56 protein-coding genes and 1 riboswitch (2 of these 57 cut by a window edge) are annotated in these 56,813 nt (G+C 60.9%); of the genes, 38 read left to right on the top strand and 18 right to left on the bottom strand.

All coding sequences use genetic code 11. The annotated features are described in order from the left end of the window. Nucleotides 1-113, top strand: the end of a protein-coding gene (locus A6U87_RS25150; protein WP_198928759.1) for a LysR family transcriptional regulator. 829 nt of this gene lie to the left of the window's left edge; the window shows 113 of its 942 coding nt (coding positions 830-942); its start codon lies off the left edge, out of view; the stop codon is at nt 111-113. A 99-nt stretch (nt 114-212) separates the two neighbouring features. Continuing rightward, a complete protein-coding gene (locus tag A6U87_RS25145) occupies nt 213-368 on the top strand; it encodes an entericidin A/B family lipoprotein (protein WP_065694042.1) in 156 nt (51 codons plus the stop codon). A gap of 4 nt (nt 369-372) precedes the next feature. Here A6U87_RS25145 and A6U87_RS25140 read toward each other — a convergent pair whose 3' ends face one another. Together A6U87_RS25140 and A6U87_RS25135 are read right to left on the bottom strand one after the other, a co-directional pair. Beyond that, nucleotides 373-720 carry a hypothetical protein gene (locus A6U87_RS25140; RefSeq protein WP_065694041.1) on the bottom strand — a complete coding sequence of 116 codons (348 nt, stop codon included), beginning with the start codon at nt 718-720 and terminating at the stop codon, nt 373-375. Between the two features lie 143 nt (nt 721-863). Further along, nucleotides 864-1,862 (bottom strand): glycine betaine ABC transporter substrate-binding protein, encoded by a 999-nt coding sequence (locus A6U87_RS25135; RefSeq protein WP_065694040.1) that lies wholly within the window; start codon nt 1,860-1,862, stop codon nt 864-866. Between the two features lie 547 nt (nt 1,863-2,409). On the opposite strand from A6U87_RS25135, the gene A6U87_RS25130 reads away from it, so the two are divergent. Then, the gene (locus tag A6U87_RS25130; RefSeq protein ID WP_065694039.1) at nt 2,410-3,864 is read left to right on the top strand and encodes a cobyric acid synthase; all 1,455 of its coding nucleotides are present in this window, start codon (nt 2,410-2,412) and stop codon (nt 3,862-3,864) included. Here A6U87_RS25130 and A6U87_RS25125 read toward each other — a convergent pair. After that, on the bottom strand, nt 3,861-5,651 hold the full coding sequence (locus A6U87_RS25125) for a chloride channel protein (RefSeq protein WP_065694038.1): 1,791 nt from the start codon (nt 5,649-5,651) through the stop codon (nt 3,861-3,863). The two genes, A6U87_RS25130 and A6U87_RS25125, sit on opposite strands and share 4 nt — an antisense overlap. A 247-nt stretch (nt 5,652-5,898) precedes the next feature. Then, nucleotides 5,899-6,292, top strand: a riboswitch (cobalamin riboswitch). Between the two features lie 380 nt (nt 6,293-6,672). Between A6U87_RS25125 and cobU the strand changes: the two genes are divergently transcribed. The 5 genes from cobU to A6U87_RS25095 all read left to right on the top strand — a co-directional run bounded on the left by cobU (nt 6,673) and on the right by A6U87_RS25095 (nt 13,865). Further along, a complete protein-coding gene (cobU, locus tag A6U87_RS25115) occupies nt 6,673-7,191 on the top strand; it encodes a bifunctional adenosylcobinamide kinase/adenosylcobinamide-phosphate guanylyltransferase (RefSeq protein WP_065694036.1) in 519 nt (172 codons plus the stop codon). Nucleotides 7,192-7,195: 4 nt separating this feature from the next. Beyond that, nucleotides 7,196-8,245, top strand: a complete 1,050-nt coding sequence (gene cobW, locus A6U87_RS25110; protein WP_065694035.1) for a cobalamin biosynthesis protein CobW — start codon at nt 7,196-7,198, stop codon at nt 8,243-8,245. A 337-nt stretch (nt 8,246-8,582) separates the two neighbouring features. Further along, nucleotides 8,583-12,794: a cobaltochelatase subunit CobN gene (gene cobN / locus A6U87_RS25105; RefSeq protein WP_065694034.1), complete on the top strand. Its 4,212-nt coding sequence runs from the start codon at nt 8,583-8,585 to the stop codon at nt 12,792-12,794. Nucleotide 12,795: 1 nt separating this feature from the next. Further along, nucleotides 12,796-13,440, top strand: a complete 645-nt coding sequence (gene cobO, locus A6U87_RS25100) for a cob(I)yrinic acid a,c-diamide adenosyltransferase (RefSeq protein ID WP_065694033.1) — start codon at nt 12,796-12,798, stop codon at nt 13,438-13,440. Then, a complete protein-coding gene (locus A6U87_RS25095; protein WP_065694032.1) occupies nt 13,440-13,865 on the top strand; it encodes an EamA family transporter in 426 nt (141 codons plus the stop codon). The genes cobO and A6U87_RS25095 overlap by 1 nt, the downstream gene beginning before the upstream one ends. A 3-nt stretch (nt 13,866-13,868) precedes the next feature. Here A6U87_RS25095 and A6U87_RS25090 read toward each other — a convergent pair whose 3' ends face one another. Further along, nucleotides 13,869-14,654: a TSUP family transporter gene (locus A6U87_RS25090; RefSeq protein ID WP_065694031.1), complete on the bottom strand. Its 786-nt coding sequence runs from the start codon at nt 14,652-14,654 to the stop codon at nt 13,869-13,871. Nucleotides 14,655-14,752: 98 nt separating this feature from the next. Between A6U87_RS25090 and A6U87_RS25085 the strand changes: the two genes are divergently transcribed. The 13 genes from A6U87_RS25085 (at nt 14,753) to A6U87_RS25025 (ending at nt 27,064) form a co-directional block, all read left to right on the top strand. Further along, complete coding sequence (locus tag A6U87_RS25085; RefSeq protein WP_065694030.1) at nt 14,753-15,172, top strand: cobalamin biosynthesis protein; 420 nt, start codon at nt 14,753-14,755, stop codon at nt 15,170-15,172. Between the two features lie 68 nt (nt 15,173-15,240). Beyond that, on the top strand, nt 15,241-16,191 hold the full coding sequence (locus A6U87_RS25080) for a nucleoside hydrolase (RefSeq protein WP_065694029.1): 951 nt from the start codon (nt 15,241-15,243) through the stop codon (nt 16,189-16,191). 179 nt (nt 16,192-16,370) lie between these two features. Then, nucleotides 16,371-17,213, top strand: coding sequence for a uroporphyrinogen-III C-methyltransferase (gene cobA / locus A6U87_RS25075; RefSeq protein WP_065694028.1), 843 nt, complete (start codon nt 16,371-16,373; stop codon nt 17,211-17,213). Then, entirely contained in the window at nt 17,210-18,517 is a 1,308-nt protein-coding gene (locus A6U87_RS25070) for a cobyrinate a,c-diamide synthase (protein WP_065694027.1), read from the top strand. The genes cobA and A6U87_RS25070 overlap by 4 nt, the downstream gene beginning before the upstream one ends. Continuing rightward, nucleotides 18,514-19,515, top strand: a complete 1,002-nt coding sequence (gene cobD / locus A6U87_RS25065; protein ID WP_065694026.1) for a threonine-phosphate decarboxylase CobD — start codon at nt 18,514-18,516, stop codon at nt 19,513-19,515. The genes A6U87_RS25070 and cobD overlap by 4 nt, the downstream gene beginning before the upstream one ends. After that, a complete protein-coding gene (cbiB, locus tag A6U87_RS25060; RefSeq protein ID WP_065694025.1) occupies nt 19,512-20,492 on the top strand; it encodes an adenosylcobinamide-phosphate synthase CbiB in 981 nt (326 codons plus the stop codon). The genes cobD and cbiB overlap by 4 nt, the downstream gene beginning before the upstream one ends. A gap of 215 nt (nt 20,493-20,707) precedes the next feature. After that, complete coding sequence (locus tag A6U87_RS25055) at nt 20,708-20,986, top strand: acyl carrier protein (protein ID WP_037061102.1); 279 nt, start codon at nt 20,708-20,710, stop codon at nt 20,984-20,986. A gap of 114 nt (nt 20,987-21,100) precedes the next feature. After that, nucleotides 21,101-21,583 (top strand): 3-hydroxyacyl-ACP dehydratase FabZ family protein, encoded by a 483-nt coding sequence (locus A6U87_RS25050; protein ID WP_065694024.1) that lies wholly within the window; start codon nt 21,101-21,103, stop codon nt 21,581-21,583. Continuing rightward, a complete protein-coding gene (locus A6U87_RS25045) occupies nt 21,580-22,776 on the top strand; it encodes a beta-ketoacyl-ACP synthase (RefSeq protein WP_065694023.1) in 1,197 nt (398 codons plus the stop codon). Before A6U87_RS25050 ends, A6U87_RS25045 begins: the two co-directional genes overlap by 4 nt. 11 nt (nt 22,777-22,787) lie before the next feature. Further along, on the top strand, nt 22,788-24,074 hold the full coding sequence (locus A6U87_RS25040; protein WP_065694022.1) for a beta-ketoacyl-ACP synthase: 1,287 nt from the start codon (nt 22,788-22,790) through the stop codon (nt 24,072-24,074). 131 nt (nt 24,075-24,205) lie between these two features. Next, the gene (locus A6U87_RS25035; protein ID WP_065694021.1) at nt 24,206-25,234 is read left to right on the top strand and encodes a zinc-binding dehydrogenase; all 1,029 of its coding nucleotides are present in this window, start codon (nt 24,206-24,208) and stop codon (nt 25,232-25,234) included. A 4-nt stretch (nt 25,235-25,238) separates the two neighbouring features. Next, the gene (locus tag A6U87_RS25030) at nt 25,239-26,174 is read left to right on the top strand and encodes a lipid A biosynthesis lauroyl acyltransferase (protein ID WP_065694020.1); all 936 of its coding nucleotides are present in this window, start codon (nt 25,239-25,241) and stop codon (nt 26,172-26,174) included. Nucleotides 26,175-26,344: 170 nt separating this feature from the next. Then, nucleotides 26,345-27,064 (top strand): PAS domain-containing protein, encoded by a 720-nt coding sequence (locus A6U87_RS25025; protein ID WP_065694106.1) that lies wholly within the window; start codon nt 26,345-26,347, stop codon nt 27,062-27,064. On the opposite strand, the gene A6U87_RS25020 is transcribed toward A6U87_RS25025, so the two are convergent. Both A6U87_RS25020 and A6U87_RS25015 read right to left on the bottom strand, forming a co-directional pair. Next, nucleotides 27,065-27,418 (bottom strand): VOC family protein, encoded by a 354-nt coding sequence (locus A6U87_RS25020; RefSeq protein ID WP_065694019.1) that lies wholly within the window; start codon nt 27,416-27,418, stop codon nt 27,065-27,067. A gap of 3 nt (nt 27,419-27,421) precedes the next feature. Beyond that, nucleotides 27,422-27,820, bottom strand: coding sequence for an SRPBCC family protein (locus A6U87_RS25015; RefSeq protein ID WP_065694018.1), 399 nt, complete (start codon nt 27,818-27,820; stop codon nt 27,422-27,424). Nucleotides 27,821-28,026: 206 nt separating this feature from the next. Here A6U87_RS25015 and gndA point away from each other — a divergent pair, with 206 nt between their 5' ends. Continuing rightward, on the top strand, nt 28,027-29,478 hold the full coding sequence (gene gndA, locus A6U87_RS25010) for an NADP-dependent phosphogluconate dehydrogenase (RefSeq protein WP_198928758.1): 1,452 nt from the start codon (nt 28,027-28,029) through the stop codon (nt 29,476-29,478). Between the two features lie 83 nt (nt 29,479-29,561). Here the strand turns inward: gndA and A6U87_RS25005 are convergent, their stop codons facing one another. Next, on the bottom strand, nt 29,562-30,119 hold the full coding sequence (locus A6U87_RS25005; RefSeq protein ID WP_065694016.1) for a cysteine hydrolase family protein: 558 nt from the start codon (nt 30,117-30,119) through the stop codon (nt 29,562-29,564). 58 nt (nt 30,120-30,177) lie between these two features. Further along, entirely contained in the window at nt 30,178-31,218 is a 1,041-nt protein-coding gene (locus tag A6U87_RS25000; protein WP_065694015.1) for a LacI family transcriptional regulator, read from the bottom strand. Between the two features lie 453 nt (nt 31,219-31,671). On the opposite strand from A6U87_RS25000, the gene A6U87_RS24990 reads away from it, so the two are divergent. The 10 genes from A6U87_RS24990 (at nt 31,672) to A6U87_RS24945 (ending at nt 43,857) form a co-directional block, all read left to right on the top strand. Further along, nucleotides 31,672-32,907 carry an ABC transporter substrate-binding protein gene (locus tag A6U87_RS24990; protein ID WP_065694013.1) on the top strand — a complete coding sequence of 412 codons (1,236 nt, stop codon included), beginning with the start codon at nt 31,672-31,674 and terminating at the stop codon, nt 32,905-32,907. 208 nt (nt 32,908-33,115) lie between these two features. Further along, nucleotides 33,116-34,021 carry a carbohydrate ABC transporter permease gene (locus A6U87_RS24985; protein WP_065694012.1) on the top strand — a complete coding sequence of 302 codons (906 nt, stop codon included), beginning with the start codon at nt 33,116-33,118 and terminating at the stop codon, nt 34,019-34,021. A gap of 4 nt (nt 34,022-34,025) precedes the next feature. Then, on the top strand, nt 34,026-34,952 hold the full coding sequence (locus A6U87_RS24980) for a carbohydrate ABC transporter permease (RefSeq protein WP_065694105.1): 927 nt from the start codon (nt 34,026-34,028) through the stop codon (nt 34,950-34,952). A 3-nt stretch (nt 34,953-34,955) separates the two neighbouring features. Beyond that, complete coding sequence (locus A6U87_RS24975) at nt 34,956-36,041, top strand: ABC transporter ATP-binding protein (RefSeq protein ID WP_065694011.1); 1,086 nt, start codon at nt 34,956-34,958, stop codon at nt 36,039-36,041. Nucleotides 36,042-36,165: 124 nt separating this feature from the next. After that, the gene (locus A6U87_RS24970) at nt 36,166-38,631 is read left to right on the top strand and encodes a glycoside hydrolase family 2 protein (protein WP_065694010.1); all 2,466 of its coding nucleotides are present in this window, start codon (nt 36,166-36,168) and stop codon (nt 38,629-38,631) included. Nucleotides 38,632-38,672: 41 nt separating this feature from the next. Continuing rightward, on the top strand, nt 38,673-39,434 hold the full coding sequence (locus A6U87_RS24965; RefSeq protein WP_065694009.1) for a sugar phosphate isomerase/epimerase: 762 nt from the start codon (nt 38,673-38,675) through the stop codon (nt 39,432-39,434). 8 nt (nt 39,435-39,442) lie between these two features. Further along, on the top strand, nt 39,443-40,576 hold the full coding sequence (locus A6U87_RS24960; protein WP_065694008.1) for a Gfo/Idh/MocA family protein: 1,134 nt from the start codon (nt 39,443-39,445) through the stop codon (nt 40,574-40,576). Nucleotides 40,577-40,644: 68 nt separating this feature from the next. Then, on the top strand, nt 40,645-41,676 hold the full coding sequence (gene mgrA / locus A6U87_RS24955) for an L-glyceraldehyde 3-phosphate reductase (protein ID WP_065694007.1): 1,032 nt from the start codon (nt 40,645-40,647) through the stop codon (nt 41,674-41,676). 90 nt (nt 41,677-41,766) lie between these two features. Beyond that, nucleotides 41,767-43,380 carry a glycoside hydrolase family 43 protein gene (locus tag A6U87_RS24950; RefSeq protein WP_065694006.1) on the top strand — a complete coding sequence of 538 codons (1,614 nt, stop codon included), beginning with the start codon at nt 41,767-41,769 and terminating at the stop codon, nt 43,378-43,380. A 162-nt stretch (nt 43,381-43,542) separates the two neighbouring features. Next, entirely contained in the window at nt 43,543-43,857 is a 315-nt protein-coding gene (locus A6U87_RS24945; RefSeq protein ID WP_065694005.1) for an RcnB family protein, read from the top strand. Between the two features lie 47 nt (nt 43,858-43,904). On the opposite strand, the gene A6U87_RS30245 is transcribed toward A6U87_RS24945, so the two are convergent. The 3 genes from A6U87_RS30245 to A6U87_RS24935 all read right to left on the bottom strand — a co-directional run bounded on the left by A6U87_RS30245 (nt 43,905) and on the right by A6U87_RS24935 (nt 46,426). After that, entirely contained in the window at nt 43,905-44,078 is a 174-nt protein-coding gene (locus A6U87_RS30245) for a hypothetical protein (protein WP_198928757.1), read from the bottom strand. Beyond that, nucleotides 44,075-45,280, bottom strand: coding sequence for a GTP-binding protein (locus A6U87_RS24940; protein WP_065694004.1), 1,206 nt, complete (start codon nt 45,278-45,280; stop codon nt 44,075-44,077). Before A6U87_RS24940 ends, A6U87_RS30245 begins: the two co-directional genes overlap by 4 nt. Nucleotides 45,281-45,373: 93 nt before the next feature. Continuing rightward, nucleotides 45,374-46,426: a zinc ABC transporter substrate-binding protein gene (locus tag A6U87_RS24935; RefSeq protein ID WP_065694003.1), complete on the bottom strand. Its 1,053-nt coding sequence runs from the start codon at nt 46,424-46,426 to the stop codon at nt 45,374-45,376. A gap of 101 nt (nt 46,427-46,527) precedes the next feature. On the opposite strand from A6U87_RS24935, the gene A6U87_RS24930 reads away from it, so the two are divergent. From A6U87_RS24930 to A6U87_RS24910, 5 genes are all read left to right on the top strand, one after another. Then, nucleotides 46,528-47,505, top strand: coding sequence for a metal ABC transporter ATP-binding protein (locus A6U87_RS24930; protein WP_065694002.1), 978 nt, complete (start codon nt 46,528-46,530; stop codon nt 47,503-47,505). Beyond that, a complete protein-coding gene (locus A6U87_RS24925; RefSeq protein WP_065694001.1) occupies nt 47,498-48,316 on the top strand; it encodes an iron chelate uptake ABC transporter family permease subunit in 819 nt (272 codons plus the stop codon). The genes A6U87_RS24930 and A6U87_RS24925 overlap by 8 nt, the downstream gene beginning before the upstream one ends. Then, complete coding sequence (locus A6U87_RS24920; protein WP_018900623.1) at nt 48,313-48,711, top strand: Fur family transcriptional regulator; 399 nt, start codon at nt 48,313-48,315, stop codon at nt 48,709-48,711. Before A6U87_RS24925 ends, A6U87_RS24920 begins: the two co-directional genes overlap by 4 nt. A 122-nt stretch (nt 48,712-48,833) precedes the next feature. Further along, nucleotides 48,834-49,277, top strand: a complete 444-nt coding sequence (locus A6U87_RS24915; protein ID WP_065694000.1) for a hypothetical protein — start codon at nt 48,834-48,836, stop codon at nt 49,275-49,277. Nucleotides 49,278-49,287: 10 nt separating this feature from the next. After that, nucleotides 49,288-49,641, top strand: coding sequence for a hypothetical protein (locus tag A6U87_RS24910; protein ID WP_065693999.1), 354 nt, complete (start codon nt 49,288-49,290; stop codon nt 49,639-49,641). Between the two features lie 7 nt (nt 49,642-49,648). Here A6U87_RS24910 and A6U87_RS24905 read toward each other — a convergent pair whose 3' ends face one another. From A6U87_RS24905 to A6U87_RS24895, 3 genes are all read right to left on the bottom strand, one after another. Then, nucleotides 49,649-50,176 (bottom strand): gamma carbonic anhydrase family protein, encoded by a 528-nt coding sequence (locus tag A6U87_RS24905; RefSeq protein WP_065693998.1) that lies wholly within the window; start codon nt 50,174-50,176, stop codon nt 49,649-49,651. A gap of 13 nt (nt 50,177-50,189) precedes the next feature. After that, a complete protein-coding gene (locus tag A6U87_RS24900) occupies nt 50,190-50,885 on the bottom strand; it encodes a fumarylacetoacetate hydrolase family protein (RefSeq protein ID WP_065693997.1) in 696 nt (231 codons plus the stop codon). A 125-nt stretch (nt 50,886-51,010) separates the two neighbouring features. Continuing rightward, nucleotides 51,011-51,628: an O-methyltransferase gene (locus A6U87_RS24895; protein WP_065693996.1), complete on the bottom strand. Its 618-nt coding sequence runs from the start codon at nt 51,626-51,628 to the stop codon at nt 51,011-51,013. A gap of 187 nt (nt 51,629-51,815) precedes the next feature. Between A6U87_RS24895 and dusA the strand changes: the two genes are divergently transcribed. Beyond that, the gene (gene dusA, locus A6U87_RS24890) at nt 51,816-52,814 is read left to right on the top strand and encodes a tRNA dihydrouridine(20/20a) synthase DusA (RefSeq protein WP_198928763.1); all 999 of its coding nucleotides are present in this window, start codon (nt 51,816-51,818) and stop codon (nt 52,812-52,814) included. Nucleotides 52,815-53,097: 283 nt separating this feature from the next. Here the strand turns inward: dusA and A6U87_RS24885 are convergent, their stop codons facing one another. The 4 genes from A6U87_RS24885 to uvrB all read right to left on the bottom strand — a co-directional run. Beyond that, entirely contained in the window at nt 53,098-53,310 is a 213-nt protein-coding gene (locus A6U87_RS24885) for a cold-shock protein (RefSeq protein ID WP_018900054.1), read from the bottom strand. A 427-nt stretch (nt 53,311-53,737) separates the two neighbouring features. Further along, entirely contained in the window at nt 53,738-53,941 is a 204-nt protein-coding gene (locus A6U87_RS24880; RefSeq protein WP_065693995.1) for a hypothetical protein, read from the bottom strand. Between the two features lie 240 nt (nt 53,942-54,181). Next, the gene (locus tag A6U87_RS24875; protein WP_065693994.1) at nt 54,182-55,978 is read right to left on the bottom strand and encodes an ATP-dependent endonuclease; all 1,797 of its coding nucleotides are present in this window, start codon (nt 55,976-55,978) and stop codon (nt 54,182-54,184) included. Between the two features lie 144 nt (nt 55,979-56,122). After that, a protein-coding gene (gene uvrB, locus A6U87_RS24870) for an excinuclease ABC subunit UvrB (RefSeq protein ID WP_065693993.1) crosses the window boundary here: on the bottom strand, nt 56,123-56,813 show its final stretch. Its footprint extends 2,153 nt past the window's final position; 691 of the gene's 2,844 nt are visible here — the last part of the coding sequence; the start codon falls outside the window, past its right edge — the gene reads right to left on this strand; it ends in the stop codon at nt 56,123-56,125.

The raw sequence follows: 56,813 nt of genomic DNA, 5'->3' as shown, positions 1-56,813 counted from the left end.
CATCCTTCGATATCCGTATGCTCACCGTGTCGCAGATGACAACGCCGATGCAGGCGGTCGCCGACAGCATCCGCTTTGCCTTCGCCGAAAAGGCGAAGGCGATTGCCGCCTGATAAATCACTGATCGCTGCAACCTTTTGCTTGAGCGCGCGTTTATCGCGCGCAGCATATGCTGCGAGTTATCGACGCCATTTCAGAAAAGGATTTCCGCAATGACCACCACCGTTAGAATTGGTGCTGCCATCATGCTTCTTCTGGCGCTGACATCCTGTGCCAACACCATTCGCGGCGTTGGACGTGATACGGCGAACGCCGTCAACGCGACACAGGACGCCGGTCGCTCGGTCAATCACGCCGCCAAGAGGTAAGGCGTCAGATCTGTGCCGGCGGATAGGCGCGTTCCAGTCCGCCGGACCGAGTCAAACCTGTACGAAATGCGCCATAGGCCGGATGCTGGCTTGATTTGGCAGCCTCCATCAGGCGGATCTGGAGACGGGCAGGCGCCACATCGCCGATCCACTTTCCCAGGTTTTCCAGCTTCAGCGAGTTCAGGAACGAAGCCCCGGCAGCGTTGTCCAAATAGCGGTGCAAGCCATCGATGAGATTGTCGTCCTGGGCCACGTTCTCGAGCAGCAGGGTGATGTAGGCTTTGTCCTGCTCGCCAAAGGCGGTGAACTTTGCTGCGATCGTCTCACGATCGGGAAACGGGGCGGAAGTCATCGTAATCTCCATGTCGTCGGGCGAGCCTCGGATGCGAGTCGTCTCGCGTTGCGCGCTTATAGGCGATGCGACGGATTGAGAAAACCATATGTGTCCGCGTCGTCGTCTGCCTCCACGACTGAATACCAACTTGCAGACAGGAGCTAGAGCGTTCCCTTGACCTTCGCCGCGACATCCGCCGGCACCCATTGGGTCCACAGGTCTGAGTAGTTGCGCAGGAAGTAGAGCGCCGCCTCTCTCGTGCTTTCGTGGTGTTCGTCCTGCCAGGCCAGCACATCGTTGATCGTGCTGTTGTCCCAGGAGCGCTTCTTCAGATAATCGGCAGCCGGGCCAGCCCTGTCCGCAAACGCCTTGGTCGTGATGGTGAAGGCGCGCGATAGCGGATAGGAGTTGACTTGTGGGCGGGCGCAGCCGGGGACGGCGGTACAGCGGTCCCATTCGGCCTTGTCGTGGCTCACGCCGAAGCTCAGCCGCGTCATGTCGTACTTCCCCAGGATGGCCGTCGGCGCCCAGTAGTAGCCGAGCCAGCCAACCTTTTTCTGGAACGCCGCCGCTATGGAATCATCAAGACCCTGCGGACTGCCGGTGTCGATCAGCGTGAAGCCGTCCTTGTCGGCCGCAAGCGCGCGAAACAGATTGGCTGTCGATATCTGGCAGTTCCAGCCCGTCGGGCAGTTGTAGATGCCGCCTTGCTGCGGGTTGTCGGGCGCCGGAAACAAGTCGGGACGCTTGAGGGCATCCTGGACACTGCGGATGTCGGGGTTGGCGTCGGCGATGAATTTCGGGATCCACCACCCCTCGACCGCGCCTTCCGACAGAATTTCCGCCGCCTGGACGAGCCGATTCGCCTTGATGGCGTTGTCGAGTTCGGTCCGAACCGCGTTGACCCAGAATTCCGAGGCAATGTCCGGCGTGCCCTGTTGATCCATCGAAACGAAGGTCGGCATCGTGTCGCCGGGAACGATCGTCACCGTGCAGCCGTAGCCTGCCTCAAGAATGATCTTGTCGAAATTGGCTGCGATGCCGGCCGACGCCCATTTCATCTCGGCGATCGAGACATTGCCGCATCCTTCGGCGGCGGCCGTCCCGGCTGTCGCAAACAGTCCTGCAGCAAGCACGATCGACGTGCACAGAAATCTCATCTTACGTTCCCATTTTGGCGTTGCCGTCGACCCGGGCCGCATCTGCAGATAGCAGACGCACCGCGTTCGTTCTTGGCTTTCCCCTGGCGCCGATCCTGACACCTTGAAATGAAGCCTACGCGTTCGGCCCGGGAAATCAACGGTCTTATCGTGGGCGGAGGTCGAATCTAAGCGGCTGATTTAAAATAGTTAATGACTGCGCACTCGACAGCAGGCCGCAGCTCCCGCAGGTCTCCTGGGCCCTGCAAGGAGACAAAAAACCAAAAAAGTGCCGAAATTCATCTTTGCTTAATGGCTCACTAACTCTCCGGTAAGAATGTGGCGCTATCAATCGTTGCGTGGCGGGGGACAACCGCTGCTTCTCCGGATCAGGTAATGCGTCCCGGAGAACGTGAGCTTCGTCGTGTATGGACGCAAGCGCCAGCGTATTTCGGCAAGCCGCGCGGCCCCAGATGGCCTGCGCGGCTTTCGCATTTTGGGCTGCCGTGATTGACCTTGGCGAACGCCGCTTGTAGGCCGTAGCAACGGGTGCCGGAGCTTCACGACAATGACCAAAGCCATCATGCTGCAAGGAACCGGTTCCGATGTCGGAAAGACGGTGCTGGTGGCAGGACTTTGCCGGCTGGCGGCCAAGCGCGGTCTTTCGGTGCGTCCCTTCAAGCCGCAGAACATGTCGAACAATGCCGCCGTTGCCGACGATGGCGGCGAGATCGGCCGGGCGCAATGGCTGCAATCGATGGCGGCGCGCGTTCCTTCCTCCGTACACATGAACCCCATTCTGCTGAAGCCGCAATCGGAGAACGGCAGCCAGATCATCGTCCAGGGAAAGGTATGGGGGCAGGCGAAGGCGCGCGATTATCAAAGGCTGAAGCCGCAGCTGCTGGACTACGTGCTGGAGAGCTTTTCGCAGGTTTCGACAGGGGCTGACCTCGTTATCGTCGAAGGGGCGGGGTCGCCGGCGGAAATCAATCTGCGCGCGGGAGATATCGCCAATATGGGGTTTGCGACCCGCGCCGGAGTTCCGGTCGTTCTCGTCGGCGATATCGACCGTGGTGGCGTGATTGCATCGCTGGTCGGCACGCACGCCATCCTCGGTGACGAGGATCGCGCCGCGATCTCGGGATATATCATCAACAAGTTCCGGGGCGACGTCTCGCTTTTCGACGACGGGATTGCGGCGATCGATCGCTTCACCGGCTGGCCCTGCTTCGGCGTGGTGCCGTGGCTCAAGGCGGCGTCACGATTGCCGGCAGAAGATTCGGTTGCGCTGGAGCGTCTCGCTCGGGGCGAGGCGAGGGCGCTCAGGATTGCAGTGCCTGTTCTCTCGAGGATTGCTAATTTCGATGATCTTGATCCGCTCAAGGCGGAGCCTGACGTCGAGCTGGTCTTCGTGCGGCAAGGCGAGCGGCTGCCAGTCGATGCCCAGCTGATCATTCTCCCGGGGTCCAAGTCGACGGTGGCTGATCTCGCTGACCTGCGGGCCGCCGGGTGGGATGCCGATCTGGCAGCTCATGTCAGGCGCGGCGGTCGCGTCATCGGTATTTGCGGCGGCTACCAGATGCTTGGCCGGAAGGTGCATGACCCCGAGGGGATCGAGGGCAGCGCGGTCGAGACAGATGGCCTGGCATTGCTCGACATCGAGACGGTGATGGCGCCCGAGAAGACGGTTCGCAACAGCGTTGCGTCATCCGCCGAACATGGGGATCCGCTTTCAGGCTATCAGATTCATCTCGGCGTCACCCGAGGCGCGGACTGTAACCGGCCCTTTGCCATCGTTGACGGGATGCCTGATGGCGCGATGTCGGGAGACGGCCGGATCATCGGGACCTATCTGCACGGGCTATTCGCGAGCGACGCCTATCGCTCCCGGCTGTTGCAGAGCTTCGGTCTCAAGGGCGAGATGCGCAATTACCGCGCCGGTGTCGAGCTTGCACTGGACGAGATTGCCGCCGAGCTCGAAGCCCATCTCGATGCCCACTGGCTCGGCGAATTGCTCGGCTAGATTTCGCCTGAGATTTCCCGGCGGCGGCGATCGAGTTCTTCACTGTAGCGACGCAGCGTATGTGCCTCGCTCAGCTGCCCTACCACTTTTCGTTCGACCAGATTGTTGACGACGGCAAGCGCTTCGCTTTCCGTCTTGTCGAAAATGGCGGCCGCCTGCTTGGCGTTCATTTGCGGCTGCAGGAAGTCGTTCTTGTATCGGATGAACTCGTCCAGACCCTTGCCCTCGTCATCGGTATCGGTGAGGTTGGCGTAGATTTCCGGCACCAGAACAAGACCGGCGTATTTTCCGTTGTCATCGACAAGAACCACGCGCTGCGCCGAGCCGATCGGGAAGAGGCTGCGGAACTCCTCGACCGAGATGCCGGGGTTCGCGGTCTTGACGTCGGCACGCATGAGCCTGTCGACCGTAAGATTACGGATCCAGCCGACGTCATGAGCACTGCGGATGCTTTCGCCGCGAAGATGGAAGCGCCACGTGGCAAACGAGTAGCCGAAGGTGCTGCGCACGACGAGCGAAGACGTAATGACGGCGGCGAGGACCAGAACAGTGATCGGAAAGTCGCCGGTTATTTCCAGTGCGAGAAACGTCATGGTCAGCGGGCCGCCGATGACCGCGACGGCAAGCGAGCTCATGCCGACGACCGCATAGATCACCGGCGTCAGTGTCGCATGGGCGAAGTAGGGAGCGGAGTAGGCAAACAGCTTTCCGAGCAGAGCTCCCATGAAGAGCGACGCGAAGAACAAGCCACCTCTGAAGCCCGAGCCGATTGAGATCGCGGAGGCAAAGGATTTCAGCAGAAACAGGCCGATCAGCACCGGAATGGCGACGTCCCTGCCAAGGTTGAGATGCAATGCACCATGGCCGGCCGAGAGAACCTGCGGCGTGACCAGCGCGAGGAGGCCGACGACAATGCCGCCGAGAGCCGGGCGCAAAGGAGGGGCGATGGAGCTCCTGCGCGCGGTCTCCTCGATGAAGGCAACGCCCTGCATGATGAGGATGCCGACGCCGGCGCAGAAGGCGCCGAGCAGCACCGCGGGAACATAATCAGCCGGCATGACCGTGCCGAACTGACCGACATCAATGAGGAAATCGCTCCCGGCAAGAAACCGAGCCAGTGTGGTGGAGACAATCGCGGACACGACCACCGGCGTCAGCGAAACGATTGTGTAGGTGCCGATGATGAGCTCGAACGCGTAGAACGCGCCGGTCAGCGGTGCATTGAAGGCAGCGGCGATGGCGCCGGCGGCGCCGCAGCCGACGAGCACTCGCAAATCGGACCGACGCAGCTGCAGCTTCAGCCCGAGCTTCGACGCGATACCGGATGCCAGCTGGGTATAGCCGGCCTCCAGTCCCACGGAGGCTCCAAAGCCGTTCGAGATCAGGTTCTGCACGGCAACCAGGATACTATCGGTCAGCGACAGGCGTCCGCCATGCAAGGCATTTGCCTCGATCGGGTCGACCATCGGCTTCTTGCGCGTCTTCGCCAGAATGAACATCAACAGACCAAGCAGAATGCCGCCGACGACGGGGGCAGCCAGCAGAAGAAACTTGTTCTCGATTTGCGACGAACTCAGCCGCTCGACCTCGCTGATGCCGAAAATCAGGCTGTGCATCTCCTTGGAAATCAGGCTCATCGCCGTTACCGCAAGGCCTGACGTGACGCCGACAATCGCGCCTGCGAGCACCATGCCCATTTCGCTGCGTCTGAGGAGAGCGCGCATGCGTCCCACATCCAACAGGGTGTGAAGTGGGCCGAGCCGGCGGGTATCTATTTTCAGAAGCATGACAAGGAAACTAGGCGGGTAAAGGTCCGGTCAAGGGCCGTGAAGGGTGCCGACGTGGCTTGGGGATGCGCTTGCGATGCAAATGCGGCAAAAGGCCGGCGGATACAACAATTATTTATGACGTAAGTGACTGATAAAAGACGATAAATATGGTAGGGTATGTCGTCTATGAGGCGTTTGGAACTCAATAGCGTTCGCCATTGGCCGAGCCCAAGTCGATTGACTTCATACCCGGCCTTGCCTAACCATGAATCCGATAGCGAATGGTTCCGGATCGCCAAAAGCGGTGCGGATGAAAAGGGAATGTGACGAGGTGGACCCAATCCGGGCGCCTTCATCACAGCCGACCCCGCGACTGTAGAGCGGTCAGGGTCTTCCGTCCGGCGTCGGATGCTCTCAAGCTGGCCGCCTGCGTGGTGCAGGCGGGCGAGGGGCTGAAGACGGCGGAAAAGCCACTGGCAATGCAAGCCATGATCAACCGGGGTTGGACGCCTCTAAATCTACGAATCGTCCGCCTTTTCATGATTGCAGCCGGGAAGGCGAGGAAGAACCGATGGCACGATCGGGATGGCCTACGTGGCTATCCCGATCGTCGCCTGGACCCGCGAGCCAGGAGACCTGCCACTCGTGCCGGGCGCAAAGCCCACCCCTGGGCAAGTGTGCCCAATGCCAGCACGGAGGTTGTCATGGCAGACAATGAGATTTTGGCGTCGGCGTCAGGCCGGGCGTCTACGACGTTCGCTACACGCTCCCTCCTCCCTGCAGAGGCAGGCTCCCTCATTCATGCGGCCAAGTTTCGCTCGGGCGATGTCCAAAAAATCCAACCACCGCGCGCGGTGAACGACTCCTATCGGCCGGGACGATGGTCTTTCGCAGGCGAGGACTTGGGCGCACCGGATTCCCGTAACGTCGCCCGAGCGAAGCTTGGCGACAAGAATAAGGGCCTGCGTGCGAGCAACGTCCTTCGTGAGGGCGTGCGCGTCGGACCCCGAGCCCAATCATCGGCGAAAGCCGTCCACGCATGACGACCGCATCCTTTACGCTCGTTCTCGGCGGCGCCCGGTCCGGCAAGTCGCGCTTCGCCGAACAACTTGTCGCCGACGGCGGCCTTGAGCGTCATTACATCGCCACCGGCCGCGCCTGGGACGAGGAGATGCGCGCGCGTATCGACCAGCACAAGGCCGATCGCGGCGACGTCTGGACCACGCATGAGGAGCCGCTCGATCTCGTCGGCCAACTTGCCGCGATCGACGGCGAGGGGCGGGCGGTGCTTGTCGATTGCCTGACGCTCTGGGTTACCAATCTGATGATGGACGAGCGCGACATGGCGGCGGAGTTCGCGGCTCTGACCGCCTATCTGCCGAAGGCCAAGGCGCGCCTCGTCATCGTTTCCAATGAAGTCGGCCTCGGCATCGTGCCCGAGAACCGGATGGCGCGCGAATTTCGCGACCATGCCGGGCGGCTGCACCAGATGATCGCGGCGGTCGCCGCGGATGTGTATTTTATCGCGGCGGGACTGCCGCTGAAAATGAAGGGTTGAATTGATGAACCAGCAGAAGATCCCCGCCACCGTCATCACCGGCTTTCTCGGCGCTGGCAAGACGACGATGATCCGCAACCTGTTGACCAATGCGGGCGGCAAGAAGATCGCGCTCATCATCAACGAGTTCGGCGATCTCGGCGTCGACGGCGAGGTGCTGAAGGGCTGCGGCGCGGAAAACTGCACCGAGGACGATATCATCGAGCTCACCAATGGCTGCATCTGCTGCACGGTGGCCGACGACTTCATCCCGACCATGAGCAAGCTTCTGGAGCGCGAGAACCGGCCTGACCATATCGTCATCGAAACCTCGGGCCTTGCCCTGCCGCAGCCGCTTGTCGCCGCTTTCAACTGGCCTGACATCCGCACGCAGGTGACCGTCGATGGCGTGATCACCGTGGTCGACAGCGCCGCCGTCGCCGCCGGCCGCTTCGCCGACGATCACGATGCCGTGGAAGCCCGGCGCGTCGAGGATGAGACGCTCGATCACGAAAGCCCGATCGAGGAGCTCTTCGAGGACCAGCTCACCTGCGCCGACCTGATCGTGCTCAACAAGACCGACCTCATCGACGGCGCCGGCCTTGCCCGTGTTCGCGACGAGGTCGCCTCACGCACGGCGCGCAAGCCGGCGATGATCGAGGCGAAGAATGGCGAGGTGCCGGCATCAGTGCTGCTCGGCCTCGGCATCGGCACCGAAGAGGATATCGGCAACCGCAAGTCCCATCACGAACTGGAGCATGAGGACGGCACGCCGCATGATCACGACGAATTCGACAGCTTCGTCGTCGAACTCGGGCCGATCGCCGATCCCTCGGTCTTCGTCGAGAGCCTGAAGGGCATCATCGCCGAGCACGACGTTCTGCGTCTCAAGGGCTTCGTCGACGTTCCCGGCAAGCCGATGCGCCTGCAGCTTCAAGCCGTGGGTAGCCGAATCGACCACTATTTCGACCGTGCCTGGGCGGCGGGCGAGGCGCGTGGCACGCGGCTGGTGGTGATCGGGCTGCACGAGATGGATGAGGGCGCGGTACGCGAGGCTATCGAGGGTCTGGTTTAAGGTTTATGGTTGAGATGCGCGGTCACGTTTTTGGTTTGAGAGAAGCTGCTGGAGGCCCTTCTGGTGACGAAGGGCTGAGAGGTGAGCAGATCGCGCATTTTGAAAATCGCTCAAGTGGTGCCGGGTGGTCCCCTCATCCGCCAGCCGGCACTGACCGGGGTCGAGCCGTCGGTCTCGACCCGTCCTTCGGCCCCCCGTTGGGGAGAGGATTTTTTTTGCGGGCCGCTCGCTCCAATCTTCCCTTCTCCCCGACGGGGAGAAGGTGGCCCGAAGGGTCGGATGAGGAGGCAGCGCACGCTGCGCCTGCGACTAACATTTCCCGCAAAGACACACTGCCATGCACCTCCTACTAGCCCAGCAGGGAACGATCAGCGACGGCGAGGAGGCGATCGATCTTGGCCAGTCTCCCGGCGACATCCTGTTCCTCTCCGCCGCCGACACCGAGCTTGCGGCAGTCGCCGCCGGGCATCGCCAGCGCGGCGAGGCACGGTCGCTGCGTATCGCCAGCCTCATGAGCCTCAAGCATCCGATGTCCGTCGATGCCTATATCGAGCGTACGGCGCGGCATGCAAAGCTGATCATCGTGAGAGCGCTGGGCGGCGCCAGCTATTTTCACTACGCGCTGGAGGCGCTGCATGCGGCGGCGGCGCGGCATGGGGCACTGATCGTAGTGCTGCCGGGCGATTCTAAGCCGGACGCGGGTTTGACGCCGTTTTCGAACGTGCCGCTTGAGGATCTGAATGCGCTCTGGGCCTATCTGATCGAGGGGGGTGATGCGAACACGCACGCGTTTCTCGATTATGCCGAGGCGATGCTGTCGGGGGGCGAGAAGCCGGAGGCGGCTGCGCCGTTGATGAAGGCCGGGATATGGTGGCCGGGGCGGGGTGTTGTTGGGGTTGAGGAGTGGCGGTTGTTGTCGGAGGGTGGGTTACCCCCCTCTGTCCTGCCGAACCGTAGGGGCGAGCCAACGGTCTCGCCCCGTTCTTCGGACCCCGCCACAGGTGGGGAGATCGACTCGTGGCGATCACCCACGCAGACAGCTGCCTTTGGAATGAGCAGGCCTGCCCAGCCAATCTCCCCACCTGTGGGGGAGATGCCCGGCAGGGCAGAAGGGGGCGCTGCGAACGCGACGCCAGCGGCTACATCCGCCCCCATCATCGCCATCTCCTTCTACCGTGCCCTCGTACAAAGCGGCGAAACCCGACCCGTCGAAGCGCTGATCGAGGCGTTGATCGCCGAGGGCATCCGGCCGCTGCCGATCTTCGCCTACAGCCTCAAGGATCCCGTCTCCAAGGGCATCCTCGAAAGTGTCTTCGCGGCCACCAGGCCCGATGTCGTCATCAACACGACAGGCTTCGCCGTCTCGGCGCCCGGTGCGGAGCGGCAGCCGACGGTGCTGGAAGCCAGCAACGCCGTCGTGCTGCAGGCGATCTTTTCTGCTTCCTCGAAGGACGCTTGGGAAAGCTCCTCGCAAGGCCTGTCGGCGCGCGATCTCGGCATGAACGTGGCATTGCCCGAGGTCGACGGCCGAGTTCTCTCTCGCGCCGTCTCGTTCAAGTCGGCGGCACGCTATGATGCGCTGGTCGAGGCCAATATCGTTGCCAGCGAGCCGGATGCGGGGCGCATGGCTTACACGGCGCGGCTCGCCGCCAACTGGGCGCGGTTGCGGCATGCGAAGCCGGCTGAGCGGCGCGTGGCGCTTGTGATGGCGAACTATCCGAACCGCGACGGCAGGCTCGGAAACGGTGTCGGGCTGGACACGCCGGCGGGCACGATTGAGGTGCTCCAGGCGATGCGCAGGGCGGATTATCCCGTCGGTGACATCCCTAAGGATGGCGATGCGCTGATGCGTCATATCATGGATGGGCCGACCAATTCCGGGCGTGACGGGAAGGTGATCCGCGAAACGCTTTCGGTGAGTCGTTACAGGGATTTCCTAGCAACTCTTCCGAAAAAGATTCAAGACGAGATCGGTGCGCGCTGGGGCGAGCCGGAGGCCGATCACTATTTCGTGGAAGGTGCTTTCGCGCTGCCTTTCACCCGTTTCGGCGATGTGCTTGTAGGCATCCAGCCGGCGCGTGGCTATAATATCGATCCGAAGGAAAGCTATCACTCGCCGGATCTGGTGCCGCCGCATGGCTATCTCGCCTTCTATGCGTTCCTGCGCCAGGAATTCGATGCGCATGCCGTGATCCACATGGGCAAGCACGGCAATCTCGAGTGGCTGCCGGGCAAGGCCTTGGCGCTATCTGAAAGCTGCTATCCCGAAGCGATCCTCGGGCCGCTGCCGCATCTCTATCCTTTCATCGTCAACGATCCCGGCGAGGGAACGCAGGCCAAGCGCCGCACCGCCGCCGTCATCATCGACCACCTGACGCCGCCTTTGACGCGGGCCGAGAGCTACGGGCCGCTGAAGGATCTCGAAGCGCTGGTCGACGAATATTATGAGGCGTCGGGTGGCGATCCGCGCCGTATCCGGTTGTTGGGCAAGCAGATCCTCGAACTGGTGGCCGATATCGGGCTCGATCAGGATGCAGGAATATCAAAGGGGGAGAGCGAGAGCGAGGCGCTGAAGAAGCTTGATGCCTATCTGTGCGATCTCAAGGAGATGCAGATACGGGATGGGCTGCATGTGTTTGGGGTGTCGCCTGAGGGGCGGTTGCTGACGGATCTGACGGTGGCGCTGGCGCGGGTGCCGCGCGGGCTGGGTCAGGGTGGCGACCGGAGCTTACAGCGGGCGATTGCTGGGGATGTTTTTGGCAGTGGTGGCGATGTTGTGGGGAGCTTGGCGGGTGGGGCGCCCCCCTCTGCCCTGCCGGACATCTCCCCCACAAGGGGGGAGATCGACTCGCGGCTTGCTCCCCAATCAAAGGGTGAGGTTCGAGCAAGCGGGCGCGCCCAGCCAATTTCCCCACCTGTGGGGGAGATGCCCGGCAGGGCAGAGGGGGGTATCCCACCCACCGGTGCGACCTTCGACCCCCTCGACTGCGACATGGCCGCCGAATGGGCCGGCCCACGCCCCGAGATCCTAGCGGACGTCTCGTCCGATCCATGGCGCACCCAGGGCGATACCGTCGAGCGCATCGAACAGCTGGCCGCCAAATTCGTGTCCGGCGAACTGACATGCCTACCTCTCTGGTCCCAAACCAGAGCCGTCCTCCACGAGATCGAAACCAGCCTGAAACCCGCCATCCTCGCCTGTGGTGACGCCGAGATCGAAGGCTTGCTTCGCGGCCTCGACGGCCGCTTCGTGCCACCGGGTCCCTCGGGCGCACCGACGCGCGGGCGGCCGGATGTTTTGCCGACGGGGCGGAATTTCTACTCCGTGGACAGCCGTGCGGTTCCGACGCCGGCGGCTTATGAGTTGGGCAAGAAATCGGCGGAGCTTCTGGTTCGCCGCTATGTGCAGGATCATGGCGAATGGCCGGTGTCCTTCGGGCTGACGGCCTGGGGTACGTCGAACATGCGCACTGGTGGCGACGATATCGCCCAGGCGCTGGCTCTGATCGGCGTCAAGCCGGTCTGGGACATGACATCGCGACGGGTCACCGGCTATGAGATCATTCCGCAGGCTCTGCTGAGACGGTCGCGTGTCGATGTGACGCTGCGTATTTCAGGCTTCTTCCGCGATGCTTTTCCCGAGCAGATCGCGCTGTTCGACAAGGCGATAAGGGCCGTCGGCGCGCTGGATGAGGATGAGCAAGACAATCCGATTGCGGCGCGAATGCGGGGCGAGGCGGCGCGGCTTGAAGAGGCCGGGCTCGATGAGGCGCAGGCGAAGAGGCGGGCGGGGTATCGGATTTTCGGGTCGAAGCCGGGCGCTTATGGTGCCGGGCTGCAGGCGCTGATCGACAAGAAGGGCTGGGAGCGGCGCGCCGATCTGGCGGAGGCCTATCTGGTCTGGGGCAGCTATGCCTATGGCGCCGGCGAGGAGGGTCGGGCTGAACGCGGCGTGTTCGAGGAGCGGCTGCGTTCCATCCAGGCTGTCGTGCAGAACCAGGACAATCGCGAGCACGACCTACTCGACAGCGACGACTACTACCAGTTCGAAGGCGGTATGGCGGCGGCGGCGGAAACGCTCGGCGGTATCAGGCCGTCGATCTATCACAATGATCACTCCATGCCGGAAAAGCCTGTCATCCGGTCGCTGGAAGAGGAGATCGCTCGCGTGGTGCGCGGCCGCGTCGTCAATCCGAAGTGGATCGATGGCGTCATGCGCCATGGCTACAAGGGCGCGTTCGAGATTGCTGCCACGGTCGATTATCTCTTCGCCTTCGCGGCGACAACGGGCGCTGTGGGCAACCATCATTTCGAGGCGGTCTATCAGGCCTTCGTCGTCGATCAGCGCGTGCGCGATTTCATGATCGAGAAGAACCCTGCCGCCTACGAGGAAATGAAGCAGAGGCTGCTGGAGGCGGTCGAGCGGCGGCTGTGGACGCCGCGCAGCAATTCGGCGCAGTTCGATCTCGCTGCCACAGACAACACACACGACAGATCAGGCGGTGGCGACACGGCTGACCGATTGAAGATTGCATCCGGGGAATACTGACATGACCGAGGAAACCACCGAGACCACGACGGAGGCCACCGGCCACGACGATGCCCGCCACAGCGAGAAGATGGCCAAGAAGAAGGCCGCGCGCGACAAGATCATGGCGACGAAGACGGACGAGAAGGGCCTGATCATCGTCCATACCGGCAAGGGCAAGGGCAAGTCTTCGTCTGCCTTCGGGATGATCTTCCGCCATATCGCGCATGGCAAGCCGTCCGCTGTCGTGCAGTTCATCAAGGGTGCGATGTGGACGGGCGAGCGCGACCTGATCGAGAAGCATTTCTCCGATGTCTGCCAGTTCCATACGATGGGCGAGGGCTTCACCTGGGAAACGCAGGACCGCGCCCGGGATGTCGCGGCCGCCGGTGCTGCCTGGGAGAAGGCGAAGGAGCTGATCCGCGACGAGCGCAATTCGATGGTGCTGCTCGACGAGATCAACATCGCGCTGCGCTACGATTACATCGATATCAACGAGGTCGTGGAGTTCCTGAAGGCGGAAAAGCCCTATATGACTCACGTCGTTCTCACCGGGCGCAATGCCAAGGATGAGCTGATCGAGATTGCCGATCTGGTGACGGAGATGGAACTGATCAAGCATCCGTTCCGGTCGGGCATCAAGGGGCAGGCGGGCGTGGAGTTCTGATGACGCAGAGTTGGGTTTTCTGGGCCGTCCTGTCGGCGGCCTTCGCGGCGCTGACGGCGATTTTCGCGAAGATCGGCGTGGCCGGCGTCAATTCCGATTTCGCCACGCTCATCCGCACCGTCGTCATTCTTGCCATCATCAGCGCCATCGTACTGGCGAGCGGGCAGTGGCAGCCGTTCTCCAGCATCTCGTCGAAGACCTGGCTTTTTCTCTGCCTATCAGGGGCTGCGACGGGCGCGTCGTGGCTCGCCTATTTCCGCGCCTTGAAAATCGGCGATGCCGCGCGCGTTGCCCCGATCGACAAGCTGTCGATCGTCCTCGTCGCCATCTTCGGCGTCGTCTTCCTCGGCGAAAAGCTCAACATGATGAACTGGCTCGGTGTCAGCCTGATTGCCGGAGGAGCGCTGCTTCTCGCGTTGTTCTGAGGCTCAGACGCCCAGCCAGACGCGCAGCGGGTTCAGCGGATCGGCCATCAGCTTGATCGCGAAAGCCACGCAAACAATGACAAGGAGCGGCTTGATCAGGCGGGCGCCGGTTCGCATGGCCAGCCGCGAGCCAAGCTGTGCGCCAAGAAACTGGCACACGCCCATGATGAGTCCGATCTTCCACAGCGTTGCGCCGAACGATACGAAGACGACAAGCGCGCCGATGTTGGAGCCGAAGTTCAGCATCTTCGTATGCGCCGTCGCCTTCAGCATGCCGAAGCCGGCTAGCGACACGAAGGAGAGCATGAAGAACGAGCCGGTGCCGGGGCCGAATACGCCGTCGTAGAAGCCAATCGCGGGAACGAGCGTGGCGCCGAAGACGAACGGGCTCATGCGGCGGTGCTTGTCAACGTCATTGAGGTTCGGCTTGAGGGCGAAGTAGAGCGCAATCGCGACCAGCAGCACCGGCATGATCGCGCGCAAAACATCTCCAGGAACGATCGTTGCTAGCGCAGCGCCAAGAGCTCCACCGGCTACGGCCATTAGGGCCATCGGCAGCTGCTCGCGCAATTTGACGTGGCCCTTGCGAGCATAGGCGACCGTGGCCGATGCCGAGCCGAATACGGCTTGTACCTTATTGGTGCCAAGCGTTTGCAGCGGCGGGATGCCGGCAATAAGCATGGCCGGAACGGTGATCAGGCCGCCGCCGCCGGCGATGGAATCGACAAAACCGGCGAGGAATCCGGCGGCGGCGAGGAGGAAAAGCAGATGGGGGGCAAGGTCTGACAAGGCGGGTACTCTGGGATGCGCGTTTGCGGCGCATGTTGCATTTCCCTTTCGGGGCTGCAATGGCTTGTGCGACACAGGAGCCAGCAATCGCATCGCCTATGAGTAAGATTGAATTCGACAACAGGCGCAGATACGCGGTCGGGATCGGTTGCGAACGGGCGGCATCAGTCGATGAGGTGCATGAGCTTGTCATGGCCGCGTTGGCAGTGGTCGGCGTTGGCGCCGAGGAACTGGCTGTGGTGGCCTCGATCGATACGCGCGCCGAGGAGCCTGCGATCCTGGCTGTGGCGGAACGGTTTTCGGTGCCGGTGCTGTTTTTCCAAGCGGAGGCGCTCGAAGCTGAGACGCCGCGGATCAAGAACCCCTCCGATATCGTCTTTGCCCGCGTCGGCTGCCATGGTGTTGCCGAATCGGCAGCACTTGCGGCGATTGGCCCGCTTGGCGAACTGCTGCTTCCGAAGACAAAATCCCGCCGAGCCACCGTCGCGATCGCGCAGATGCCGTTGCAGAAACAATAGCGGACGCTATGGTGGCGCCTTTCGCGGCGCCGTCCGGCTGCCTGCGGCAATAACGAAAAGGAACATTCATGCACAAGGTCATTTATGACACGGATCCGGGCGTCGACGATGCAATGGCACTTCTCTTCCTGCACCGGCACCCAGAGATCGATCTGATCGGCATAACGACCGTCTTCGGCAATGCCTCGATCGAGACGACCACGCGCAATGCGCTGTTCCTGAAGCGTGAATGGAATATTTCGGCACCTGTTGCCAAGGGTGCGAGCGTGACCATCAACCCGTCGCGCAAGGAAGGCGCCTGGCCAACCTTCGTGCATGGCGACGATGGTCTCGGCAATATCGACGTACCGGAAACGGTCGATGTGCCGCTCGATCCGCGCCCGGCCTACAAGTTCATCATCGAGACGGTTCGTGCGAACCCGGGTGAGGTGACGCTGGTTGCGGTCGGTCGCATGACCAATCTTGCCCTGGCTTTGAAGGAAGACCCCGAGATTGCCGGGCTCGTGAAGAGCGTGGTCATCATGGGCGGCAACTTCTATGTGCCGGGCAACGTCACGCCGGTGGCTGAAGCCAATATTCACGGCGATCCGGAAGCCGCCGATATCGTCATGACGGCGCCATGGAAAGTCGTCGTCATCGGTCTCGACGTGACCGCGATCACGACGATGAGCCGCGGATATCTTGGCGATATAGCAGCTAGGGGCGACAAGGCGGTGAAGCTGCTGAACGACCTGTCACAGTTCTATATCGATTTCTACAAGCATGCCGTTGACGATGGCATGATGGTTCATGACAGCTGCGCCTGCGTTTATGTCGTTGCCCCGGAACTGTTTACCTCGATCAGCGGCGCGGTTCGCGTGGTGTGCGGAGGCATTGCGGACGGCCAGACAATCGTAAAGCCGGACGGTCGTCACTTCCCACCGGGCGATTGGGATGGTTTGCCGAGCCAGATCGTCTGCACGGGTATCAGCTCGCAAAAGGTCATCGATCTCATCGGCGACACGCTGCTCAAGGCCTGATCGGCGCGACCACGGAAGATCGGCGCAAACGTATTGGCGAGTCTATCCAGTCGTTTGCGCCAAGATCTTCATGTCTTGATTCCGGTTGTTTCGATGTCGATTCGATGCGGCAGCGACAGATCGGATTCATCGCGTCTCGCAGCGTTGACCTAGCCACCCTCCGGGCATAGATCATCTCCATGATTGAAGCTGTGTTTTCCCATCTTCCGGCGCTTGAGCCGGGCAGTGTCTGGCTTGTCGGCGCTGGCCCGGGCGAGGCCGGCTTGCTGACGCTTCTCGCCGTGCGGGGGCTGATGGAAGCAGATGTCGTCGTTCACGACGCATTGGTGGATGCGGACTGTCTCAAGCTGGCGCGGGAAGGGGCCACGCTGGAATATGCGGGCAAGCGCGGGGGCAAGCCCTCCGCCAAGCAGCGCGATATTTCGCTCCGTCTCGTCGAACTCGCGCAGTCGGGAAAGCGTGTGCTGCGCCTCAAGGGGGGCGATCCCTTCGTGTTCGGCCGCGGCGGCGAGGAGGCGTTGACGCTTGTCGAGCACAATATCCCGTTTCGCATTGTTCCCGGGATAAGCGCCGGGATTGGTGGGCTGGCCTACGCAGGCATCCCCGTCACCCATCGGGACCTCAATCATGCCGTGACATTTCTGACTGGCCATAGCTCTTCCGGTCTGGTTCCCGATGCCATAAACTGGGACGCGATCGCCAAAGGGTCGCCCGTGATCGTCATGTATATGGCGATGAAGCATATCAGGGAGATCAGCGCGAAGCTGATTGCCGGCGGTCGGTCACCGTCCGAGCCGGTCGCCTTCGTCTGCAACGCGACGACGCGCGGTCAAAAGGTTCTGGAGACCACGCTCGGCGAGGCGCCGGTGGCGGCACTCGAGTCGGGCCTGGAACCTCCGGCGATCGTGGTTGTCGGCGAGGTGGTCCGGCTGAGGGAGTCTCTTGATTGGTTGGGCGCGCTCGCAGGGCGTCGCCTGCGTCCCGATCCATTTCGGCATTCGAGCAGCAAGGAGACAGCATGAGCGGTCTGTTGATTGCGGCCCCGTCCTCCGGATCAGGCAAGACGACGGTTACCCTTGGGCTTCTACGGGCGTTGCGACGGCGGGGCGTGGAGATCGCGCCGGGCAAAGCGGGGCCGGACTATATCGACCCTGCCTTTCATGCGGCGGCGAGCGGCGTCGCGTGCCTCAACTTCGATCCCTGGGCGATGCGTCCCGAACTGATCATGGCGAATGCGACGCTGCATCGCTCCGGCGACCGGTTGCTGGTGATCGAGGCCATGATGGGCCTTTTCGACGGCGCCGCCGATGGAAAGGGGACCGCCGCGGATCTTGCGGCGATGCTGGGCCTTTCGGTCATCCTCGTCGTCGATGCCTCGCATATGTCGCAGTCTGTCGCGGCGCTGGTGGCTGGATTTGCGGGCTTTCGGGCCGATGTGCGGATCGCCGGCGTCATTCTCAACAAGGTAGGCGGCGAACGTCATGAAATGATGCTTCGCCAGGCGCTGGATGCCATCCGGATGCCGATCATCGCCGTTGTCCGTCGCGACAACGAGATCGCTTTGCCCGAACGCCATCTCGGCCTCGTGCAGGCGGGCGAACATCAGACGCTGGAGAACTTCATCGAGCATGCGGCGGACGCGGTCTCTGAAGAGTGCAATTTCGAATTCCTGTTGCGGGTCGCGCGGCAAGGTCTCAACAGGCCGTCGACGGCCAATATCGCGAGGTTGCCTCCGCTCGGCAGTCGGATTGCTGTTGCTCGCGACATAGCCTTTGCCTTTTCCTACGAGCATATGCTGCTCGGTTGGCGCCGTCGCGGTGCCGATATCGTGTTCTTTTCGCCGTTGGCGGACGAGGCGCCCGACAGGACTGCGGATGCCATCTATCTCCCGGGTGGATATCCCGAGCTTCATGCCGGAAAGATTGCCGCGGCTCAGACGTTTCGTGCAGCGATGCGCCAGGCCGCGGAAAGCGGCGTGCGCATCTATGGCGAATGCGGTGGCTATATGGTTCTGGGTGATGGTCTGATCGACGGCGTCGGGGAAAGACATCCAATGCTTGGATTGCTGCCGCTGGTCACTAGCTATGAAGATCGCAAGCGTCATCTTGGTTATCGCCGCGTGTCGCCGCTGAACGGCTCCTTCTTCGAGAGGCCAATGACCGCGCATGAATTTCACTATTCGACCGTCGTTTCCGAAGACGATGCCGATCGGCTGTTTCAGGTGACGGATGCGCTGAATAACGATCTCGGTGCTGCCGGGATGCAGCGCGCCCAGGTGGCGGGATCCTACATGCATCTGATTGACCTCGCGGGGGACGTTGCGTGAATGCGCCGATAGTTCACGGCGGCGGCATCACCGCCGCAGCGGCGCTCTACGGCGGCCGCCCGCAGGATTGGCTGGACCTATCGACCGGCATAAGCCCTCATCCGGCCGCGTTGCCGGAAATTCCGGCGCGCGCATGGCATCGGCTTCCGGATGCGCATCTGGTCGATGAAGCCCGCAACGCTGCTCGCGACTATTATCGCAGTGGCGATATCCAGCCGCTTCCCGTTCCCGGCACACAGTCGGCGATCCAACTGTTGCCGCGCTTGCTGAACGGCGGGGTGCGCATTGCAATCCTTGGGCCGACCTATGGAGAGTACGAACGCGCTTTCAGGTCGGGTGGCTATCCTGTCGACATTCTCGAGGACATCGGCAGGAGTGACGATCGTCATGCCCTCGTGATCGTCGTCAATCCCAACAATCCGGATGGCCGGATCGTCCCTGCCGAAGCCCTGGTTGCGCTCAGCGAGCGCATGGCGGCGAGGGGCGGGATCCTCGTCGTCGATGAAGCCTTCGGCGACACCGTACCTGATATCAGCATCGTGCCGCAGGTGTCGCGTTTGCCGAACCTAATCGTCTTGCGCTCCTTCGGAAAATTCTTCGGCCTCGCCGGGCTGCGCCTGGGCTTTGTGGTGGCATCGCGCCGGATCCTCGATCAGCTCGAGAACTGGCTGGGGCCGTGGGCGGTCTCCGGCCCGGCGCTTACGATTGCGACGTCGCTGCTGCGCGCGGACACCGCGCCGATCCGCCGTGCGATCGAGAAAAGGGGTGCGGCGCTCCGCGCTGTCCTCGAAGCAAGCGATCTTCGTATCTGCGGCGGAACTGCCTTGTTTTCGCTGGTGGATCATGCCGAGGCCGATGCGCTGCATGCGCATCTGTGCCGACATCGAATTCTGGTCCGCAAGTTCGACTATGCGTCCCGATGGCTGCGGTTCGGGGTTGCTCCCGATGTTGCCAGCGACGGCCGGCTTGGCGCGGCCCTTCAGAGTTTCAACGGATGACGATCGAACTGAACTTTCTAGTGCTGGCGCTTGCCCTTCTGCTCGATCGGATCGTCGGGGATCCGCAGCTTCTATGGGCCCGCCTGCCGCATCCTGTCGTGCTTTTCGGTCGAGCGATCTCCGCCTTGGATGCGCTGTTCAACCGCCCCGATCTGATGAAGCACAAGCGCCGCAGAAACGGTGCGTGGGCGATCGCCGCTCTCCTTGCCGTCAGCGTGGTCGCCGGCTTGATACTACACTGGTTCTTTGCCTTGTTCGGCCTTGGCGGTATTCTCCTCGAAGTCGTCTGCGTGACGATTTTCCTGGCGCAGAAGAGCTTGGCGGATCATGTGGAAGCGGTCGCCGGCGGACTGAAGACCGGCGGCATTCGCGGTGGCCGGGCCGCGGTCTCCATGATCGTCGGGCGTGACCCCGAAACGCTGGACGAACCGGCCGTCTGCCGTGCCGCGATCGAAAGTCTTGCGGAGAACTTCTCGGATGGCGTCGTGGCGCCGGCACTATGGTATGCCATCTTCGGACTGCCGGGACTGCTGGCCTACAAGATGCTGAACACGGCCGACTCGATGATCGGTCATAAGTCCGAGAAATATGTCGACTTCGGATGGGCTTCGGCCCGCCTGGACGACCTCGCCAACTGGCCCGCCGCACGATTGTCGATCGCGCTGATTGCGGCCGGCGCCTGGTTGCGACGCGGGAGCGCTGCCTGCCGCGAGGCATTTCGCATAGCCATTCGCGATGGGGGGCTGCATCGCTCACCCAATTCAGGGCGGCCGGAGGCGGCGATGGCAGGCGCGCTGAATGTGCAATTGGCCGGCCCACGCGTCTATGCCGGCGTTGTCGTCATGGAGCCGATGATCAATGGTTCCGGACGCGAGACGGCGACGGCGGAAGATATAGAAGACGCGGTGGCTGTCTTCTATGCGAGTTGCTCTGTCCTGACGGGCTTGGTGCTCGCTCTCTTCGTTTTTCTGCTTTAGGCGCTTTCACGAGGACTTCGCGAATAATCGAAACCTCCTCACGAATTGGCTCCACGGCAATCCGGCTAAGTGGATCGTCCTCTGCAACGCTTGGTGTCCATGCTGTTTCAGCAACACTGATGTGGCAAATTATGCCTCCAAAGAGACGAAGGCATTGGCTTTTGAAATGGATTTGCCTATGAGGGGGATCAAATATCATCTCAAGAGGTACAGGCGTGACCGCTACATTCGATAAAGTTGCCGACATCATTGCAGAGACGAGCGAGATTGATCGCGACACAATCACGCCGGAAAGCCATACGATCGACGACCTCGGTATCGACAGCCTCGACTTCCTCGATATCGTCTTCGCGATCGATAAGGAATTCGGCATCAAGATCCCGCTCGAAAAGTGGACGCAGGAAGTCAATGAAGGCAAGGTTTCCACGGAAGAATATTTCGTGCTGAAGAACCTCTGTGCCAAGATTGACGAACTGCGCGCCGCCAAGGCCTGATCGGTATAGCCATCTTTTTCTCCGCCCTGCTGCCATTACCCATGGCGGCCGGGCGGTTTTGTTCCTAAGTAGGCCTAGCCGACTGGCATTCTGCCTATCCGGCCGGAGGATCCGATGCTCCTGGAATACTTCCAGATGATTGACCGCATCGAGGCGGTCGACCTTCAGAAAGGAACGCTCAAGGCGCGTTCCGTCGTGCCGGCGAAGAGCCCGGTATTTGAAGGTCACTTTCCCGGTATGCCGCTGGTTCCCGGCGTGCTCCTGATCGAAACCATGGCCCAGGCATCAGGCATGCTGGTGCTCGCGGCAACGAATTTCGCCGCGATGCCGTTCCTGATGGCGGTCGATGGCGCCAAGATGCGCACGTTTGTCGAACCCGAGGCGGTTCTCGATATCGAGGCGTTTCTGGAGCACGACGGCTCGGGATTTGCCGTTACCAAGGCCAAGATCACCAGCGATGGCAAGAAGGTCTGCGATGCGCAATTGAAACTGCGCACCATGCCGTTCAGCGAAGTGCCGCTGGGAGATATCGTGAAGAAGCGCGCCGGTGAGGTAGGGCTGATGGATGCGATCGCTGCGCAAGGAGTGAATGGATGAGCAAGGCTCAGAATGATGTCGTGATCACCGGCATCGGCATCGTAACGTGCCAGGGTGTCGGCAAGGAGCCGCATATTGCGCTGCTCAACGCTGCCGAGGCGCCTGCGCCAATCGTCGAAACAGAGAAATTCAAGCCGTATCCGGTACATCCGCTGCCGGAGGTCGACTGGTCGCTGCAGATCGCCAAGCGCGGTGACCAGCGTCAGATGGAAAACTGGCAGCGCATCGGTGTCTTTGCGGCCGGTCTGGCGCTTGATGACGCGGGTCTCAAGGACGACGCGGACGCTTGCGGGACGATGGACATGATCGTGGCCGCCGGCGGTGGGGAGCGCGACATCAACGTCGATACCCTGATCGTCGACGAGGGTTTGAAGCGCAACGATCGTGAAGTCCTGCTGAACGAAAAGCTGACGACCGAACTGCGCCCGACCCTGTTCCTGGCGCAGCTTTCGAACCTGCTTGCCGGCAACATTTCCATTGTCCACAAGGTGACCGGTTCTTCCCGCACCTTCATGGGCGAAGAGGCGGCCGGCATTTCCGCCGTCGAGACTGCTTTCTACCGTATCAAGTCCGGCGAATCCTCGCATGCGCTGGTCGGTGGCGCCTTTTCGGCGGAGCGACTCGACATGGTGCTGCTATTCGAGGCGATCAATGCGCATTCGCGTGGCGAATGGCAGCCGCTCTGGTCGCGTGACGAGGGTGGTATCGTTTCCGGTTCGCTGGGCGCTTTCCTCGTACTGGAATCGCGCGCACATGCCGAGGCACGTGGCGCGCACGTTTATGCAACGGTCTCCTCGATCGAAGGCGATCGCGGCAACCGCAATGCCGGCAACTTTGAGAAGCGGCTGGAGCGCCTTCTTCAGCCCGCCGACGGACTGGCGCCTGCGAGCATGGCGATCTTCTCCGGCTCGACCGGCATGCCGGATCTGGCGCAACGCGAGAAAGCCGTGCTGGAACGTCAGTTTCCCGGCGCTGCCGTTCGTGGCTTCGGCGGCGTAACCGGACATGGGCTCGAAGCGCATTTCACGCTCGGCCTGGCGCTGGCGGCTCTTGCCGTCGATAGCAAGGCCAAGGTTCCGCCTTTCGATGCGGCTCATGAAAAGGCTATGACATCAGGTACAACGGCGGCGATCGTGACCACGGTCGGCCACCAGCGCGGCGAGGGCGTCGCGGTTCTGTCCGCGGAAGCGTGAGGATTAGGCAAATGACGGATTCGGCTTACAAGGATCATCTCGGCCGCCCCATCGTCGCAGTGACGGGTGTCGGCATCATCACCTCGCTCGGCCAGGGGCTGAAGGACAACTGGGCGGCGCTGACGTCAGGCAAGTCGGGGATCCACGAGATCAACCGTTTTCCGACGGACGGTCTGTCGACGCGGATCGCCGGCACGGTCGATTTCATCGATATTCCAACGCCCAACGCCGTCGAACGGTCCTATGCGTTTGCGCGCGAAACCACGATCGAAGCGCTTGCTGACGCCGATATTTCCGGCGATTTCAACGGCCCGCTGTTCCTGGCGGCCCCGCCGATCGAGCCGGAATGGAGCGCACGCTTCGAACTCGCGGATCGTTCGCCGCCGGCTGACCATCCCGGCGACGCCTATGAGCGTTTCCTTGCCGCCATGCGCCAGCGTCCGGACGCGGTGTTCCACGAAGCGGCTCTGTTCGGTGCGATTTCCGAGCGCCTTGCGGATCGTTTCGGAACGCGTGGTTTGCCGGTGACGCTGTCGACGGCCTGTGCGTCGGGTGCAACGGCGATCCAGCTCGGTATCGAGGCTATTCGCCAGGGGCGCGCCAACCGCGCGCTGGCAGTTGCCACGGATGGATCGGTTGGCGCCGAAGCGCTGATCCGCTTCTCCCTGCTTTCCGCACTGTCGACGCAGAACGATCCGCCGACCAAGGCATCGAAGCCTTTCAGCAAGGATCGCGACGGCTTCGTCATCGCCGAAGGTGCTGCAACCCTCGTGCTGGAATCTCTGGAATCCGCGATCGCTCGTGGCGCCAAGGTGCTCGGTATCATGAAGGGTGCCGGCGAAAAGGCCGACTCCTTCCACCGCACGCGTTCGTCGCCGGATGGTGGTCCTGCGATCGCAACGATCCGCGCGGCTCTGGCGGATGCCGGCATGGATGAGAGCGGTATCGGCTACATCAATGCCCACGGCACCTCGACGCCTGAAAACGACAAGATGGAATATAGCTCCATGCTGTCGGTATTCGGTGACCGGCTGGCCTCCATCCCGTTGTCGTCGAACAAGTCGATGATCGGCCACACCTTGACGGCAGCCGGTGCGGTCGAGGCGGTGTTCTCGCTGCAGACGATGCTGACCGGCACGCTGCCGCCGACGATCAACTACAACAACCCGGACCCGACAATCGTTCTTGATGTCGTGCCGAACAAGAAGCGCGATGGACGGGTTGATGCCGTTCTTTCGAACTCCTTTGGCTTCGGCGGCCAGAACGCCAGTCTTGTCATGGCGGTGGAACCGGCTTAATCGGTTCCGACAAATATTCGAGACGATAACCCGATTGCTGCGTCCGCACCCCGACAGGGTGTGCAGGACGCGGTGACATTCATAAACTGCGCATAGGCCATGACGCCGGTGCGCCCGCGAAGGATTTTGCCATGCGCGCTTTGCAACTGATTGATGATCGCAAGCTGGAAATCACCGATCTGCCGGAACCGGAAGCACCGGGCGCCGGCGAGGTGACGTTGCGGGTCAAGGCGGTCGCGCTGAACCACATCGACGTTTGGGGCTGGCGCGGCATGGCCTTTGCCAAGCGCAAGATGCCTTTGGTGATCGGCGCTGAAGCATCGGGCGTGGTCGAGTCCATCGGACCGGGCGTTGCCAATGTGCTGCCGGGCCAGCTCGTTTCGATCTACGGCGCACGCACCTGCGGTCTCTGCCGCCCCTGCCGCGAAGGTCGCGATAATCTTTGCGAACATGTTGGCGGTGTTCATGGCTTCCATCTGGATGGCTTTGCGCAGGAGAAGGTCAATCTGCCGGCCCGCCTGCTGGTACCGGCGCCTCCCGGTGTCGATGCGGTTGCCGCGGCCGTGGCACCCGTGACCTTCGGCACGGTCGAGCACATGCTGTTCGACAATGCCAAGCTCGATCCGGGCGAGACCATTCTCATTCATGCCGGCGGCTCCGGCATCGGTTCGGCGGCAATCCAGCTTGCCAAGAAGATCGGCTGCACCGTTATCACGACGGTCGGTTCCGACGACAAGATCGAGAAAGCCAAGGCGCTTGGCGCCGATCACGTCATAAACTACGGCACCGACCGCTTCGAAGGCGTCGTGCGCAAGCTGACCAAGAAGAAGGGCGTCGACGTCGTTTTCGAGCACGTCGGCAAGGATACCTGGGCGGCATCGATGTTCTGCCTGAAGCGTGGCGGCCGGCTTGTGACCTGTGGTTCAACGTCCGGCGTGTCGACTGAGATAAACCTGATGATGCTGTTCCAGCAGCAGCTGAAGCTGCTTGGCTCGTTCGGCTGCCGCATGGAGAACATGGCGGATGCCATGCAGAAGATGGCGCGTGGTCTTGTCCATCCGGTGATCGACACGGAAGTCGGCTTCAACGAGATTGACAAGGCTCTGGAGCGGATGGAATCGCGCCAGATCTTCGGCAAGATCATCCTGAAGATGGATTGAGCCGTTGAAGCTCTTCATTACCCGGATCGTCCTCAACCTTGAGCATTTCCGCCAGTGGCTGATTGCACAGGGGATGTTCGGCTTTCTGAGCTTCCTCAAGCTCTTTCCCGCCGATGGTTCGATCCGTTTCATTGATTGGCTGATGCGCAAGATCGGTCCCCGCTTTGCGCGTCACAAGCTGATGCTGGTGAACCTTCGAAACGCTTTCCCGGAGAAGACCGACAAGGAAATCGAGGACATCGCCGTAGCGAGCTGGGGCCATATGGGCCGGCTTGCAGCGGAGTATGTTTTCCTTGACCGTTTGTTCGACTTCGATCCAGCGCAGACAGAGCCGGGCAGGGTGGAAGTGTCGGGCATCCCGATCTTCATGGACCTGCTCGAAAATCGGCGCCCCTTTATCGTTTTTACCGGCCATACCGGCAACTTCGAGCTTCTGCCGGTGGCTGGCGCTGCCTTTGGCCTGTTTGTGACGGTGCTCTTTCGCCCGCCGAACAATCCTTACGTAGCGAAGAAAGTCTTCGATTTCCGTAGCGCGCGGATGGGCAAGCTGGTGCCGTCGCATGCCGGCTCCTCCTTCGCGCTGGCCCGCCAGCTAGAAGCCGGGCAGGGCGTCGGCGTGCTGGTCGACCAGAAGTTCGGCAAAGGATTGAGAACGAAGTTCTTCGGCAGGCCGGTCAAAACCAATCCGCTTCTTGGCAAGCTGGTGCGCCAGTTCAATTGCGACGTCTATCCGGCCCGCTGCATTCGTTTGCCTGGAAACCGCTATCGTCTCGAGATCGAGCCAAAGCTCGAAATGCCACGCCTCGAAAACGGCAACCTGGATCTGACAGCAACCGCCCAGCTATTGAACGACAAGGTTGAGAGTTGGGTGCGAGAGTATCCAGAACAATGGCTCTGGTATCATGACCGCTGGAAGATCAAGAAGCAGGTCTTGAAGTAAGTCTGACGCTTACATCTTGTCATTGAAAAATTCCGGTGCGTTCTTCATTGAATATGAAGGTGCATCATGTTAGCCCTTTCCATCAAGGCGAGTGCACGCGGTTTCGCTTTGTTGCGCGGCCTCGGCTGAACTCGAAAGCATTTCCTGTCGGAAGTGGCATTGGGGGCATTTTGCTGGGGCTTTTTCAGGCGTTTTCGCTACGATGCGCACAGATCGATGAAGCAATCAGACGCGGCGACGACGCCCGCGTCAATCGCCTCGATTATTCCATTGTCATGCTTATCGATGCCATCGTCGCCTACAAGGCAAACGATCCGCTTGAAGTTCACATGCAGCTACAATTTGTAAGCTGCCTTATCGATCAGTATGCCGACGATAGCGACACGGTTCGTGAATACGTCACGCTGCTCTCGAATTTGATGGAGCAGTATTTCGCAAGCCCTGTGCCGCGCTGGCAGATGCCTGCGCGCGATGGGCAGCCGGCGGCGCAACCTGATGGCTACGTGCCGAATACGGACAACGGCAATTTTCTTAACGCGGCGATCCTTGAGGGACTGCCGGATCGCGTGGCGGTGCTGACGAAGGACTATCGCTACCTCTATTCGAACACGGCGAATTCGGCATATCTCGGCAAGAAGCCGATCGAGATGATCGGTCGTCACATTATCGAATTTATCGGGGAAGCGCGCTTTACCGACGGTGCGAAGGCCCGGTTGGACGATTGCTTTGCAGGACAGTCGGTCGCATACTCCTATGATCGCAACGACGGCGCAACCGTCCACCAGGTCCGCTGCCGGATGTCGCCATTGCGCGACGCCTCCGGAAACGTTTTCGGTGCCCTGATCATGCTGGAAGATATCGGGACGCGCCAGGCGACGCTCGCGGCCTGATCAGGCCTTCGTCCAGACAGCCAGTTCATAGCCGTCGGGGTCGCTGAAGTGGAAGCGACGCCCGCCTGGGAAAGCCGTAATCGGCTGGACAATCTTGCCGCCGGCCCTTTCGACGGCCTGCTGCGCGGCCTCCAGATCATCGGCGTAGAGGATCACCAACGGTCCACCTGGACGGGGAGCCGCGAGGTTGGTAAAGCCGCCCTTCAGCCGCCCATCGTCGAATTCGCAGTAATTGGGGCCGTAATCGGTGAAGCTCCAGCCGAACGCGCTGCCGTAGAAAGCCTTGGCGGCCTCGATGCTGCTGACGTTGAACTCGACATAGTCGATCCTGAGATCGTTGTTGGATGTCGCCATTACCTATTGCTCCATCAGTATTTTCAGCGTTTCCAGATCGCGCGCCACATGAGCACCATCGGCCTCGAATTGTTCATCGGTCATGCCCGGCAAGCGCAGCAACGTGAATATGATCTCGCATCCGGTATCGTTGGGCACGATCCGCAACGCATTATAGACCCGCAATCCGCTCTCGATCGTCACCGTGTGATCGATGACACCGAATTCGTTGTGGGGCACGAAGCTCACCTTCACGGTGCCGAGCACACCGTGCGCGAGCCAATCGTCTCCATCACGCTCTAGGCCGGATGCGAGGCCGGATGCCCAGAGCGGCATGTTTTCGGGTGCCGCGGCAAAAGCATAGACGTCACGCCACGGCCGATCGATGGAGCGGTGGACGATTCTTGCGGGCATTGTGGCCATGGCGGTCCTCGTTTGATCTGGCGATGTCGGAAGGAAATGCTGCCGTGCTCACTGGCGTCCCACGCGTTTCGCAGCAATCTGCGGATCTCCTCCCGATCCGGTTGTGAACAATACAGCGCAATTCGAATTGGGCGCAATGCGCAGCCAATTCGAAGGCGAATCGAACTTGCCGTTTTGGCGAGACAGTGCCACAACACCGGTCCAAAATGACTCATCGGAGGTTTATCGTGGAAAAGGCAGAAATCGGGCTGATCGGCCTTGCGGTCATGGGTTCCAACCTGGCGCTCAACATCGCGGAAAAAGGGAATAAGATCGCGGTATTCAACCGTACTCCTGAGAAAACGGATGAGTTCTACGAAAGTGCGGGCGATCTGAAGAAGCAGATCATTCCGTGCAAGACGATCGAGGAGTTCGTCGAGGCGATCCGCCCGCCGCGCCCGATCATCATCATGATCAAGGCCGGTGAAGCCGTCGATCAGCAGATGGAGCTCCTGCGTCCTTATCTGTCCAAGGGCGACATCATGATCGATGCCGGTAACGCCAACTTCCGCGACACGATCGCCCGCTTCGACCGGCTGAAGAACACCGAACTGACCTTCATCGGCATGGGTGTGTCCGGCGGTGAGGAAGGTGCGCGTCACGGCCCGTCGATCATGGTGGGCGGTACCGAAGACAGCTGGAAGCGCGTCGAGCCGGTGCTGACCTCGATCGCCGCCAAGTACAAGGGTGACCCGTGCGTTGCCTGGCTTGGCAATGACGGCGCCGGCCACTTCGTCAAGACGATCCACAACGGCATCGAATATGCCGACATGCAGATGATCGCCGAAATCTATGGCATCCTGCGTGATGGTCTCGGCAAGAGCGCCAAGGACATCTCCGGCATCTTCGGCGACTGGAACAGGGGTCACCTGAACTCCTACCTGATCGAGATCTCCGAGAAGGTTCTGGCTGCAACGGATCCGATCTCCGGCGGCGCGATGGTCGACATGATCCTCGACAAGGCCGGCCAGAAGGGCACCGGCAAGTGGTCGGCGATCGAAGCGCAGAACATGGGCATTCCGGCAACCGCGATTGAAGCGGCGGTTGCCGCCCGCAGCCTGTCGTCGATGAAGACCGAGCGTGAAGCCGCCGAAAAGATCTTCGGCAAGCCCGAATACAAGTTCCCGATCGCCTACGGTCCGGAGCTGGTAAAGGATCTGGAACTGGCGCTGTTCGCCGCCAAGATCGGTGCCTACGCACAGGGCTTCGCGGTGATGGCGGAAGCCTCGCGCGAGTTCAACTGGTCGCTGCCGATGCCTGTCATCGCCAAGATCTGGCGCGATGGCTGCATCATCCGTTCGCAGTTCCTCGATGAGATCACCTCGGCCTTCACGAAGGCGCCTGACGTTGCGAACCTGATCGTGACGCCGGCCTTCTCGGACATGGTCAAGGAATCGCTGCCGGCGCTGCGTCGCGTCGTCGGCGCTGCGCTTCAGGCCGGCCTGCCGGTTCCGGCGCTCACCTCGGCGCTGACGTACTTCGACGCCTACCGCCAGGGCCGCGGTACTGCCAACCTGATCCAGGCGCAGCGCGACTTCTTCGGCGCGCACGGCTTCGACCGCCTCGACGGCAAAGACTTCCACCACGGCCCATGGGGCAGCGGTGCGGCGACCTTCTAAGGTTGGCGCTTTGAACGAATTAAATAAGCCGGGCCCTTGGGTCCGGCTTATTTGTTTGCGGTGAGTGTCATACTTGCTGGCGTTTAGAACTGAATGTCGGCTGCGGGACGGACGAGGATTCTAGCTTTCCCAGCGTCGAAGTCGTCGAGCGTTTCATTGTGGTGTGCGACGATGTCCGCGAAATCAAGCGTTCCTGAGTCAGCCGTGGTATGGCCATCGGCAACCAGCGTGACATCATATCCGAGTGAGACAGCACGTCTGACAGTCGTGTCGACGCAGAATTGCGTCATGCAGCCGCCGACGACCAGATGCGTCACGCCTTTCTCTGCAAGCCTGTCCGCAAGTTCGGTCTCGAAGAACGAATCCGAGCTTTTCTTGTGAACGACGGTGTCGCCATCGGTCGGGAAGAGTTCCGGCCGGATCGCCCAACCCTCCGTGCCAACCGCCAGCCGATGATCGGCAGCGCCATCGTGCTGAACGAGCAGCACCGGTGCCCTGCAGCGTTGGGCGTCAGCGCGCAGGGACTGCAGTCGGGAAATTGTTTCATCAAGTGCTGCATCGATGATGGGCTGGCGCTCAGGCGAGCCCTTTCCCGACAGAATGGCATTCTGTACGTCGATGATCAGCAACGCCTTCGTCATGGTCCTGCGGTTCCGCTTTGGTCGCTCAAGTCACTGTACGGTGAACTGAGCGTTGGTTTCACTGGCCTTTCCGCGACCAGACGGGTTGGCTGATGCTCTGCAGCAGTTCCGGTTCGATGCCGTCGATGCGGGCGATAACGGCCTTCGCCATTTCGCGACCGGCGTGCCGGACGTCTTCGTAGGCCGTTATGATCTCGGGACGGATCCAGTTGAGGATCGGCGCTGACTCCTTGGAGACCATGTCGACATCGCGCCCCAGATGTTTTCCGGCGGCCTCGATGCCGGCATTGACGGCGATGGCCGCGCTACCGGCGGAGCAGACGATACCGTCAGGCGCATTTGGGGCGCGCATCATTACTTCGACGGCGTTGCGGATTTCTTCGAGCGTATTGTCGATCGTGACGCGCAGCGGCACTTCTTCGGCGCCGTAGTCATGCAGTCCTGTCTGAAAGCCGATGCGCATATGCGTGTAATAGGTCAGCTTGCTTGGCGGCTGGAGAAGGGCGATGCGCTTGCGTCCGCGCCCGACCAGCTTCTCGACGGCCTGATGGGCGAAAGCCTCGTTGTCGAAATCGTGGAAGGGGTGGGTGAGCCCGGCATCGGTGCGCCCGTGCGTGGCAAAGGGCATGTTGTGTTCGGCCAGCAGGCGGACGCGCGGGTCGTCGGGCTCTATGCGTGAGATGATGACGCCGTCAGCCGATCCCGTTTCCAGGATGTATCGCACCGGCAGCATCGGATCCTTGCTGTGGGAATGCGGCGTCACGACGATGTGGTAAGGCGTGCCGGTCAGCACTTCCGAGATGCCGAACACCATTTGGCTGCTGAAGCCCATGATCTCTTCGTCGATGCTGAGGACGAGGGCGATGACATTCGTCTTGCCGGTGCGAAGGCGCACGCCGGCGCGGTTCGGCTGGTAGCCAAGCTGGCGGGCGACCATCCGCACGCGTTCCTTGGTTTCGGCGCCGATATCGGGGGCATCCTTCAAGGCGCGGGAAACTGTAGTGACACCGAGCCCGGTCATGAAGGCAATCGTTTTCAGTGTCGGCCGTTCCCGAGTGACCTCGGAGGTAGTTCCTCCAAAATTTGCTTTGTTTTCCATGCCTCTAGGCCGTCCTGCGCGATTTGGTCCCGCTTATAGTGTCTTTTGGAAGCGCTGTAAGCCCAAAGAACGCAAAAGCGGCTCCTCCCCCAAGACGCAAAATCTGTAACGATACAGTAGAAATGTCGAGCGGTTTTTTCTTGCAGGCACCGACAGTGCTCTCAATGGTTGAAATCGTCGTCTTTGCTCGGATTTTTTGCGCTTGCGAACCGATTTTTTGGGATATGTGTTGAAGCATCTGAAAAAATATAAACAAAAGCAATGTTATATACGAATTGTGCGCGCGCTCAGTCGGTTGCCTGCGGAAGATGCTGTCTGTCCAAAATGAGTGCTTTTCGACAGGCATTGGTAGCAAATCACAGTCATCGAGAAAATTTTCGAGGGTGGCTGTTGCGCCCAAATATCGATTGAACTAAGTTTTTCCGGCAACGTTTCAGTGAGGGAGGAGAACTCATGAATTTTCGTTTGATGGCGGCTGCGCTCGCCGCTTCCGTCGTGCTGCCGCTCGGTGCGGCTAACGCGACCGATCTTGAAGTCACGCATTGGTGGACGTCCGGTGGCGAAGCCGCTGCCGTGGCTGAACTCGCCAAGGCATTCGACGCGACCGGCAACCACTGGGTTGACGGCGCTATCGCCGGTTCCGGCGGCACCGCGCGTCCGATCATGGTCAGCCGCATCACCGGTGGCGACCCGATGGGCGCTACGCAGTTCAACCATGGCCGTCAGGCTGAAGAACTTGTTCAGGCCGGCCTGATGCGCGACCTGACCGATGTCGCCACCGCCGAGCACTGGAAGGACATCATTCGTCCGGCAAGCCTGCTCGACAGCTGCACGATCGACGGCAAGATCTATTGCGCTCCCGTGAACATCCACTCCTGGCAGTGGCTGTGGCTTTCGAACGCTGCCTTCAAGAAGGCCGGCGTCGAAGTGCCGAAGAACTGGGATGAGTTCGTCGCTGCCGCACCGGCACTCGAAAAGGCCGGCATCGTGCCGCTCGCCGTCGGTGGTCAGCCGTGGCAGGCAACAGGCGCGTTCGACGTGCTGTTGGTCGCAATCGCCGGCAAGGATACCTTCTACAAGGTGTTCAAGGACAAGGATGCCGACGTAGCTGCTGGTCCCGAGATCGCTAAGGTCTTCAAGGCTGCAGACGACGCCCGCAAGATGTCGAAGGGCAGCAATGTCCAGGATTGGAACCAGGCAACCAATCTGGTCATCACCGGCAAGGCCGGCGGCCAGATCATGGGTGACTGGGCACAGGGCGAATTCGCGCTGGCCGGCCAGAAGGCTGGCACCGACTACACCTGCCTTCCGGGCCTCGGCGTGAACGAGATCATCTCTACCGGTGGTGATGCCTTCTACTTCCCGAAGCTCAAGGATGAAGCAAAGTCGAAGGCGCAGGACGTTCTCGCCAAGACGCTGCTCGACCCCACGACCCAGGTTGCCTTCAACCTGAAGAAGGGCTCGCTGCCGGTTCGCGGCGACGTTGACCTCGCAGCCGCCAACGACTGCATGAAGAAGGGTCTCGAGATCCTGAAGAAGGGCAACGTGATCGAAGGCACCGACCAGTTGCTTTCGGCCGACAGCCAGAAGCAGAAGGAAGACCTCTTCTCGGAGTTCTTCGCCAATCCGTCGATGACGCCTGAAGCTGCCCAGAAGCGCTTCGCTGAAATCATCGGCTCTGCCGACTGATCGTCGCATTCCGATACTGTTGCGATCCGGCTCCGTTTCGACGGAGCCGGATTTGCCTGGAACTCGCTGAGTGACCCGGCTGCGGCAGTGATCGAGACTGAAATGGCCGATGAGGCATTCAGTCTCCAGACGGGAGTGAAGAGAGGAGCTGGCCAGAGACGGTCCGCGCTCTGGATCACCTAGGACTTGCGATTCAGGAGGAGTCACAATGACGGGTCAAGCGAAAGCAGGCCGGCCAAACCAGTTACTGCGCAATCTGAACTCGAAGATTGCGTCGATCCCCATGATCCTGACCGCCGTGGTCATCTTTCTCGGCGGCACGGTGTGGACGGTGTTCTACTCATTCACCAACTCGAAGCTCCTTCCACGGTTGAGCTTCGTCGGTTTCGACCAGTACAAGCGCCTCTGGGCTGCACCACGCTGGATCGTCTCCATCGAGAATCTTGCCGTCTACGGCGTTCTCTCCCTCATCTTCAGCCTCGTCATCGGCTTCACGCTGGCCGCCCTGATGGATCAGAAGATCCGGTTCGAGAATGCGTTCCGGACGATCTTCCTCTATCCCTTCGCGCTGTCCTTCATCGTTACCGGCCTCGTGTGGCAATGGGTGCTCAATCCCGAGTTCGGCGTGCAGTCGGTGGTGCGTTCGCTCGGCTGGACGAGCTTTACCTTCGACCCGCTCTATACGCCGAGCATTGTCATCTACGGCGTGTTGATCGCAGCACTCTGGCAGGGAACAGGCCTCGTTATGTGCCTGATGCTCGCCGGCCTGCGCGGGATCGACGAAGACATCTGGAAGGCCTCGCGCGTCGACGGCATTCCGATGTGGAAGACCTATCTCTTCATTGTCATCCCCATGATGCGTCCCGTCTTCATCACCACGCTCGTCATCATCGCGTCCGGTATCGTCAAGGTCTACGACCTCGTGGTGGCGCAGACGTCGGGTGGACCGGGCATCTCGTCGGAAGTGCCGGCCAAGTATGTCTACGACTACATGTTCCAGGCGCAGAACCTGGGGCAGGGCTTCGCCGCCTCGACCATGATGCTAATCACGGTCGCGATCATCATCATTCCATGGGCTTATCTGGAATTCGGGGGAGGGCGTAAACGTGCCTGATACCATCGCTCTCAATACCGCCGAGGTCGCACTGGCACCGGTCAAGTCCTTCGACGGACCGAACGGCAAGAAGCCGAAGCGGGTGCTCTCGCCGCGCAACATCATGCTCTACGGCACGCTGTTCGTCGCCGCCGCCTACTACCTGCTGCCGCTCTACGTGATGATCGTCACGTCGCTGAAGGGGATGCCCGAGATTCGTATGGGCAACATCTTCTCGCCGCCGATGGAGATCACCTTCGAACCGTGGGTGAAGGCCTGGGCGACGGCCTGCACCGGCTTGAACTGCGACGGTCTTTCGCGCGGTTTCTGGAATTCGGTGCGCATCACCGTACCATCCGTCATCGCGTCGATCGCCATTGCCTCCGTCAACGGCTATGCGCTGGCCAACTGGCGCTTCAAGGGCTCGGAACTGTTCTTCTCGATCCTCGTGATAGGGGCGTTCATTCCCTACCAGGTGATGATCTATCCGATCGTCATCGTGCTGCGCGAACTCGGTATCTACGGAACGCTGACCGGGCTGATCATCGTGCACTCGATCTTCGGCATGCCGATCCTGACGCTGCTCTTCCGCAACTACTTCGCGTCGCTGCCGCAGGAGCTGTTCAAGGCTGCGCGTATCGACGGGGCAGGGTTCTGGCAGATCTTCCTGAAGATCATGGTGCCGATGTCGCTGCCGATCTTCGTCGTCGCCATGATCCTGCAGGTCACCGGCATCTGGAACGACTTCCTGTTCGGCGTGGTCTTCACGCGGCCGGAATATTATCCGATGACCGTGCAGCTCAACAACATCGTCAATTCCGTCCAGGGCGTGAAGGAATACAACGTCAACATGGCCGCAACGATCCTCACGGGTCTGGTGCCGCTCGTTGTCTACTTCGTGTCGGGGCGTCTGTTCGTCCGTGGCATCGCCGCCGGCGCAGTGAAAGGCTGATCCATGAATTCGAGCGTATCCATCAAAGACCTTTCGCTGAACTTCGGTTCTGTCAGCGTTCTCAAGGATCTCAATCTCGAGATCAATGACGGCGAGTTCCTGGTGCTGCTCGGCTCTTCCGGCTGCGGCAAGTCGACCCTGCTCAACTGCATCGCCGGCCTACTCGATATCAGCGAGGGTCAGATCCACATCAAGGGCAAGAACGTCACCTGGGAAGAGCCCAAGGACCGCGGCATCGGCATGGTGTTCCAGTCCTACGCGCTCTACCCGCAGATGACAGTCGAGAAGAACCTGTCCTTCGGCCTGCAGGTCGCCAAGATCCCGCAACAGGAGATCGACAAGCGCGTGGCCCGCGCCTCGGAGATCCTGCAGATCCAGCCACTCCTGAAGCGCAAGCCGGCCGAGCTTTCCGGCGGTCAGCGGCAGCGTGTAGCGATCGGCCGTGCGCTGGTGCGCGATGTCGATGTGTTCCTGTTCGACGAGCCGCTGTCGAACCTCGACGCCAAGCTGCGTTCGGAGCTGCGCGTCGAGATCAAGCGTCTGCACCAGTCGCTGAAGAACACGATGATCTACGTCACCCATGACCAGATCGAGGCGCTGACGCTTGCCGACCGCATCGCGATCATGAAGAACGGCATCATCCAGCAGCTCGCCGATCCGACGACGATCTACAACAAGCCGCGCAATCTCTTCGTCGCCGGCTTCATCGGCTCGCCGTCGATGAACTTCCTGCGCGGCGAGATCGCCAAGCGGGGCGATGCCACCGTGTTCACCGCCAACGGCGTCGATTTCAACGTCGATGCCTATGAGGCGAGCGGGCCGCTGCAGGCGGGCCGCAAGGTGACGCTCGGCGTGCGGCCGGAGCATATCAAGGTCAACGAGAACCTTGGCGCTGAGGTCCACGATGCCACCGTCGACATCGAGGAGCCAATGGGCGCCGACAACCTGCTCTGGCTGAAGCATGCCGGGCATACGATGTCGGTGCGCATCAACGGCGCCCGCCGCTTCAGCCCAGGCTCGCAGGTCAAGCTCGGCTTCGACATGTCGCTGGCGTCGATCTTCGATGCCGAGACGGAACTGCGCCTCTAGACACTACGCTGCGGGCGGGGCCGCAAAAGCTCCGCCCGTTCTTCCAATCGGCCTTATCGGCCAACCACATTCGGTCGCAGCCCGGTGACGGGTTCTCCCAAGAGCGGCCTGATCGGACAGTGCTATGACATCCTTGCCCACCAACGGGTTCAACCTCGACCTCTCAGGCTCGTGGAAGCTCACCTCCACGGATGGTGAAATCACCGCGCCGATCACGCTTCCCGGCGACGTGCATTCGGCGCTCCATGCCGCCAAGCTCATCCCCGATCCCTATTTCGGCCGCAACGAAGAGGTCGTGCAGTGGGTGGCGCATCGCGACTGGTCGATCGAGCGCAGCTTCACGGTGGCGGAGCCGGACGGCGACTGGTATCTCGATATCGATTATCTCGACACGGTGGCCGCCGTCTTCATCAACGGCTCGCCGGCGCTCGTCGCCGACAACAGCTTCCGGCGCTATCGGCCGGATGTCAGCAGCCATCTGAAATCCGGCGAGAACGTCATCCGCATCGTGCTGCATTCGAGCATCGCGGCGGGGGCGGACCGGCAGGGCAAGCAGCCCTTCTACATTCCTTATTCGACCGGTAACTCGCCGATCCCCAACGGCAACATGCTGCGCAAGCCGCAGTGCCATTTCGGCTGGGACTGGAACATCGCGATCGCGCCGCTCGGTCTTTACGGCACGATCGCGCTGCGCCGTCTCGACACCGCGCGCATCGAGCATGTGACGACGCAGCAGGTGCATAATCTCGACGGTTCCGTCGATCTGAAGGTCACGGCGACGCTGTTCTCCACGAACCCCGGCATCGTTCCCGTGCATTTCTCGCTCGATGGAGAGCGGGTGCGGCTCGATGTCGGCGTCAGCGCGGGCGAGACTGTCGTCAATCATGTGCTCGAGATCGACAAGCCGCGTCTCTGGTGGCCGTCGGGCAGCGGCGAGCAGGCGCTTTATGCGCTGACCGTCGATCTGCCTTCCGATGCCGTCACCAAGCAGATCGGTCTTCGCACGGTCGAGCTCATCACCACGCCGGACGCTGCCGGCGCCCGTTTCGCGCTGAAGGTCAATGGTCGCGAGATATTCTGCCGCGGCGCCAACTGGATCCCGGCCGACGCACTGTTTTCGCTGTCGTCGCCTGACAAGACCGAGGACCTGTTGCAATCGGCCAAGTCCGCCAACATGAACATGATCCGCGTCTGGGGCGGCGGCTTTTATGAGCATGATCATTTCTACGATCTGTGCGACCGGCTCGGCCTGATGGTCTGGCAGGACTTCATGTTCGCCTGCAATCTTTATCCCTCGACCGAAGACTTCCTCGACAACGTTTCGCTCGAGGTCGACTATCAGGTCCGCCGCCTGAACTCGCATCCGTCGATCGCGCTCTGGTGCGGCGATAACGAGCTGGTGGGCGCGCTCACATGGTTCGAGGAATCGCGCAAGGACCGCGACCGCTATCTCGTCTCCTACGACCGCCTCAACCGGGTGATCGAACAGGCGATGAAGAAGGCGGCGCCGGATGCGATCTGGTGGCCATCGAGCCCGGCGTCGGGCTATCTCGATTTCGGAGACGCCTGGCATGCCGATGGCTCCGGCGACATGCACTACTGGTCGGTCTGGCACGAGAACAAGTCCTTCGACAATTACCGTTCGGTTCGCCCGCGCTTCTGCTCGGAGTTCGGCTTCCAGTCCTATACCTCGTTGCCCGTCATCAAGACTTATGCCGAGGCCAAGGACATGAACGTCGCGTCGCCGGTCATGGAGCTGCATCAGAAGAACGCCGGCGGCAACGAGCGTATCGCCGGCACGATGTTCCGCTATTTCCGCTTCCCGAAGGATTTCCCGAATTTCGTCTACCTCAGCCAGATCCAGCAGGGTCTCGCGATCAAGACGGCGGTGGAATACTGGCGGTCGCTGAAGCCGCATTGCATGGGCACGATCTACTGGCAGCTGAACGACACATGGCCCGTGGCATCGTGGTCTAGCCTCGATTACGGCGGTCGCTGGAAGGCGATGCATTATCTCGTCAAACGCTTCTTCCAGCCGGTCGCGGTTGCCGCCATCCCATCGGACGACGGCAAGCAGATCCGCTTCTCGCTCGTCAACGATACGTTTGCCGAGGTTAGCGTCGATCTGTCGATCTCGATCCTGGACATGATGGGCGCGCGCAAGCATCTCAAGGACGTGCAGGCAGTCTGCACGCCGGATGCCGCTGTGACGGCTGCCAGCATCGATGTTTCCGACATTCCTGCAGGCACGCTGCTCGCCTGGCGCTTCACGGCATCGAACGGCATGGGCGGCGAGGGGCACTACGTGCACGGCACCTACAAGGCGCTGGAGCTCGAACCTGCGGGCCTGATGGTCACCCACGAATATGTCGAGGAAGACGGCTCTGTCTGCCTCAATGTCACTGCCAAGGGACTTGCGCTCTTCGTGATGATTGAGACCGACACCGACGGCAAGTATTCCGACAATGCCTTCGATCTGGCGGCGGGCGAGACGCGCCGCATCACCTTCACCCCGGCCACGCCGCTTGCTGGTGGCGCCTTGCCGGACTTCCGTTTCTACGACCTGCAGTCCTGTCAGTCCGTGGATTGATCCTGATTAAATGAATGGGCACGAGGCCCGAGGAGGATATTATGACGAAACTGAGTTTCCAGCTTTATAGCGCCCGCAACTTCCAGCCCTATTCGGCGATCTTCGAAAAGCTCGGCAAGGCCGGCTATCAGGAAGTCGAAGGCTTCGGCGGCATCTATGCCGATCTCGACGATGCCGGTCTGAAGGGCCTGCGCGCCGAACTCGACAAGAACGGCCTCACGATGGCGAGCGGCCACTTCAGCCCCGATTTCCTCGACGGCGAAGTGCAGAAGTCGCTGAACATTGCCAAGATCCTCGGCATGGATTCCATCTATGCGCCGCATCTGGCTGCCGAACAGCGCCCGACCGATGGTGCCGGCTGGCTGGCATTCGGCAAGCGCCTGCAGGAAATGAGCAAGCCCTACAAGGATGCGGGCTACGAGTTCGGCTGGCACAACCACGATTTCGAGTTCGTGAAGCTTGCAGACGGTTCGCTTCCGATCGAGCGCATCTTCGAAGGCGCGCCTGACATTTCCTGGGAAGCGGACATCGCCTGGGTCGTTCGCGGCGGTGCAGATCCGTTCGCCTGGATCGAAAAGCTCGGCTCGCGCATCACCTCTGCTCACGTCAAGGACATCGCACCCGCAGGCGAGAACAAGAACGAGGATGGCTGGGCAGACGTCGGCCACGGCACGCTGCCTTGGGCAAAGCTCATCGCTGCTCTCAAGGGTACCAAGACCAAGCACTACGTCGTCGAGCATGACAATCCGGCCGATGTCGATCGCCTGATCACCCGCTCGATCGCATCCTTCAAGACCTACTGAGGCAAATCATGACCAAGGAACTTGGCGTCGGCATCATCGGATGCGGCAACATCTCCACCACCTACTTTTCGCTGGCCCCGCTGTTCAAGGGCCTCAAGGTCGTCGCCTGCGCCGACCTCAACATGCAGGCCGCCGAAGCCCGCGCCGCCGAATATGGCGTCAAGGCGCAGACGATCGAGGATCTGCTCACCAATGACGAGGTTGACGTCGTCGTCAACCTGACCATCCCGGATGCGCATTTCCCGGTTTCGAAGTCGATCCTTGAAGCCGGCAAGCACGTCTATTCGGAAAAGCCGCTGGTTCTCACCCTCGAGCAGGGTGAGGAACTGCGTCGCATCGCCAAGGAGAAGAACCTCTCCGTCGGTTGCGCGCCAGATACCTTCCTCGGTGGCGCACATCAGCTTGCCCGCAAGTTCATCGACGACGGCGGCATCGGCCGCGTTACCTCGGGTGCATGCTATGTCATGAGCCCAGGCATGGAGATGTGGCATCCGAACCCGGATTTCTTCTTCCTGCCCGGCGGGGGGCCGATCCTCGATCTCGGTCCTTACTACATCGCCAACCTGATCAACCTGATTGGACCGGTGAAGCGCGTCGGCGCCATGACCTCCATGGCGTCGCCGACCCGCACGATCACCAGCGAGCCGCGCAACGGCGAGGTGATCCCGGTGAAGACGCCGACGACGATCCAGGCGATCCTGGAATTCGTCAGCGGTGCGACCGTCACGCTGACGGCAAGCTGGGATGTCTGGTCTCACCGCCATGCCAACATGGAGCTCTACGGCACCGAGGGTTCGATCTACGTGCCCGATCCGAACTTCTTCGGTGGCGTCGTGGAGGCGAGCGGCAAGGATAAGGACATCAAGCCGCTCGAGGGTTGGGAGCACCCCTTCGGCATCAACAACCAGGAGAGCCAGCAGGGACCGCGCGCCAACTACCGCACAGCCGGTCTCGCCGACATGGCGATGGCGATCATCGAGGGCCGCGATGCCCGTTGCTCTCTCGATCGCACACTGCACGGCGTCGACGTCATGACGTCGATCCTGAAATCGGGCGAAGAGGGCCGCTTCATCGAGTTGACGACGACCTGCACGCAGCCGGCCGCACTTGGCATCGAAGAGGCGCAGGCGCTCTTGAAGTAAGTGCCTAAAGGTCTATGGTCCGGCGCGGGCGACGAGCCCGCGCCGTTTCTATACGAGGGATGAATACTATGAGCTGGCAACCGGCTTCCGACCGCTATTCGAAGATGAAATACAACCGCACGGGCCGTTCCGGCCTGAAGCTGCCGGCCGTTTCGCTCGGCCTTTGGCACAATTTCGGCGGCGACACGCCGCATGACCGCAAGATCGACATGTGCCGCACGGCCTTCGATCTCGGCATCACCCATTTCGACCTCGCCAACAATTACGGCCCGCCTCCGGGCAGCGCCGAGACCGCCTTCGGCGAGATCATGCGCACCGAATTTGCCGGCCTGCGCGACGAGCTGATCATCTCGTCCAAGGCCGGCTACGACATGTGGCCGGGTCCCTACGGCGAGTGGGGCAGCCGCAAGTATCTGATCGCCTCCTGCGATCAGAGCCTGAAGCGCATGGGCCTCGACTATGTCGATATCTTCTATTCGCACCGCTTCGATCCTGATACGCCGCTGGAAGAGACCTGTGGCGCGCTCGACCATATCGTGCGCTCCGGCCGCGCGCTCTATGTCGGCATCTCGTCCTACAACGCGCAGCGCACCCGCGAAGCCGCCGCCATCCTCAAGGATCTCGGCACGCCATGCCTGATCCACCAGCCGAGCTATTCCATGCTCAACCGCTGGGTCGAGGACGACAAGCTGCTCGATGCGCTCGATGAGGTCGGCATGGGCTCGATCGTGTTCTCGCCGCTGGCGCAGGGCATGCTGACGACGAAGTATCTCGGCGGCATTCCTGGCGACAGCCGTGCGGCCCAGAACCACTTCCTGAAGAAGGACTTCATCCGTCCTCAGATCATCGACAACATCCGCAAGCTCAACGAGATCGCGGAACGCCGCGGCCAGACGCTGGCGCAGATGGCAATTGCCTGGGTGCTGCGCGGCGACCGCGTGACCTCGGCGCTGATCGGCGCCAGCCGCTCGTCGCAGATCGTCGATTGCGTCAAGGCGCTCGACAATCTGGAGTTCACGGCTGAGGAGCTGAAGGAGATCGATGTCTACGCCCGCGAGGCTGACATCAATCTGTGGGCCAAGTCTGCAGAACGCGAATAAACCGAAGCGCCCGGAACAATCTTCCGGGCGTTTTTTGCTGAGTTTTGATGTACGTGCCGCAAGCCGTACTTCAGGGAGGAGATTTCACCGATGATCCGCAACCCGATCCTGCCGGGCTTCAACCCGGATCCATCCATCTGCCGCGTTGGGGACGATTACTACATCGCCACCTCGACCTTCGAATGGTATCCCGGCGTCCAGATCCATCATTCACGCGATCTCGTGAACTGGACGATGGTGCGGCGTCCGCTGGAGCGCCAGTCGCAGCTCGACATGCGCGGCAACCCTGATAGCTGCGGTGTCTGGGCGCCCTGTCTTTCCTATGCCGACGGGTTATTCTGGCTGGTTTATACCGACGTCAAGCGCTTCGACGGTAACTTCAAGGACGCGCACAACTACATCGTGACCTCGCCAAGCATTGAAGGCGAATGGTCTGAGCCCGTTTATGTGAATTCTTCCGGCTTCGACCCGTCGCTGTTCCATGACGACGACGGCCGCAAGTGGTTCCTGAACATGCAGTGGAACCACCGGACCGAGAGCTTTGGTGGTGCGCCGAAATCGCCTGCTTTCGACGGTATTCTCATGCAGGAGTGGGATGCGGCGACGAAGTCGTTGAAGGGGCCGATCAAGAACATCTTCGCTGGCAGTTCGCTCGGCCTTGTCGAAGGGCCGCATCTCTTCAAGCGCAACGGCCACTACTATCTGACGACCGCCGAGGGCGGCACCGGCTACGATCATGCGGTGACGATGGCGCGTTCACGTGACATCGGCGGTCCCTACGAGATGCACCCGAAGATGCACCTCATCACTTCCAAGGACAATCCGGAAGCGATCCTGCAGCGGGCAGGGCATGGGCAGTATGTAGAGACCCCGGACGGTCAGGTCTACCATACGCACCTTTGTGGTCGCCCCATGCCGCCGAAGCGCCGCTGTACGCTCGGCCGTGAAACCAGCCTGCAGAAATGCGTCTGGAAGGACGACGGCTGGCTCTATCTGGAAAACGGTACCACCGTTCCCGATGTCACCATTCCGGGACTGAACGGCGCGGTTCCTGTCGAGAGGCCCATCAGGACCGAATACAGCTTCGATGGCGGCAAGCTGCCGTCCGACTTCCAGTGGCTGCGTACGCCGAAGCCGGAGCGCATCTTCAACCTGACCGATCGCCAGGGTCATCTGAGGCTCATTGCCCGCGAAAGCGTTGGCTCGTGGTTCGAGCAATCGCTGGTCGCCCGGCGCCAGGAGCATCACAGTTTCCGGGCCGAAACGGTGGTGGAGTTCGATCCCGACACCTATCAGCAGGTGGCCGGCCTGACCCACTACTATAACCGGCACAAGTTCCACGCGGTTGCCGTGACCCTGCACGAAAAGCTGGGTCGGTGCGTCACGATCCTTTCCTGCAATGGCGATTATCCGCACAGCCGCCTTGACTTCCCGGCGGGTAGCGGCGTTGCGCTTCCTGCTGAGGGGCGCGTTCAGCTGTCCATGGAAATCCGTGACAATGATCTGCAGTTCTTCTGGCAGACGGAAGGCAAAGGGGCATGGCAACCGATCGGGCCGGTGCTGGATGCCGGTGTTGTCTCTGACGAGGGCGGACGCGGCGAGCATGGATCGTTTACCGGCGCATTTGCCGGCGTCTTTGCCTTCGATACCTCCGGCCGCGCAAAGACGGCTGATTTCGACTGGTTCAATTACGAGGAACTATGACTGACCGGCGACATCGCCTGGAATTGCAGGCGATGTCGCATCTTCTAATTTAATATTGTCTTTTAAGCATGTGTTTTCATTACGGAAGTTTAATCAAACTTTCAGTTTCGGTTCATCATTTCGGGGCTAGTTTCCGGACGTGTTCAACACGAGGAAACCCCAATGAAAAAGATCTTCGCCGTTCTCCTGTCCGCTTCGTTCCTGGCTGCACCGCTGGTCGCGGCGACTGAAGCCAGTGCCCAGGATCACCGGCGCCCTGTCGTCGTTGAGCGGGACGTCCACGTCACGAAGTACAAGTGGTCCCGCGGTCACCGCATGACGCCGGCAGAGCGGCGCCATGTGCAGGATGTTCGCGACTACCGCCGTTATCGCCTGTCGCCTCCGCCACATGGCTACCGCTGGGTGCGTGCCGATAACGACTATCTGCTGATCGGGATCAACAACGGTGTAATCTCCAACATCATCATCGGCCGCTGATCGGCGATCCGATATTGACGAGAAGGGCGGCTCCGTGCCGCCCTTTTTCATGCCTGACGTTCCTCCGTGTTGCGCGCCAGCCGCGCTGCCAGCTTGCCGAAGACGCCGGCGACCTGCTTGCGCTCTTCAATCTCGGGTGGCGCTGTCAGCCCCTCGATCGGCGGCAGCGGGTCGCATTCCTCGCAGACGCATTGATATTTCCTGATTGCCGGCGCCTTCATGCGGCCTGATCTCCCCAGCGGGCGAAGGGATCGGGCATGTCGCGCCACTTGTCCGGTGTGAAGTCCTCGGCGTTGATGAGACATGCGTCGAGCCGCTTGCGGATCCAGGCCTCGTCCATCGGGTCGGCGCCGATGAAGACGATCTCCTGGCGGCGGTCGCCCCAGACGGGGTGCAGGTAGGGTCCGATCGCGGTCATGAAGCGCGGATCGGTCGGCCAACGCTCGCGAGGCACCGCCGACCACCATGTGCCCATGCGGCTTGTGCGTAGGATGGCGCCGGCCTGGCTGACTTCGCCGACATGATGCGGCCGGGTGGCGAGCCAGAAGAAGCCCTTGGCGCGCACCACGCCCGGCCAGGCCGTGTCGAAGAAGCGCTGCAGCTTGGCCGGATCGAAGGGACGCTTCTCGCGATAGACGAAGGAGCAGATGCCGTATTCCTCGGTTTCCGGCACATGGTCGTTGAAGCCGTGCATCTCCTTGTACCAGAGCGGGTGTGTTTCGGCCTTGTCGATGTCGAACAGGCCAGTGCCGAGCACCTCCTGCGGTCGAACCTTGCCGAAGTCGGCCTCGATCAGCCGGGCATCCGGGTTCAGGCCGACGACGATCTGGCGGGCAGCCTGGAGCTGTTCACTGGTGGCGGTGCCGACCTTGTTGAGGATCACGACGTCGGCGAATTCGATCTGCTCGACCAGCAGATCGATCACCGTTCTGACATCGCCATCGCCGGCCGTCTCGCCGCGGTCGCCGAGGAAATCGGTCGAGGCGTAGTCTGCGAGCAGGCCGGCGGCGTCGACCACCGTAACCATGGTGTCGAGCTTGGCGACATCGGACAGGCTCATGCCGTCCTCGTCGCGGAACTCGAAGGTGGTGGCGACGGGGAGCGGCTCGGCGATACCCGTGGATTCGATCAGCAGGTAGTCGAAACGGTTCTGCTCGGCGAGCTGACGGACCTCCTTCAAGAGGTCGTCGCGCAGCGTGCAGCAGATGCAGCCGTTGGTCATCTCGACCAAAGCCTCATCCGTGCGCGAAAGGTTGGCGCCGCCATCGCGCACCAGTGCGGCGTCGATGTTGACCTCGCTCATGTCGTTGACGATGACGGCGACGCGCAGGCCATCGCGGTTCGCCAGTATGTGGTTCAGAAGCGTCGTCTTGCCGGCGCCGAGGAAGCCGGAGAGGACGGTGACCGGCAGTTTCCTGTTCATTGCAATCTCCAGTTAGTGTTATAATATTACATTGGTGGACCTGAAAAAGGCGGACTGTGTGCCCGCCTTTTTCGATATGCGGAGGGGCCGGTCTCAGCTTTCGCGCGACAGGCAGTCCTTGAGATTGTTGGCGATCCCGCGCATCAGCTTGAAATAGAGATCCGGGCCGGCATCGAGCGTTGCGGCTTCGGGATCGAGTACGCCGGCCTTGGCCTTGGTGCCCTCGAGCACGACATCGACGAGGCGCGGCTGGAACTGCGGTTCGGCGAAGACGCAGGTTGCGCCAAGGTCCGCCACCTTCTTGTGGATCTCGGCGATCCGCTCGGCGCCGGGGATGGTTTCCGGGCTGACGGTGATCGAGCCGGCGACCCGTACATGATAGCGGTTTTCGAAATACTGGTAGGCGTCGTGGAAGACGATAAAGGGCTTGTCCTTGACCGGTGACACGATACCGGCGATTTCCTTGTCGAGCGCGTCGAGCTTGGCGTTCAGCGCCTCGGCATTGGCCTGGTAAGCAAGGGCGTTGGCGGGGTCGGCGGCCACGAGCGTCGTGGTGATTTCGGCGGCCATGGCCTTGGCGTTTTCGGGGTCGAGCCAGAGGTGGGTGTCGAAAGCGCCGTGGCCGTGGTCATGATCGTCATGCGCCTCGGCGGCATGATCGTGACCGGCCGCTTCTTTGGCGTGATCGTGGCCACCGGCCTCTTCGGCGTGGTCGTGGCCAGCTTCATGCGCCTCGCTATCATGGTCGCCATCGTCATGGGCTTCGAAGGCGCCGCCCTCGCGGAACTTTAGCTTGGTCAGGCCGGGCGCCTTGTCGAGCTCGGCGACGCTGGCATCCTCTCCGAGCGCTTCCAGCGGCTTTTCCAGGAAGGCCTCCAGGCCGGGGCCGATCCAGAAGACGACCTTGGCATCCTGCAGCGCCTTGGCGTTGGAGGGCTTCATCGAATAGGTGTGCGGAGAGGCGGCGCCATCGACGATCAGCTCCGGCGTGCCGACGCCCTGCATGATGGCGGAGACAAGCGAATGCACCGGCTTGATCGAGGTGACGACGACGGGTGCGTCGGCGCCGTGGGCCGTGCCGGCAAGGAGGAGCGCCGGGAGTGCGAGGCCCTGTAGCGCGAGGGAAAGGCCGGTCGCGAGTTTCATGTGCATGCTCCGCTTGAATTGCATAGGTAATGTTATTACATCAATTGCGTTATGCTATAACGTGTGCGATAGCAGGGCGCAACAGCACTTTCGGAAAAATGATGCCATTACCCGCAAATTCCGAGGCGAGACCGCTCGTCTCGCTTTCCAATGTCGGTGTCCGCAGAAACGGCCGCTGGCTGGTTCGTGGCGTCGATTTTTCCGTTTCGCGCGGGGAGATCGTTACGCTGATCGGTCCCAATGGCTCGGGCAAGTCGACGACGGTGAAGACGGCTATCGGCGTGATGAAGGCAGATGAGGGCAAGGTGACGCGGGCGTCCGGCCTGAAGGTCGGCTATGTCCCGCAGAAGCTCGCGATCGACTGGACGCTGCCACTGACGGTGCGCCGGCTAATGACGCTGACGGGGCCGCTTTCGGCCACCGACATGAACGAGGCGCTCGATGCCGTCGGGCTTTCCCATATGCGCGACGCCGAGGTGCAGCACCTTTCCGGCGGTGAGTTCCAGCGAGCGCTGATGGCGCGCGCCATTGCCCGCAAGCCCGATCTGCTGGTTCTCGACGAACCGGTGCAGGGCGTCGATTTCTCCGGCGAGATCGCCATCTACGACCTGATCAAGACCATCCGCAACAGGACGGGATGCGGCATCCTGCTGATCTCGCATGACCTGCATGTTGTGATGGCGGCGACCGATACTGTCATCTGCCTGAACGGCCATGTGTGCTGCCGTGGCACGCCGCAGGCGGTGACGCAGAGCGCCGAATATGTGCGTCTGTTTGGCAGCCGCGCGGCGCAGTCGCTTGCCGTCTACAGTCATGATCATGATCATACGCATCTCCCCGATGGCCGCGTGCTGCATGCGGATGGCTCGGTGACGGACCATTGCCACCCTGACGACGGCCATCACCACGGCCATGATCATGCCGGCCACGATCATGCGGGCCACTCACATGATCATGCGCATCATGACCACGGGCATGCTGGCAATGACCACGGGCATGCTGGCCATGACCACGCCCACCATCATACGGCCGATGACGAGCACGGGCATAAGCATCCGGCGGGAGAGCGCCATGTTTGACGATTTCTTCGTCCGCGCCATCATCGCCGGCGTCGGCCTGGCGCTGACCACGGGCCCGCTCGGCTGCTTCATCATCTGGCGGCGTATGGCCTATTTCGGAGATACGATCTCGCATTCAGCGCTGCTCGGCGTGGCTTTGTCGCTGCTGATGCAGTTCAACCTGACGCTCTCGGTCTTCGTCGTGGCGGCCGCCGTCTCGATCCTGCTGCTCTTGCTGCAGAAGCGGCAGGCTCTCTCGGCCGATGCGCTGCTCGGCATTCTCTCGCACGCGACGCTGGCGATCGGTCTCGTCATGGTCGCCTTCATGACCTGGGTGCGCATCGACCTGATCGCCTTCCTGTTCGGCGATATTCTCGCCGTCTCCAAGGCTGATATCGCCTTCATCTGGGGCGGCGGCATTCTGGTGCTAGGTGCAATCGCCTGGCTGTGGCGGCCGCTGCTTGCCTCGACCGTCAATCCCGAGCTTGCCGAGGCCGAGGGCTTGAAGCCGGAGCGGGCGCGGCTGTTCTTCATGCTATTGATGGCCGTCGTGATCGCGATCGCGATGAAGATCGTCGGCATCATGCTGATCACGTCGCTGCTGATCATTCCGGCCGCCGCTGCCCGTCGCTTCTCGTCGACGCCCGAGATCATGGCGGTGCTCGCCTCGCTGATCGGGGCGGCTGCCGTGGTCGGCGGGCTGTTCGGCTCGCTCACCTACGACACGCCGTCGGGCCCGTCGATCGTGGTCGCGGCTCTCATTCTCTTCATTCTCAGCCTGCTGCCCAAATTCGGGCGGGGCCAGGCCGCCACGGAAGGACAAGGCTCATGAGCGCACCCGCACTGACCAAGAACCAGGCGCTTGTCTTCGACGTTCTCGAAAAGGCCGACGGCCCGCTTAGCGCATATACGATCCTCGACAAACTGCGCGACCACGGTTTTCGCGCGCCGCTGCAGGTGTATCGGGCGCTGGAGAAGCTGCTGGAATATGGTGTCGTGCACCGGCTTGAGAGCATCAACTCCTTCGTCGCCTGCGCGCACCCCGGCGAGAACTGCCACAGCCACGGCATCGTCGCCTTCGCCATCTGCGAGAGCTGCGGCCAGGTGATGGAATTCCACGACCACGAGGTCGACCATCGCCTGATGGACTGGACCAAGTCCAAGAAGTTCAAGGCCGAGAAGACGACGATCGAGATCCGCGGGCTTTGCGAGGCGTGCGCGGCATAGCCGCTGTCGCAGGATCACCTGCAACCGTATGCATCTAATTGGTGTATTATCGTTAGTTGAAATTATAGATTGCATTTCAGGTTGTGCAATCTATAGTGTCCCTGCGTTCAGGGGACATCACTATGAATTTCTCACACAGATTTGCACTGCTATTGGCGCCGTCCTTGCTGGGTGGGTGCGCAGCGTTCGCACCTTCCTACAACGAGGCGATCTACACAAAGCTCGATGGCGCGCATTCCAGCCTCACCAAGATCGAGACGACTATGGAAACCAAGGCTCCGAGCCGCACGCCTTACCGCGCGGTGGAGCCTTACTATATCGATGCACTGGCACAGGTGAAGGAAGCGGGCGAAATCGCCGAGAAGCGACCGGCCTACCTGCACGGCCGCCCTGCAGCCGCTGCCGCGCAACTGGTCGCCGACAATATCGATCGCTGCCACAAGGCGATCGAGCTATCCCGGGCCGCCTATGATGCGGCAGGCCAGGCGCCGAACGAAGCCGACAATATCGCCATCGTCCGCAACACATGCGCCATCGCCAAGACGATGGAAGGCTCGCTGAAGTAGGGGTTCTATCATGGTCGATCTCGCAACATTCGCACCGAAATCCGCCCAAGAGTTGGGTGAGGGGCTGCTGACTGTCGCCGCCGCCAAGGCGAAAGAGCAGTGGGACAAGATCAGACAGGAAATGACTGCGCAGCTCAGCTTCATCGCGCAGATGACGACCAAGGTGATCGCACAACTCGCCGCCAAGGAAATCACGGCGCAGCGCGCCGATGTGACGCTGCATCTCCTCGAATACAATCTGAACAGCGCGCTCGCGGAGTTCAAATTCCTTGTCTACAACGCGGCCCAGAAAATTCTGTCCGCGGTGTTTGATCTCATCAAGGCTGCGGTCAAGAACCTGACGGGCATCAGCCTGCTGTTCTGATGCTGGTTCAGAGCTGTTTCAGATCACGGGCGAAGCGCTGCCAGTTGGCAACGTAGTTCACCGCGGAGCGCTTCAGCCCTTCAATCGCCTTCTCGTCGAGGGTGCGGATGACGCGGGCGGGCGACCCGACGATCAGCGAATTGTCGGGGTATTCCTTGCCCTCGGTGATCAAGGCGCTGGCGCCGACGAGGCAGTTGTTTCCAAGCCTGGCGCCGTTCAGCACTGTTGCCCCCATGCCGACCAGCGAATTGTCGCCGATCGTGCAGCCGTGGACGATCGCGTGATGGCCGATGGTGCAGCCTTCACCGATCGTCAGCGGCGCGCCGGGGTCGGTGTGCAGCATGGCGCCCTCCTGGATATTGGTCGCTTTGCCGATGGTGATCGGCTCATTGTCGCCACGCAGCACCGCGCCGAACCAGATGCCGACATCCGCGCCCAGGATCACCTTGCCGATCACATGTGCGTCCGGCGCGATCCAGTAGGTCCCGGGTGGCGGCAGATCGGGCTGGTGGCCGGAAAGCGCATAGATGGGCATCGGTTCTTCTCCTTCAGGCAACGGTGACTGACAGCGTCGCGATGCCGTCGACGCCGCAGTCGATGCGATCACCGCGCTTGACGGCGCCCACGCCGGCCGGCGTTCCGGTCATGATCACGTCGCCGGGCGCAAGCACGAACAGCTTTGACAGTTCGGCGATGATCTCAGGGACCTTCCAGATCATCTGGTTGAGATCACCATCCTGTGCGCGCTTGCCGTTGAGGTCGAGCCAGATGCGGCCGGCGGCCGGATGCCCGACGCGGGCCGCCGGGATGATCGCCGACACGGGGGCCGAATGTTCAAACGCCTTGGCGATCTCCCATGGGCGCCCCAGCTTCTTTGCTTCGGCCTGCAAGTCGCGGCGCGTGAAATCGATGCCGACGGCATAGCCGTAGATGCAATCGAGTGCTGCTTGTGTGGCAATGTTCTGCCCGCCCGATTTCAGGGCGAGCACGCACTCGACCTCGAAATGGACATCGCTGGACAGCGGCGGGTAGGGGAACTCCTTGCCGGCGGCCAGCAGGTTATCGGCGTTCTTCTGGAAGAAGAAGGGCGGCTCGCGGCTCGGGTCATGCCCCATCTCGATCGCGTGGTCGGCATAGTTGCGCCCGACGCAATAGACGCGCCGGACCGGGAATAATCCGGCCTCGCCCTCGACGGGCAACAGGACAGGCTGGGGAAGGGGGATGACCGTAGCGGAATTGGACATGCTGTGCTCTTGCTGCTGTGTGTGTCCGGCCATCTTAGACGCAAACGATCGAGCGGGGAAAGGATGGTTCGTGTCCCCGCGCGCCAATTTGATCGCCAGTCATTTCAACCTGTTGATCGGAAACCTCAGCGTGGCTCGAACCTGCTGATCTCCAGACCGGCGCCGACGGGGATCTCGACGCTGGTGATGCCTGGCTTGGAGCGGATGGCGCGTGCATAGGCGCGGACGTCTTCGTTGCCGGGGCGTGTCATGTTGTCGGCTATGACGATCGCGCCGGGATTGAGTTTGGGATAGAAAGCCTCCAGGCAGGGGACGTACAAGTCCTTCCACAGGTCGACCAAGTCGAGATCGATGCCGATCTGCAGATCACCGATCATCGCCACTGCATCGCCGACCCTGAAATCGATGTGATCCGAAAGCCCGGCCTTGGTCGCCATGTCGCGCGCATAAGCGGACTTGTATTTGTGCAGCTCCATGGTGATGAGCCTGCCACCCGTCTGCCGGGCAGCCTCCGCCAGCCAGATTCCCGAGTAGCCGAACGAGGTGCCAAGCTCCAGTATGGTCGGAGCAACAAGGCTCTTTGCGATGATGTTGAGCAGCTGACCGGTCTGCGGTCCGACGGCCCGCAGCCGCCGATCCTGCCCGCCGTCGCGCCCGCCGGGTGCTTCCTCCCGCGGGCTGTTCTTCTCCTTGTCGATCAGCTCGTGATAGGCATCGAGCACGGCCAGGATCTTTGAGTCCATGATATCTCCCTTCGGCGGTCGGCGACCACGTAAACGTGCAAGCGGCGGTCGGGCCAATTAATTCGATGTAATGATCGGCCGGTGTTTGCGTTCCGGTATTGCAGCCCTGCGTGGGAGAAACTGGTGTTTCGCCGGTCTTTGCGGTATGAGCGCGGGCATGACCACATCTCATTTCTACGCCGAGGCCTTGAAAACCGGACGGCCGATCTTCGCTGTTGCACCGATGATCGACTGGACCGATCGTCATTGCCGGTATTTTCACCGACAGATCAGTCGCAATGCGCTGCTCTATACCGAAATGGTGGTGGCGGACGCGATCATACATGGGCCGCGCGAGCGGTTGCTGTCGTTCGATGCGGCGGAGCACCCTGTCGCGTTGCAGCTTGGGGGATCGGATCCTGACAAGCTGGTGAAGGCGGTGGAGATTGCGGCGCCCTATGGCTACGACGAGATCAACCTGAATGTCGGCTGCCCCTCGGATCGGGTGCAATCGGGAACATTCGGAGCATGCCTGATGCTGACGCCGGAGACGGTCGCTGCGTGCATCAAGGCGATGAAGGCGGTCTCGGCTGTGCCGGTGACGGTCAAATGCCGGATCGGCGTGGACGAGCAGGACCCGGAAGTGGCCTTGCCCGAGCTGCTGGACCGAGTGCTCGATGCCGGGGCGGATGCCGTATGGATCCATGCCCGCAAGGCCTGGCTGAAGGGCCTGTCGCCGAAGGAGAACCGCGAGATTCCGCCGCTCGACTACGAGATCGTCTACCGCATGAAGCAGGCGCGGCCCGGCGTTTTCGTCGGCATCAACGGCGGCATCCAGACGCTCGATGCAGCCGCGGAACACCTGCGGCATGTCGATGGCGTCATGCTCGGGCGCGCGGCCTACCAGAATGCGGCGGTGCTCGCCGATGTCGACCAGCGCTTGTTCGGCGCGCCGGAGGCCGAGATCGACTGGAACGCCCTGCGCGACCGGATGATGGCCTATGCCGAGCGCCATATCGCTGACGGCGGCCGGTTGCAGCAGGTGGCCCGGCACATGGTCGGCCTGTTTACCGGGCTTCCCGGCGCGCGGCGCTATCGCCAGATCCTGTCGACCGATGCGGTGAAGACAGGGGCGGGGCCCGAGGTGATCGCCGCCGCCTTCGCGGCCGTGGACTTCTCCGGCGCGAAAGAGGTGGTCAGCGCCTAGAGCGGGCGTGCCGCCGGTTATTTGCCGGCGCCGTCCTTGCGTCACGTCGTCGTCCGTTGTCTGGGGCAACAGATCCGATCCTGCAAAAAGCAGAAAAGCCGGCGTTCGCCCGTGTATGTTGAGCCATCATTGCATGGCTGGAAGGCGCGGGGACATCGCTGCGCCAGAAATTTCCTGGCAGAGGCCGCCAGCCGTCCGGCTTCACCCTCGCCAACCATTGCCCCAACGAAAAACGGCGCCCCTTGCGGGGCGCCGTCTCATCCCTGCCGAGGCAGGAATTGTATTAGTTAGCCGAGATGTTGACGGCCTTCGGGCCCTTGCCCATGCGATCCGGCTCGGTGTCGAAGGTTACCTGCTGGCCTTCGCGGAGCGACTGGATGCCGGAAGCCTGAAGAGCGGAGATGTGAACGAAAACGTCCTTTGCACCGCCGTCCGGAGTGATGAAACCAAAACCCTTGTCCTGGTTGAAGAATTTTACGACGCCTTTGGTGGCCATTGGGATAGGTCCTTTTCCCTGTAGTCTGTTTGGTATCCACCCCCCCGAAAGGAAATGGACGGCTTTAGCTTTCGCGCCCCCTCATCTGGATTCAGCGCGCGAAGGGTCAGTCGAGTAGTTCACGAACGGGGAAAGAACGTCTACGCACGTGAGGTCCCCCCACGCCACCTTCCCGCAAGAAGGCTCAGCCACATCAGTCCAGTCACCGGCATGCAAATGCCCGAGTACCGAATTGGTGCCAGTATTCGAAGCAAAATGCAAGCGAGAATATTGTGGCACCAGATGAGACAACCCGGGAATAGCCAAAGATTCAAACACTTGACGAATGGTAAGCGCGCCCGGCTACTGCTGTTTCCTTTTGGGAATGCGTGCCGCAACGGTACGGTTCGCCGCCCGCCGCCGATGCCGTGGCACCAGGCATAGCCGATTAGCGAGCGCCGCCGCCGGCCAGCTTGTGCTGCACCAGCTCGGCGCTGCCGCGGACGTGGGAGACAACCGGCTTGCCCGAGGCATCGGTGATCGCATAGGCGATGACGGTCACCTCTTCCTCGAAGGTCGAGACATAGAGAACCTGCGCCGGATTGACATAGATCATCTGATTGTGGGTGTTCCTGAAGCCTACCATTGCCATGCCTGTCTCCTTCCGTGCAGCGGGCGGCACCTATGCCACGCAGGGGTTGATGCAAGTTTAACGGGCCGCCCCGGAAAATGCATGGCGCGCGGGCCGAGCGCTCAGGCGCCGGCCGCCCCGCGGCAGTACCGGTGCATCTCGGTTTTTCATGGGGCCCGCGGGGCGTCGGGGCCTCCGCAGATGGGGTAAGGACGCTGTGCAGCACTGCGCCCACTCTAAAGAACCTTTTGCAATCCAACATTACTGCAAAGGCGAGGCCTTTTGATGTTCAATAATGGCGATCAATAAGGCGAATACTCCTTCGAATCCCTTGAAGGCTTCTTTGGGAAAGGTGGGAACCACGGTGTCGGCGAAGTAACTTTTGCTCCCCGACACTTCTTTGAAATGAGTATGGTCGTCAAGGTTCAACCTGATCATTTCATCTCCCAATTTCAAGGAAGCTTGTTTCAGTTTAAGGTCGAGCCCCTTCTCATCTACCTTTATATTTAGAAAATCATCCTCAAATAGATACTCGATGGGCATATTTTTGTATTTTTCGCAGTCCGACCGAAAAGATGGTGCCGGCAAGAGAGCTGCGTAAGCTTTTCCGTTTATGCCTCTACGAACTGACTTTTCGTTTATTTCTACATCAGCGAAGTTCCTGTCGATTTTGTGCTCACGTATCCCCGCGTCATCGTAGTCGAATAGCCCGACGACAGTATGCGGGTGATCAGCGGCCACTCCCTTCAGGCACACCGCGAGACTTTGGGCTCCGCCGTTACCTGAACCAGTGTCGCCTGCACTAGTCTCGCAGCTTCTGATCTTAAAGGGTATATCCTTGTCACCGTAAAGTTTTTCCCAGGCTGTTTGTAGTATTTTTGCGTCAGTTCGGCCTTCCGTGAGCACGACAGGAATGGATATGCTCTGAAGTTCTCGATTTAACGTTTTTATTCGTTCTTCCGCTCTTTGTGCTCTTTCTTCAATCTTTGCTATATCTTTTAGGGCCTCTGCTACTGCCGGCAAATAGAAACCTTCCCCAATGGCCTGCTGTGGATCCAGCTTTTCCAGTTCTCTACCCTGTAAGACCGTCGAAAGTTTATGTTCGTCCTTGCTGACGTAAAATCTCGAAATATTCTCATCATCGAGCAGATAAAAAGAAGAACTATGAGTAGTCATAAAAATTTGTATGCGGGAATCCTTGGCTAGCGAGAGAATTCTTTTCGCTTCTGATTGCGCGGCGACGAAGTCGAGTGAATTCTCCGGTTCTTCAAATCCCCAGATATGGTATTCAAAGCTGTCGTTGTCAGATATATATTTGAGTAGTTCTGGGATGTGGCGTGCTTTAATCCCGTCACCTCGTTGGCGCGTCAGAGACTTAGGGTCAGTTTCCCCGTCACCGAGTGTTTCAAAATCAAGAGTTTTGAAAAGTTCACTTAGTTGGGTAGGGGCGCCGATTTTAGTATTCGATGACACGTCCTTGGGTAGGGTCGAGAACATTGCATTTGTAAGATTTTGGACCTCACTGGAAAAGCCGTTCACGGCTTCCTTGAAGGCCGGTGCGCTTGCGAGGGTCTCGTGTATTTCCGACAAAAGCATTTCAAATATAGATATATCTTTGATTGCCGGTATGTATATGAACCTTATTTTGTTTAGGAAGCGAGTTGCGATATGTCGTCTGTTTGAGGGTATGCTTTTTGATATTTCCTCGTGGTAATCGATTCCTCGAGATACCGTCCACTGACGCTTAACGTAGAAGCTTTCTCCTAGAGATTTTTGAAATGATTTTGGCGTGTTAAAAGTCACCTTGACGTACAGGAATTTCCGAATGTCTTCCGATTCTTCAGATTCCTTTCGACGGAAATCACAAAAATCTGTTTCGAAATCAAAGTCCTGGATATGGTCTGGGTTCCCTGCAAAAAATAGGTTAAGTGCTCTTACAATATTGGATTTTCCGGAATCATTTTTCCCGAAGATGACGTTCAGATCACTAAGGTTTCGTATTTTGAATTTGTAGAAACTGCGAAAATACGAGACCTCAATTTCATTGATTAAGTTCAATTTTCACCCCAATTGTATCGCAGATACATCAAATTTTAGTTGCGTCGCAATCATACGCACTCTGTCAGATTCTTTTGTTGAGGCAACATCTTAAGTACAATTTTGGCGCGACTTCGGACAATCGTAGTCGCGCGCTGGCGGGGGCTACCGCCCCGGTCGCCCCGTCTTGCCCTTCGTCCGCTTCACGTCCCCGGGATCCTCATAGCTCCCAACGCCCGTCTTGCCGCGCACCAGCCGGCGCGGGTCGTCGCGGTCGGGTTGGCCTTCGAGCAGGGGTGAGAAGCGCTTGGTGCTCTTGGCGGTATCCGGCTTGTCCGGCAGCTTGCCGGTAACGGGCTTTTCGGTGCGGCCGACGGTCATTTCGTCGAGGTCGTTGCGGCGGAACAGGGGGCGGGCGGTGTCTGTGCCGGGGCCCATGTCGTCGAGGCTGGGCTTGGCGAAGAGGGATTGCGGGGCCGCGCTTGCGGCCGGCTTGCCGGCTTTATTGCTGCTTTCCTGCGAGCGTGCCTCTTCCCGCGCCATCGGGTCGTCCATGACCGCCAGTTCGGCAGCCTTGAGGCGTTTGATTTCGTCGCGCAGGCGCGCGGCTTTTTCGAAGTCGAGGTCGGCGGCGGCGTCGCGCATCTGCTTTTCCAGCGCGTTGAGATGGGTCTGCAGGTTGCCGCCCACGAGGTTGCCGCCGTCGGCAAAGCCCTTGCCTGATACACCCGAGATGTCGGCGCGGACGTGGTCGCGTTCGTAGACGCTGTCGAGGATGTCGGAGATCTTCGCCTTCACCGATTCCGGGGTGATGCCGTGTTCGGTGTTATAGGCCACCTGCTTCTCGCGGCGGCGG

The organism is Rhizobium sp. AC44/96, assembly GCF_001692185.1.
GTDB lineage: Bacteria > Pseudomonadota > Alphaproteobacteria > Rhizobiales > Rhizobiaceae > Rhizobium.
The sequence above is the reverse complement of the archived record's forward strand: the minus strand, read 5'-3'. Positions and strand labels throughout refer to the sequence as shown.

Coding starts and splice junctions, on each gene's coding strand:
- A6U87_RS25145 (WP_065694042.1), top strand. CDS start 213: ATGACCACCACCGTTAGAATTGGTGCTGCCATCATGCTTCTTCTGGCG.
- A6U87_RS25140 (WP_065694041.1), bottom strand. CDS start 720: ATGACTTCCGCCCCGTTTCCCGATCGTGAGACGATCGCAGCAAAGTTC.
- A6U87_RS25135 (WP_065694040.1), bottom strand. CDS start 1,862: ATGAGATTTCTGTGCACGTCGATCGTGCTTGCTGCAGGACTGTTTGCG.
- A6U87_RS25130 (WP_065694039.1), top strand. CDS start 2,410: ATGACCAAAGCCATCATGCTGCAAGGAACCGGTTCCGATGTCGGAAAG.
- A6U87_RS25125 (WP_065694038.1), bottom strand. CDS start 5,651: ATGCTTCTGAAAATAGATACCCGCCGGCTCGGCCCACTTCACACCCTG.
- cobU (WP_065694036.1), top strand. CDS start 6,673: ATGACGACCGCATCCTTTACGCTCGTTCTCGGCGGCGCCCGGTCCGGC.
- cobW (WP_065694035.1), top strand. CDS start 7,196: ATGAACCAGCAGAAGATCCCCGCCACCGTCATCACCGGCTTTCTCGGC.
- cobN (WP_065694034.1), top strand. CDS start 8,583: ATGCACCTCCTACTAGCCCAGCAGGGAACGATCAGCGACGGCGAGGAG.
- cobO (WP_065694033.1), top strand. CDS start 12,796: ATGACCGAGGAAACCACCGAGACCACGACGGAGGCCACCGGCCACGAC.
- A6U87_RS25095 (WP_065694032.1), top strand. CDS start 13,440: ATGACGCAGAGTTGGGTTTTCTGGGCCGTCCTGTCGGCGGCCTTCGCG.
- A6U87_RS25085 (WP_065694030.1), top strand. CDS start 14,753: ATGAGTAAGATTGAATTCGACAACAGGCGCAGATACGCGGTCGGGATC.
- A6U87_RS25080 (WP_065694029.1), top strand. CDS start 15,241: ATGCACAAGGTCATTTATGACACGGATCCGGGCGTCGACGATGCAATG.
- cobA (WP_065694028.1), top strand. CDS start 16,371: ATGATTGAAGCTGTGTTTTCCCATCTTCCGGCGCTTGAGCCGGGCAGT.
- A6U87_RS25070 (WP_065694027.1), top strand. CDS start 17,210: ATGAGCGGTCTGTTGATTGCGGCCCCGTCCTCCGGATCAGGCAAGACG.
- cbiB (WP_065694025.1), top strand. CDS start 19,512: ATGACGATCGAACTGAACTTTCTAGTGCTGGCGCTTGCCCTTCTGCTC.
- A6U87_RS25050 (WP_065694024.1), top strand. CDS start 21,101: ATGCTCCTGGAATACTTCCAGATGATTGACCGCATCGAGGCGGTCGAC.
- A6U87_RS25045 (WP_065694023.1), top strand. CDS start 21,580: ATGAGCAAGGCTCAGAATGATGTCGTGATCACCGGCATCGGCATCGTA.
- A6U87_RS25040 (WP_065694022.1), top strand. CDS start 22,788: ATGACGGATTCGGCTTACAAGGATCATCTCGGCCGCCCCATCGTCGCA.
- A6U87_RS25035 (WP_065694021.1), top strand. CDS start 24,206: ATGCGCGCTTTGCAACTGATTGATGATCGCAAGCTGGAAATCACCGAT.
- A6U87_RS25020 (WP_065694019.1), bottom strand. CDS start 27,418: ATGGCGACATCCAACAACGATCTCAGGATCGACTATGTCGAGTTCAAC.
- A6U87_RS25015 (WP_065694018.1), bottom strand. CDS start 27,820: ATGGCCACAATGCCCGCAAGAATCGTCCACCGCTCCATCGATCGGCCG.
- gndA (WP_198928758.1), top strand. CDS start 28,027: ATGACTCATCGGAGGTTTATCGTGGAAAAGGCAGAAATCGGGCTGATC.
- A6U87_RS25005 (WP_065694016.1), bottom strand. CDS start 30,119: ATGACGAAGGCGTTGCTGATCATCGACGTACAGAATGCCATTCTGTCG.
- A6U87_RS25000 (WP_065694015.1), bottom strand. CDS start 31,218: ATGGAAAACAAAGCAAATTTTGGAGGAACTACCTCCGAGGTCACTCGG.
- A6U87_RS24990 (WP_065694013.1), top strand. CDS start 31,672: ATGAATTTTCGTTTGATGGCGGCTGCGCTCGCCGCTTCCGTCGTGCTG.
- A6U87_RS24985 (WP_065694012.1), top strand. CDS start 33,116: ATGACGGGTCAAGCGAAAGCAGGCCGGCCAAACCAGTTACTGCGCAAT.
- A6U87_RS24975 (WP_065694011.1), top strand. CDS start 34,956: ATGAATTCGAGCGTATCCATCAAAGACCTTTCGCTGAACTTCGGTTCT.
- A6U87_RS24970 (WP_065694010.1), top strand. CDS start 36,166: ATGACATCCTTGCCCACCAACGGGTTCAACCTCGACCTCTCAGGCTCG.
- A6U87_RS24965 (WP_065694009.1), top strand. CDS start 38,673: ATGACGAAACTGAGTTTCCAGCTTTATAGCGCCCGCAACTTCCAGCCC.
- A6U87_RS24960 (WP_065694008.1), top strand. CDS start 39,443: ATGACCAAGGAACTTGGCGTCGGCATCATCGGATGCGGCAACATCTCC.
- mgrA (WP_065694007.1), top strand. CDS start 40,645: ATGAGCTGGCAACCGGCTTCCGACCGCTATTCGAAGATGAAATACAAC.
- A6U87_RS24950 (WP_065694006.1), top strand. CDS start 41,767: ATGATCCGCAACCCGATCCTGCCGGGCTTCAACCCGGATCCATCCATC.
- A6U87_RS24945 (WP_065694005.1), top strand. CDS start 43,543: ATGAAAAAGATCTTCGCCGTTCTCCTGTCCGCTTCGTTCCTGGCTGCA.
- A6U87_RS30245 (WP_198928757.1), bottom strand. CDS start 44,078: ATGAAGGCGCCGGCAATCAGGAAATATCAATGCGTCTGCGAGGAATGC.
- A6U87_RS24940 (WP_065694004.1), bottom strand. CDS start 45,280: ATGAACAGGAAACTGCCGGTCACCGTCCTCTCCGGCTTCCTCGGCGCC.
- A6U87_RS24935 (WP_065694003.1), bottom strand. CDS start 46,426: ATGAAACTCGCGACCGGCCTTTCCCTCGCGCTACAGGGCCTCGCACTC.
- A6U87_RS24930 (WP_065694002.1), top strand. CDS start 46,528: ATGCCATTACCCGCAAATTCCGAGGCGAGACCGCTCGTCTCGCTTTCC.
- A6U87_RS24925 (WP_065694001.1), top strand. CDS start 47,498: ATGTTTGACGATTTCTTCGTCCGCGCCATCATCGCCGGCGTCGGCCTG.
- A6U87_RS24920 (WP_018900623.1), top strand. CDS start 48,313: ATGAGCGCACCCGCACTGACCAAGAACCAGGCGCTTGTCTTCGACGTT.
- A6U87_RS24915 (WP_065694000.1), top strand. CDS start 48,834: ATGAATTTCTCACACAGATTTGCACTGCTATTGGCGCCGTCCTTGCTG.
- A6U87_RS24910 (WP_065693999.1), top strand. CDS start 49,288: ATGGTCGATCTCGCAACATTCGCACCGAAATCCGCCCAAGAGTTGGGT.
- A6U87_RS24905 (WP_065693998.1), bottom strand. CDS start 50,176: ATGCCCATCTATGCGCTTTCCGGCCACCAGCCCGATCTGCCGCCACCC.
- A6U87_RS24900 (WP_065693997.1), bottom strand. CDS start 50,885: ATGTCCAATTCCGCTACGGTCATCCCCCTTCCCCAGCCTGTCCTGTTG.
- A6U87_RS24895 (WP_065693996.1), bottom strand. CDS start 51,628: ATGGACTCAAAGATCCTGGCCGTGCTCGATGCCTATCACGAGCTGATC.
- A6U87_RS24885 (WP_018900054.1), bottom strand. CDS start 53,310: ATGGCCACCAAAGGCGTCGTAAAATTCTTCAACCAGGACAAGGGTTTT.
- A6U87_RS24880 (WP_065693995.1), bottom strand. CDS start 53,941: ATGGCAATGGTAGGCTTCAGGAACACCCACAATCAGATGATCTATGTC.